Below are 54744 nucleotides of genomic sequence, written 5' to 3'. Positions count from 1 at the left end.
GATGAGGTCCTCGAGGATCTCGACGCCGCGCGGCTTCTTCGGGCCCTCGAACCAGCCGATGAACCGCTTGCGGCCCTTCGAGCCGTCCTTGACGAGGTCGCTGAACTCGTCGTCGTAGATGATCGCCGCGGGCTCCTCGCGGGCCATCACGTCGGTGATCTGCGGCCCGGCGAACATCGTGTTGAGGAACAGCGCGTGCGCCCCGAGCTTGGAGCACGCGACCGTCGCGTCGACGAAGCCGCGGTGGTTGCGGCACATGATCGCGACGCCGTCGCCCTCCTTGATGCCGCGCTCGGCGAGCGAGCTCGCGAGCGCGTTGGAGCGCTTGTGGACGTCCTCGAACGTGAGCGTCCCCAGCTCGTCGATGATCGCCGTCTCGTTGGGGAACCGGATCGCGGCGGCGGTGTAGCCGGCGGCCGGCGTGGGGCCCCAGCGGTGCAGCGCGAGACCGATGCGGACGAGCTTGTCCGGCCGGGTGGGACGGATGACGCCCGTGCCCGCCATGGTCCAGGCGACCCAACCCTTGTGGACGACTTGGTCGAACACGTTCATGACGCTGGATCGTGTCACGTTCGCGGCAGGCGTAGACCCACAGGCAGCGTGCCGTCGTCGATCAGACGGCGGATCTCACCGGCCTTGCGCGGGTTGAGGAACACGTGGCGCTGGCCGACGCTCGGCTTCTCGGCGAGCAGGCCGGCGGCGAGCAGCGCTTCGCCCACCTCGTCGGCCAGCGCGCGCTCGTTCCCCGCGAAGCCGCGGGCGAGGTGGGCGAAGTCGGTGTGGTAGCCGCCCCACTTCCCCATGCCGTCCAGCCTCTGGAGGATCCGGCGGGCGACGCGGCGGGCGCGATCCGGGTCGTCGTGCGGCCGCGCGGCACCGTTGTTCGTGCCGAGGAGGGCGAGCACCGCCTCCTCCTGCTCATCGGTGGGGTTGGCCGGGTCGCCGCCCATGCGCGCGACGACCTCGGCGACCTTGAGCGGATGGGCGGGGCCGATCGGCTCGCGGCCGTCGGTGCCGTCGAGGACGTCGGGCGGGAGCGTCACGGCGGCCGCCCTGAGACGGTCGACGCCGGCCGTCGCCTCGTCGAACGCGAGCGCGGCGAGCTCGGCGTCGAGGGGCTCGCCGAGCGTGAGGACGAGGTGGCCGGCGTGCTCGCTCGCCTTGAGGCGGAGGTCCTGCGGGCCGTTGGGTGCCGGGAGGTCGGTCGCCTGCTGGAGCGCACCGACGGCGGCGGCGACGACGGTCCAGGCGCGGTCGTCGACCGTGTGGGCGTCCGCGCGGAACGCCTCGGGGACCGGCAGTGCGGCGGCTCCGTGGCTCGTGAACGCGACGAGCACCGGGTCCTCGTATCCGGACCGCTTGCGGCCGAGCTCCTGCTCCCCGCGCTCGAGCTCCTGCCCGAGCAGGGTCCGCAGGCGCGCGGCGCCGGTGGCGGGATCCTCGAGGGCTGCCTTGAGCGGGTTCATGGTGCGGCTCCTCGACCCAGGCTAGGGGCCGTGAGGTTCCGTCAGGAACGGCTGCGACCCTCCGACTCCATCCACGTCATGGAAGCTGCCACCCCTCTCCCCTTCTCCCAGGTCGCCGTCCGCAACGGGCGGCTGGCGATCGAGTGGCTGATCGTCGACGACGACGCCGTCGTGCGGGGCGCCGCTGACGCGTCCGACGCCGCGCGGTACGTGCTCGACGCTCTGGGCGTGGGCGCGCGCGTGCTGGAGCGCGAGGGCGTGTCGGCCGAGACCGACGTGATCCGCGCGGAGTTCGAGCGGATGCGCAGCGAGTTCACGGAGCGGTCGAAGGCGGTCGCGGACCGGCTGGACGAGAAGGTCGAGCAGGTCTTCGCGCCCGACGAGGGCCACGTCTCGCGCGTGTTCGCCAAGCACTTCGGCGACGAGTCGTCGGCGGCGGTGCAGCACAAGGTCCGCGCGGTGGTGGCCGAGCTGGCGGGTCAGATCCGCGAGGACGTGCGCAAGCAGTTCACGTCGGACACGCAGGACAACCCGATCGTGGCGATCCAGCGGGCGTCGCTGAAGGTGATCCGCGACAACGCCGACCAGCAGGCGCAGCGGCTGGCCGCGATGGACGCTCGCCTCGAGGCGATGCGCGTGCAGATGGCGGAGCTGAAGGCCGAGAAGGAGAAGCTCGAGGAGGTCGCCGCCGAGGCGTCGCGCGGGACCGCGAAGGGGCGCTCCTACGAGGAGGCCGTCGCGGACGCGCTGGACGTCATCGCGGTGGCGCAGGGCGACGACTGCGATGCGGTCGGCGACGTGAAGGGCGTCGGCGGCAAGAAGGGCGACGTCGTGATCGCCCTGGACGCCTGCGCCGGGCCGGCGCGGGGGCGGATCGTGGTCGAGGCGAAGAACTCGCGGATGTCGAAGAACCAGGCGCTCGCCGATCTGGATGAGGCGATGACGACGCGCGACGCCGACTACGCGCTCTTCGTCGTGCCGTCCGAGGACCGCCTGCCCGCGCGGACGCATGACCTGCGCGAGTACAACGGCAACAAGCTCTTCGTCGTCTTCGATCCCGAGGACGGGTCGCGGATCTCGCTGGAGGTCGCGTACAAGCTCGCCCGCGCTCGCGTCTTGATGGCCCGCGGCGACGGCGCCGGCATCGACGCCGCGGCGGTGCGGTCCGAGGTGGAGCGCGCGTTCGCCGCCATGGAGGACGTCCGCCGCGTGAAGTCGCAGCTGACGCAGGCGACGACGTACATCGGCGAGGCGACGCGGATCGTCGACACGCTCGCCTCCAACGTCCGCGGGCACCTCGGCCAGATCGACGCGCTCCTGCGTCCGGCCGACGAGGACGCCTCCTCCGACTGATCTCCGGCACCATGACCGGGTGGCCGTCGTTGCCCGTCGAGTGGTCGTGAGGGGTCGGGTGCAGGGAGTGTTCTTCCGCGACTCCGCCCGCCGCGAGGCCGAGCGCCTCGGCGTGGCTGGATGGGTGCGCAACTGCCGGGACGGATCGGTCGAGGCGCACATCGAGGGCGATCCCTCCGGCGTCGTCGCGTTCGAGCGCTGGATGGCCTCCGGTCCCTCGCGCGCGGAGGTCGCGTCGGTCGAGGCCGACGACGCGGGCGTCGAGGGGCACGACTCGTTCGCGGTCCGATGACGCCGCGATGATCCTCCGCGACGACGGTCTCGGCGTGCCGCAGACGGCGCACTCGGCGCTCACCGGGCGGATCGCGGAGGCGTGGCGGATCGACCCGAACCTCCCGGCCGACGACCTCGTCGTGGCGGCGACGATCCACGATCTCGGCTGGACGGACTGGGAGCGGGACCCGCCGATCGATCCGTCGACCGGCCGCCCGCCGCCGTTCTTCGCGCTCCCACCCGCCGACCACGCCGCGATCTGGACCGCCGGGACCGACGCGGCGGCGACGTTCGGCCGCTGGATCGGCCTGCTCGTCTCCATGCACTGCACGCGCCTGATGGGCTGGCGGCAGCAGTCCGGCAACAGCAGCGCGGAGATCGACGCGCTCGTCGAACGCGAGCGGTCCCGCCAGGCCTCCCTGCGGTCCGGCCTCGACGACGCCGTCGTCGACCGCGCGAGCGGCCTCATCGCCACCTGGGACGGCCTCTCCCTCGACCTCTGCGGCGGGAAGACGCCGACCTTCGACGACTGGCCGTTCCGCGAGGACGCCGTCGAGCTGACGGTCGACGCGCGACGCCTCGACGGCGACGAGTGGGAGACCCTCGCCTTCCACCTCACCCGCTGACGGCCGGAGGCGCCATCACGCTTCCGCCGGCTGCGGCGCGGGCGTCGCTCCGGCGTTCCTCCCCGCGCGCGGCGCCTTCACCTTCCCCGGCCGCGGGAGGATCCGCATCACGAAGAGGAAGAGGATCGGGGCGCCGGTGACGACGAGGAACGCCCGCAGCCAGCCCTCGCCGGCGTCGGTCCCGGCGCCGACGGTGTGGAGGACGGAGAGGACGTAGACGACGATCGTCGCCCGGTGTGCCTTGCGCCAGCGCTGGACGCCGACGCGCTTGCGGGCGTAGAAGGTCAGGCCGAGCAGCGCGGCGAGCCAGCCGCCGATCACACCGATGCCGACCCACAGCGGCCGGTAGTTCGACGCGAACGGAACGGCGATGTCGGCGACGCCCGCCTTCAGCCACCCGTCGCCGAGCAGCGTGATCCCGTGGACCGCGATCGCCACGAGGCCGGCGAGAGCGGCGTGCTCGTGCACGGCCATGAGCACGCGAGGGAGGCCGGGCTTCTGCGACACCCGCCCACCGAGCGCGAGGCCGAGCCCGATCGAGACGGTGATGCACAGCAGCGCGGTGAGCCCCGACGCGCGCGACGCCAGCCACCAGCCGTACTCCATCGGCGCCGGCCCGGTCACGCCAGCACCCCCTGCCGGATCCAGCGAAGATCTCCGTCCGCCCCGACCGCGACGCCGCCCCACGACTCGAGCCAACCGAGGTCGCCGGTCATCAGCGCGGCCTTCGCCAGCGTCTCGGCCTCGAGGACCGTCGGCGCGAGAGCCGTCGCGGAGATCAGTCCGGTGTTGACCGGCCGTCCCGTCGCGGGATCCAGAAGATGGTGGGCGAGCCCCGATCTATCTCGCCAGTCTTGGTCGACCGGCGAAGACGCATCGGGCCGCCGCGGCTGCGCGTCGGAGGTTGCGGCCCGCCACGAGCGGGCGTGGATGGAGGACGTGGCGACTGCGCCGTGGTGGAGGTGGAGGGTGGTGATCTCGGTGCCGTCCGGGCCGGCGATGGCGACGGCGTGGGAGGTGCCGGGCGCGCCGCCGACCCTGAGGTCGCCGCCGCAGTCGATGGCCCAGCGGTCGGCGCCGTCGAGGATGCCCGCGACGAGGTCGGCGACGTGGCCCTTCCCGGTGCCGCCGAGGTCGAGCCCGGCGCCGGGCGGCCTGACGATCGTTCCCGTCGGCTCGTGCACGACGATCGCGGCCCACGCGCGGTCGGGATGCGGCCGGGCGGCGACGCGCGGTGAGGCGGCCGCCCACTCGCGGACCTCGTCGAGCGGGACGGGCGTCGCGTTCGCACGCGAGGTCGCGTACCCAGCGTCCTCGAGCGCGCGGAGGAGCGTCGGATCGACGATCCCGCCGGTCCGCCCCGCCGCCCACAACGCCGCGCGGACGGCGTCGCGGAGCAGCGCCGAGGCCCGGACGCGCCGGCGTGGATCGGCGTTGAGCGCGCAGAGCTCCGAGTCGGGCCGGAAGCGCGAGAGCCTCCGGTCGTAGTCGCGCACGAGAGCCTCGGCCTCGGCGGCGCGCTCCTCGGCGCCCGGTCCGGAGACCGCGATGCGGACGGTCGTCCCCATCGCCCGGAAGGAGCGGTCGACTTGGTCGCGGAGAACGACATCCTCGGCGTTGCCGGCGGCGCCCTCGCGGAGCGGCGCGGGAAGAGCGTGGGTCATGACGCGCGGGAGACGACGGGGGCCGGTGTGGGAGCCGGAGCCGGAGCGGGTGCCGGGGCCGCGACGGGGGCGGGAGCCGGCGCCGGGGCGCTCGTGCGGACGGCAGGCGCCGAGGGCGTCAGCGGCGCCGGGCCGGCGACGCTCGTCTCGGGCGGGTCCTCGACGACCCGGGTGATCACGACTCGGCGGCGGATCACGACGGGGCGGCTTCGCTCCTTCGGTGCGGCGGCGGCGACCGTCGTGCGGGCCGGGCCGATCGCGGGGTCGTCGCCGGCGCGGACCTGATGGGCGAGGAACCCGAGCGAGGCGAGGAACGTGGCGGTGGCGCCGCCGATGGTCACGGCGGCGCCGGGCGGCGTGAGCCGCCCGGCACGCGGCCGGTCAGTCATCGTCGCCGCCGCGCCCCCGACCGCGGCCGCGGCCGTGACCGCCGTCGTCGTCGCCGCCGCCCTCGAAGTGGTCGTCGTCGTCGACCTCGAAGCGGTCGTCGTCGAAGCGATCGTCGTCGTCGCGCTCGAAGCGGTCGTCGTCGAAGTGGTCGTCGTCGTCGCTCTGCGGGACGGTGGCCGTCACCGGGCTCGGCTGGACGGCGGGCGCCGGCGTCGAAGCCGCGGCACGCGCAACCGGCGCGGCGCTCGCGGCGGCGACCGGCGCCGCAGCCGCGGCCGCGGCGCCGGAGCGATGCCGGCGCTTGCTCTTCAGGTGCACGGTGCGGCGGACGGCCTCCGTGCGGACGACCGGCTTCTCGGTCGTCGTCGTCCGGTCGGCGGCCTGCGTGGCGGACGCCGCGGGCGGCTGCGTCTCCCCCGGCCGCGCGGCAAGAGCGACGGCGGCGAGGATCCCGAGGGCGAGGAGCGTCACGACCGCGGCGACGCGAGAACGGCTGAACTTGGCGGGCATGACGGCCACCCTGGAGCACGACCCGCCAAGCCACCGCGAAACGGGAGCAAAGGTTCGGCAAAGGGTCTCGCGGGGGATCGGGCCGCCCGACTACGCTCCGGCACGCCGATGAGCGCCGCTGCCCCACGCATCCTGCTGGTCGAGGACGAGGCCTCGATCGCCGAGCCGTTCGCGAAGCTCCTGCGCCGCGAGGGGTTCGACCCGGTGCTGGCGGCGACCGCCGCGGACGCGCTGGACCTCGCGCGCAGCGCCGACCCGGACCTGGTGCTCCTCGACCTCATGCTGCCCGACGGCGACGGGCGCGACGTCTGCCGGACGATCCGCGCCGAGTCGGGGGTGCCCGTGATCATGGTCACCGCGCGTGGCACCGAGACGGACAAGGTGGTCGGGCTCGAGATCGGGGCCGACGACTACGTGGTCAAGCCGTTCTCGGGCGCCGAGGTGATCGCCCGGATCCGCGCCGTGCTGAGGCGGTCGGCCGGGAGGAACGAGACCTCGGCCGCGCAGCCGGTGCTGGAACCGCTGCAGGCGGGCGGACTGGAGATCGACCTCGCCGCCCGCCGTGTCCGGCTCGACGGCAGGGAGATCGAGCTGAGCCGCAAGGAGTTCGATCTCCTCGCCGAGCTGGCCCGGCACGCCGGCCGCGTCGTGACCCGCGAGGACCTCATGGCCCGCGTCTGGGACGAGAACTGGTTCGGGTCGACGAAGACCCTCGACGTGCACATCGGCTGGCTGCGCCGCAAGCTCGGCGACGACCCCTCCGCGCCGCGGTTCATCCACACCGTGCGAGGGGTCGGCTTCCGGTTCGCCACGGCCGAGGACGAGGGAGCGCAGCCGTAGGCCTTCGCGCCCGCCTCACGCTCGCGCTGTCGTACGTGCTGGTGCTGGCGGTCGTGGCGCTCGGCGTGCCGCTCGGGTCGGCGCTGGCCGACCGGGTCGACGCGGAGGTCCGGTCGGAGGCTCGCGGGCAGGCCGACGTCGTCGCCGCGTCCGCATCCGACCTCATCGGCCCCCCGCAGCCGCGCGAGCTCGACCGCCTCGTCCGCACGGCGGGCGCGGCGACGCGAGCCCGTGTGGTCGTCGTCGACGGCAACGGCCGGCTGCTCGCCGACTCGGCGGGCACGGGGATGGGGCGCTCGTACCGCTCGCGCCCCGAGGTCGCCGCCGCGCTCGCGGGCCGCGCCGACCAGCGCGAACGCCGGTCCGACACGCTGAACGAGACGCTGCTCGCCACCGCCGTGCCGGTCGTGCGCAACGGCCGCCCCGTCGGCGCCGTTCGCGTGACGCAGAGCATGGACGCCGTCGAGCGCGCGGTGCGCCGCGCGTGGCTCGGCCTCGCCCTCGTCGGCGCGCTCGTGGTCGCGCTCGGGCTCGCGGCCGGGTGGCTCATCGCCGGCGGCGTCGCCCGGCCGCTGCGCCGCCTCGACGTCGCGGCGCACCAGGTCTCCGAGGGCGACCTCACCGCCCGTGCGCGCGTCGAGGGCAGCGCCGAGCAGCAGTCGCTCGCGCGGACGTTCAACAAGATGACGTCGCGGCTCGGGCGGCTGCTCGACTCGCAGCGCGAGTTCGTCGCCGACGCGTCGCACCAGCTGCGCACGCCGCTCGCCGGCCTGCGTCTCAGGCTCGAAGCGGCCCGCGCGGAGTCGAGCGAGCCCGAGGTGCACGAGGAGCTCGACGCCGCGCTCACGGAGGTCGACCGGCTCGCGCAGATGGTCGGCGAGCTGCTCGAGCTCAGCCGGGCGGGCGAGCGCGAGCTGCCCGGCGAGCCCATCTCCCTGCGCGAGGTCGTCCAGCGCGCCACCGCGCGCTGGCAGCACGAGGCGGACGTGCGCGACCACGCCCTCAACGCCGAGCCATCCGCGGGCGGCACGGTCTGGTGCCACCGGGCCGACGTCGACCGCATCGTCGATGCGCTCGTCGAGAACGCCCTGCACTACTCGCCGGCGCGCACCACGGTGACGATCGCGGCGCGCGAGAGCGGGCTGCTGGTGCTCGACGAGGGACCGGGGCTCCGCGAGGACGAGGAGGAGGCGGTGTTCGAGCGCTTCCACCGCGGAACGGCGGGCCGCCGCGGCCCCGGCGGCACCGGGCTGGGGCTGCCGATCGCGCGCGAGCTCGCGCGTCGCTGGGACGGCGACGTGGTCCTGCGCTCACGCGACGACGGCGCCCCCGGCGCGGTGGCGGAGCTGCGCCTGCCACCCGCGCCGTGATCCCTCCACCCTTTGCCGGATCTTTCCCCGGCCCGGACTAGGCTGGCCCGCAGTGCGACGCCTCCTCACCCTGACCGTGGCCGGGCTGGCCGGGCTGGCGCTTGCCGTCGGCGTGACGATGGCCGCCAGCCACCTCACGAACGAGGACATCGGGCTGAACTCGGAGCCGCTGACGGCCGGCCGCGAGCTCGCCCCCGACGACGCGCGCACCACCGCCACGACCGCGAAGCGCGCGCGGGCGAAGAAGACGCGCACGACGACGACCTCCACGACGCGCACGTCGGCGCAGACGACCACGACGCAGGCCACGCCGCCGCCGGCGACGGCGCCGGCCACCACGGTCGACGACGACGACGGCGGATCCGACGACGACAGCAGCGGCCGCGGGCGCGGCCGGGGTCGCGGCGGCGACGACGACTCAGACGACGACTAGGCGCTCAGCGCGGCCTCGAACGCCGCCACCGCGTCCGCCCCGCGCACCGCGAAGACGACGCGCTCGAGCCGCGAGCCGCTCTCGAGGTGGCGGCGGACCTCCTCGACCTCGATCTCCGCGGCCTCGGCCAGCGGGAACCCGCCGACGCCCGTGCCGAAGGCCACGAGCGCGAGCGACCGGGCTCCCAGCTCCTCCGCCTTCCACAGCGTCGCCGCGGTGCAGCGGCGGACGACGTCGGCGTCCGTCGTGCCGCCCGGCGAGACCATCGTCGCCGCGTGGATCACCCAGCGCGACGGCATGTTCCCCGCGGAGGTCGCGACCGCGGACCCGAGCGGGATCGGCGCCGCCGCGCGCGACTCGCGCTCGACCGCTTCGCCGCCGGCCCGTGCGATCGCCCCGGCGACGCCGCCGCCATGCAGCAGCGACGCGTTCGCGGCGTTGGCGATCGCGTCGACCTCGAGGGTCGTGATGTCGGTGTCGAGGACCTCGACTGAGGGGGCCAAGAAGCGAAGGCTAGGCGACGTCGGCCGTAGTGGCCTCGTCCTTGCCCTGCAGGCGCTCGCGGCCGCGCTGGACGGCAGCGATGAACTTCGTGAGGTTGACCTCGAGCGTGTTGAGGATCTCGTCGGCGTAGTCCTCCGCGCCGAGACGGATCTCACGCTCGCGGGCGCGGGCGTCCTCGATGATGTCCTCGGCGGCGCGCTCGGCCTGCTTGGTGATCTCCTGCTCGGAGACCAGCCGCGCCTGGCGCTCGCGCGCCTCCTTGACGATGCGCTCGGCCTCGCGCTTGGCCTCGGCGAGCATCTCCTGACGCTCCTTGACGATCCAGCGCGCCTGCTTGATCTCCTCGGGGATCGTCGCGCGCATCTGGTCGAGGATGTCGTAGATCTCCTCCTTGTCCACACGCACCTGGTCGGTCATGGGGACCGACTTCGCGTTGTGAACGAGATCGTCGAGCTTGTCGATGAGAACGAGGACGTCCATGCGGATCAGCCTTGGATTCGGCGGCGCTGCAGCTCTTCCTTCAGACGTTCTCCAACTCCTTCGGGGACCAGGTCCTCGATCTTGCCGCCGAACGTCGCGAGCTCCTTGACACCGCTTGAGCTGAGGAAACTGTACTGGGGCGACGCCATCAGGTAGAGCGTGTCGATCCCGGGGGCCTCGCGGCGGTTGAGCTGGTTCATCTCCATCTCGTACTCGAAGTCCGAGATCGCCCGCAGCCCCTTGACGATCGCCTTCGCCCCCACGCGCTGGGCGAACTCGACCACGAGGACGTCGAACGGCTCCGCCCGGACGTTGCCGAACTGGGCCGTCGCCTTCTCGATGAACGCGAGGCGATCCTCGATCCCGAAGATCGCGTTGCTCTTGCGCACCGACTGGTTCACGACGGCCACGATCACCTCGTCGAACAGCTGCGAGGCGCGGCCGATGATGTCGACGTGGCCCATCGTGATCGGGTCGTAGGACCCGGGGCACACGCAACGGCGGGTTTCAGGACTCATGGAATCGGAGGAGCGTGTCGCCGTACCGGCGTTCGTCAGTGAGCGGGAGGTCGAGGTGGAGGGGGTGACGCCGGTCGCTCTCCGTCACCACCCGCGCGCCCTTGGCGAGCACGGGGCCGAGAGCGCCCGACAGCGAGGGCCCCAGACCGGCGGCGAGCCGGTACGGGGGGTCGCAGAGCACCAGATCGTAGGAGGCGCCGCGCCGCGATGCGTCCCGGAGCGCCACGAGCACGTCCGCCTGTCGTACCTCCGCCTCGATCCCGAGCGCTTGGAGGTTGCTTAGAAGCGCTTTGACCGCACGCGCGTCGCGCTCCACGAACGTCGCCGTCTCCGCACCGCGCGACAGCGCCTCGATCCCGAGCGCGCCCGATCCGGCGAAGAGGTCGAGCGCGCGGTCGCCGTCCAGCGGCCCCAGGATCGAGAAGAGCGCCTCGCGGACGCGGTCGGACGTCGGGCGCGTGTCGCGGCCGGAGGGAGTCGTGAGGCGTCGGCCGCCGAACCGGCCGGCGATGACCCTCACGCCGCCACGGGCTCCGCCTCCACCGCGCGGAGACGGTCGCCGAGGAGCACGTGCTCGGGCCGCTCGAGCGCGGGGTCGGCGGCGAGCAGCAGCTCGGCTCGCCTGCGTGCGCGCTCGAGGAGGTCGGTGTCATCGGGCAGCAGCGCGAAGCGGAAGCGGGCCATGCCGGACTGGCGCGTGCCGAACAGCTCGCCCTCGCCGCGCAGCTCGAGGTCCTCCTCGGCGAGGCGGAACCCGTCGGAGAACTCGGCGAGCGCCTTCAGGCGCCGCGAGTCCGTCGGGCCGAACAGCAGGCACAGCGACTTGTGCGCGCCGCGGCCGACGCGGCCGCGCAGCTGGTGCAGCTGCGAGATGCCGTAGCGCTCGGCGTCCTCGACGAGCATCACCGTCGCGTTCGGGACGTCGATGCCGACCTCGATGACCGTCGTCGCGACGAGCACGTCCGCGGCGCCGGACGCGAAGCGCTCCATCGCCTCGGCCTTCTCGCGCGGCTTCATCTGCCCATGCAGCAGGACGACCTCGAAGTCGACGAGCTCGGTCGTCTTCAGCCGCTCGTACTCGGCGGTCGCCGCGCGCGCCTGGACCGCCTCGGAGTCGCTGACGAGCGGGCAGACGACGAACGCCTGGCGTCCGGACCGCAGCTCCTCCCGCATGCGCTCGTAGGCCCGCTCGCGCGCTCGCTCGCCGTCCGCGACGAACGTCTCGATCGGCTGGCGGCCGCGTGGCAGCTCGCGCAGCGTCGTCACGTCGAGCGCGCCGAACGACGTCAGCCGCAGCGTCCGCGGGATCGGCGTCGCGGTCATGTGCAGGACGTGCGGCGCCAGGCCGGGCGGCGCCTTCGCGTCGAGCGCCATGCGCTGGCGGACGCCGAAGCGGTGCTGCTCGTCCACGACGGCGACGGCGAGCGACCGGAACTCGACCGCCTCCTCGATGAGCGCGTGCGTCCCGACGACGAGCGCCAGCTCGCCGCTCGCGAGCTTGTTCAGCACGTCCGCCCGGCGCGACGCCGTCGTCGACCCGGTGAGCAGCGCGGCGGGCACGGTCCCACCGGGCATGAGCGACTGCACGGTGGCGAAGTGCTGCTCGGCCAGCGTCTCGGTCGGCGCCATGAGCGCGGCCTGCATCCTGTGCTCGACCGCGCGCAGCATCGTCCACAGCGCGACCACCGTCTTGCCGGAGCCGACCTCCCCCATGAGCAGCCGCTGCATCGGCCGGTCGCGACGGAGGTCCTCGTCGATCTCCTCCATCGCGCGCCGCTGGTCGCCCGTCGGCGCGAACGGGAGCTGCCCCGCGAGCCAGTCGGCCGTCAGCGAGGGCGCGTCCGTCAACGCGGGCGCGGCGACGCCGGCGCGGCGCTCGGCGCGCAGCCGCAGCTGGCCGATCTGGTCGACGAGCAGCTCGTCGAAGGCGAGCCGCCGCCGGCCGCCCTCGCGGTCGCCGAAGTGGGCGGCCGCGAGCGCGCCGGGCACGTCGGGCAGCCGCTCGTCGACGAGCACGCGCGCGGGCAGCGGGTCGACGGCGTCGAAGATCGCGTCGCGGTGCTCATGCACGAGCGCGGCGATCCGCGTCGAGTTCAGGCCCTTCGTCGCCGGGTACGTCGCGACGCCCTCGACCTCGCCGCCGACCTTCTCCGTCCGCGCGTGGAACGCGACCTTGAACCGGTTGCGCGCCTCGAACTTGCCCTGCAGCATCAGCCGCGTCCCCGGCACGTACTGGCGCTCGAGCCACGGCTGGTTGAAGAACGTCACCTTCATCACGCCGGTGCCGTCGACCACCGTCGCCTCGACGAGCGGCTTCATCCCGCGCCGGCGCACGGGCCGCGAGATGATCCCGCGGACCTCGACGAGCACGGTGGCCGACTCGCCCGGCACCAGCTCCGCGATCGTGCGCGCCTCGCCCGAGTCGCGCGGGAGGTGCTGCAGGAGGTCGCCGACGGTGTTCAGGCCCAGCGACGCCGCGGCCTCGGCCGCGACGGCTGGCTTGACCTCCAGCGGCTCCTCCAGCCGCGAGGGCTTCGGCAAGCGGACGGTGACCGCCTCGAGATCGAGCGGCTCGGAGGACGCGAAGGAGGTCGGACCCACGCTCCGAAGGATGATGGTTGGCCCGGTCGGCTACTCGGCGGCGAGGAGCCACCAGTACGCCGGCTGGCCGCCCTCGCGGACCTCGAGCTCGACGCCGTCGGGCGCCATGCCCTCGACCTGCGCGTCGTCGAGCGGCGCGCCGTCGCCGGAGATCGCGGTGATGAGCTCCGCGTCGCGGCCGAGCGAGCGCAGGACCGCGGCGAGCGTCGGCTCGGGCGAGCCCCACGCGATGATCTCGTCGTCGACGAACCCGACCGCGTCGCCGGAGACGAAGCGGCCGTGGACGTCGTCGCGCGCGGCCGGCGCGACGGAGCCGATCCGCAGCTCGACGATCGCCTCGGTCATCGCCTCGGCGTTCTCGGACGCGCCCCGCGTCGGATCGAGCGCCACCGACGCCGTCAGCCCCGCCTGCGGCGAGCGCGTCGGCACGACGATGACGTCCTTGTCCGACAGCTCCGCGGCCCGCTCGGCGGCCATGATCACGTTCGAGGAGTTCGGCAGCACGACGACCTCCTCGGCGTGGACCGCGTGGATGCCGGCGAGCAGCTCGTACGTCGACGGGTTGAGCGTCGGGCCGCCGTCGATGACGTGCGCGCCGAAGGACTCGAAGAGCGCCCGCATGCCGTCGCCGTTGGCCACCGCGACCGCGCCGCAGCGCTGCGGCTCGGCTTCCGCCGACGCGCCGTTGCCCGACAGCCGCGCGGCCCGTTCGGTCACCTGCGCGTGCATGTCGGCGACGTCGAGGTGCGAGACCTCCCCCACGCCGTCGAACAGCGCCGTCGCCGACGCGGGGTCGTCGGTGTGCACGTGGACCTTCAGCGTCCGCGCGTCGCCCACGACGAGGATCGAGTCGCCGACCGCCTCGAGCTCCTGGCGGTACGGGACCGGGTCGAGCCCCTCCCCCGTCACCGCGAAGTTCGTGCAGTAGCGGTACGTCTCGGACGCATGCTCCGGGTGCGTGAGCTGCGCGGGCGCCGCGTGGCGCTCGACCTCCGGCGCCGCGTCGCCGCGCAGCGCCGCGATGACGCCCGCGACGAGGATCGTCAGCGCGTAGCCGCCCGCGTCGACGACGCCGGAGTCGCGCAGGACGGGCAGCAGCTCGGGCGTGCGGCGCACGGAGTCCTGGCCGGCGTCGAGCGCCCGCTCGAGGATCGTCGCGATCGCGTGGTCCTGCTTGCCGGCCGGCGCGTCGGCACCGAGCCGCTGGTCCGGCATGTGGGCGAGCTCGGTGGCGATGCGGTGCGCCATGTCGCGCGCGACGGTGAGGATCGTCCCCTCGACGGGGGCGCGGACCGACGCGTAGGCGCGGTCGACCGAGCGGGCCATCGCCGAGCCGACCAGCGTCGGGTCGACGAGCTCGCCGGGGCGGCTGGCCAGCTCCTCGGCGGCGCCGCGGATGAACTGCGAGAGGATCACGCCGCTGTTGCCGCGCGCGCCGAGCAGCGCCGCGCGGGCGACGGCGTCGACCAGCTCCTCGCGCCCGATCTCGTCGACCGAGCCGCCCGACGACGACGCGCTCAGGCGGTCGAGCTCGGCGAGCACTGAGCGCAGCGTGAGCGCCATGTTGTCGCCGGTGTCCCCGTCGGCGACGGGGAAGACGTTGAGGTCGTTGACCTCCTGCCGGCGCGCCTCGAGGTGCGCCAGGGCGGCGGCGACGACCGCTCTGAACCTGCTGAGGTCCGTCTCCTCGGGCACCCGGGAGAGCGGATCAGACGGCCTTGATGACCTTGCCGGCCTTGAGGCAGCGAGTGCAGACGTAGGCGCGCTTGGGCGAGCCGTTGTCGAGGATCCGGACCTTCTGGAGGTTCGGGTTGAAGCGACGCTTCGTCGCCACCATCGAGTGGCTGCGGCTGTTCCCGAACGCCGGACCCTTGCTGCAGACGTGACAGACCTTGGCCATGAGGCGCATGAGGATAGCGAGGTCGTCGCTGATACCCGGGCGGCGTTCCCGGGTACGGTCCTGAGGTGCCGGATACGCACGTCAGCGTGAACCTCCCGGAGCGGTACAAGGTCGTCCGCCACGTCGCCAACGGCGGCATGGCGTCCGTCTGGGCCGCCGAGGACTCCGTTCTCGGCCGCCAGGTCGCGGTCAAGCTGCTCGCCGAGCACGTGGCCGCCGAGCCGCTCAGCCGCACGCGCTTCGAGCGCGAGGCCCGGACCGCCGCCCGCGTCTCCAACCACCCGAACGTCGTGACGATCTACGACGTGGGCGAGGAGGGCGGCCGCCCCTTCATCGTCATGGAGCTCTTCACCGGCGGCAGCGTGGCCGACCGGCTCCGCGGCCGCCAGCCCATCCCCTTCACGCAGGCGGTGCAGTGGCTGCGCGAGACCGCCGCCGCGCTGGACTACGCGCACGGCGAGGGGATCGTCCACCGCGACGTCAAGCCGGCGAACCTGCTGCTCGACGAGCGCGGCCGCGTCGCCGTCGGCGACTTCGGCATCGCCCGCCTCGCCGATGACACCTCGCTGACCCAGGCCGGCCAGGTGCTCGGCACCGCCGCCTACCTCTCGCCCGAGCAGGCGATGGGCCAGTCCGCCACCGACGCGAGCGACCGCTACTCGCTCGGGATCGTCGCCTTCGAGCTGCTGACCGGCCGCCGCCCGTTCGAGGGCGAGCACGTCGCCGCGCAGGCGCGCCAGCACGTCGAGGACGACCCGCCCTCCACCGGCCTGGGCCGCGAGGTCGACGACGTCATCGCGCGGGCGATGGCCAAGGATCCCGATGCGCGCTACTTCACCGCCGGCCAGTTCGTCGACGAGCTGCAGCAGGCGGTCCGCCGCGCCGACGGGCCGCGGACTGCGTCAACGCGCGTTGCCCCCGCCGCGCCGCCGGCCCCGACGCCCGCGTCGCGCCGCCTCGATCCGGTCGCGGCCGCCGCGCCACCGTCGCGCCCCGCGCCGCCGGAGCGCCGCGCCGCGGATGGCGGCCGCCGCAACGGCTGGCTGCTGCTCGCCGCGCTCGGAGCCATCGCGCTGATCGTCGCCGCGGTGGCGATCGCCGGCCTGTCCGGCGGCGACGGCGGCAGCGGCGGCGACGAGAGGGCCTCCACGCAGCCGAAGCCGACCGCGACCACCAAGAAGAAGAAGCCGAAGACGTCGACGAGCACGCAGCCGCAGCAGACCGCCACGCAGGAGGCGCCGGCCCAGACCGCGCCGCCCGCCACGACGACGACGACGACGACGCAGCAGCAGCAGCAGGCGACGCCCGCCGGCAACCCCTCGGCGCTCAACGACCAGGGCTACGCGAAGCTGCAGGCCGGCGACGCCGCCGGTGCCATCCCGCTGCTGCAGCAGTCCGTCTCCGGCTTCGAGCAGCAGGGGTCGAACGCCAACCCCACGACGTACGGCTACGCGCTCTACAACCTCGGCGACGCGCTCATGCAGGCCGGCCGCCCGTCCGAGGCGATCCCGTACTTCGAGCGCCGCCTGCAGGTCAGCCCGGACGACCGCCCCCAGCTGGTCAAGCAGCGCATCAAGGAAGCGAAGAAGGCCGCGAAGGACTAGGCGTTCTCGCGCTGCGGCGCGCGCTCGGGCACGTGGTCCGGGCGACGCGGGCGGCGGTAGTGCTCGGCGATGCGGCCGGGCTCGCGCAGGCGGACGCCGGCCTGCTCGGCGGAGGGCAGCGGCGGCAGGAGCTCACCGCCGCCGGGGACGGGCGCGTCTTCGGGCTCGTCGGTGCGCGGCTCGCCGCCGTCGTCGCCGTGGTCGGCGGGCTTCGTGCGGAAGATCTCGATCATGTCGCCGCCGGCGAACGCGAACAGCGCCACGATCCCGATGAAGTGGACGACGGTCAGCAGGATGATCGCCAGCAGCGGCCCGCTCTCCATGACCGGAAGGTTAGCTCCGATCGGAGAAGTCAGGAGGGCGCGGCGAGCTCCCGGCGCAGGGCCGCCAGCGTCATGACCGCCTCGGCCGCGTGGCGCCCGGAATCGCGCTTGCCGCCGCCGGTGCGGGCGAGCGCCTGATCGAGGTTGTCGACGGTCAGGACGCCGAACGCGCAGGGCACGCGCGTCTGCAGCTGGACCTCCTGGATGCCGCGCGCCGCCTCACCGCAGACGTAGTCGTAGTGGTCGGTCTCGCCGCGGATGACCGCGCCGAGGCAGGCGACGCCCTCGTAGCGGCCCGACTCGGCGGCGTAGCGCGCGGCCAGCGGCAGCTCGTACGCGCCGGGGACGTCGAAGACGTCGGCCTCGCCGTGCCCCGCCTCGGTGAACGCGGCCTGCGCGCCGTCGAGCAGCCGCTGCGCCAGGTCCTCGTAGTAGCGCGCGATGACGATCGCGAACGTGCTCATCGGGCGCGGTGGTCCCGGACGTTCTCGTCGTGGACCATCTCCTCGTCGAGCGCGAGGCCCTGGTGGTGCAGCATGTGGCCGAGCTTCTCCTTCTTGGCCCTCAGGTACGCCTCGTTGTGCGGGTTCGGCGTGTGCTGGATCGGCACCTGGTCGGTGACCGACAGCCCGTAGCCCTCGAGGCCGCGGATCTTCTTCGGGTTGTTCGTGAGGATCCGGATCGACGTCAAGCCGAGGTCCGACAGGATCTGCGCGCCGATGCCGTAGTCGCGCAGGTCGGCGGGGAGCCCGAGCTTGAGGTTGGCCTCGACGGTGTCGAAGCCCTCCTCCTGCAGCTTGTAGGCCCTGAGCTTGTTGAGCAGGCCGATGCCGCGGCCCTCCTGCGCGAGGTAGAGGAGCACGCCGCGGCCCTCGCGCTCGATCATCGACAGCGCGGACTCGAGCTGCTCGCCGCAGTCGCAGCGCAGCGAGTGGAACACGTCGCCGGTGAGGCACTCGGAGTGCACGCGGACGAGCACGTCGTCCTTGCCGTCGACGTCGCCCTTGACGAGCGCGACGTGGTGCTTGTCGTCGACGAGCGCGCGGTAGCCGACCGCGGTGAAGTCGCCGAACTCGGTCGGCAGCCGCGTCGAGACGACGCGCTCGACGAGCTTGTCGTTGCGGCGGCGGTACGCGACGAGGTCGGCGATCGTGACCATCTTCAGGTCGTGCCGCGCGGCGTACTCCTCGAGGTCCGGCACGCGGGCCATCGACCCGTCGTCGCGCATGATCTCGCAGATCACGCCGGCCGGGATGAGGCCCGCCAGGCGCGCGAGGTCGACGCTCGCCTCGGTGTGGCCGACGCGCTCGAGCACGCCGCCGGGCTTGGCCTTCAGCGGGTTGACGTGGCCGCCGATGATGATGTCCTCGCGGCCCTTGTTCGGGTCGACGGCGACCTGCATCGTCTGTGCGCGGTCGGCGGCCGAGATGCCGGTGGTCACGCCCTCGCGCGCCTCGATCGTCACCGTGAACGGCGTCTCATGCGGCGACTCGTTCTTCGAGGTCATGAGCTCGAGCCCGAGCTCGTCGCAGCGCTCCGGCGTCAGGGCGAGGCAGATCCAGCCGCGCGCCTCCTTGGCCATGAAGTTGACGGCGTCGGGGGTGACGAACTGCGCGGCCATGACGAGGTCGCCCTCGTTCTCGCGGTCCTCGTCGTCGACGACGATGACCATCTTGCCCGCGCGGATGTCCTCGATGGCCTCCTCGATGGTGGCGAACCGCGTGCTGGTGGCAGTCATGTCCGTGTGGCTCCGATCAGCTTCTCGACGTACTTCGCGAGCACGTCGACCTCGAGGTTGACCACAGCGCCCGTCTCCGCCCTCCCCAGGGTGGTGCGCTCCAGCGTCTCGGGGATGAGCGAGACGTCGAAGCTGGTGCCGTCGACGCGCGCGACCGTCAGCGACACGCCGTCGACCGCGATCGAGCCCTTCTCGACCACGTACTTCAGGAGCTCGGGCCCGGCCTCGATGGTGACGATCCGGGCGAAGCCGTCCTCGCGCGAGCCCGCGACGGCGCCGATGCCGTCGACGTGGCCCTGCACGACGTGGCCGCCGAGCCGGTCGGCCGCGCGCAACGGCAGCTCGAGGTTCACCGAGGAGCCCTGCTCGATCGCGCCGAGCGACGAGCGCCGCAGCGTCTCGTGCATCACGTCCGCGCCGAACCGCTCTCCCTTGCAAAGGCCGACCGCCGTCAGGCAGACGCCGTTGACGGCGACGGAGTCGCCCTCCTTCAGCTCCGCGGCCAGCGGCGACTCGATGGCGACGCGCACGCCATCGGTCGTCTCGTGCACCTCGGCGACCTTCCCCAGGTCCTGGACGAGCCCCGTGAACATCCGCTCACCACTCCCTGAGGCGTGCCGTGACGAGCAGGTCGTCCCCCAGCGACTGGCAGTCCATGGTCAGCGCGCGCAGCGCGTCGCCGATGCGCTCGACGCCCTCGCCCTCGAGCGGGTCGCGCGCCGTGCGACCGCCGAGCAGGATGGGCGCGAGGAAGAGGCGGACCTCATCGATCTCGCCGGCGTCGAAGAACGCGCCGGCCAGCCGCGGCCCGCCCTCGAGCAGGATCGTGGTGATCCCCTCGTCGCCGAGCTGGTCGAGCGCCGAGCGCACGCGGGCCTGCTCGTTCTCGCCGGTGGCGACGATGACCTCGGCGCCGGCCATCTCGAGCGCGTCGGTGTCCGCGCGCGGCGCGGCGCGCGAGACGACGACGGTCAGCGGCGGGTCGGGCGCCATCTGCACGAGCTGCGAGTCGAGCGGCAGGCGGCCGGTCGAGTCGAAGACGACGCGGCGCGGCTGGCGGCTGACCCCCTCGATGCGGGCCGTCAGCTGCGGGTCGTCGGCGAGCGCGGTGCCCACGCCGACCGCGACGGCGTCGACCGCCGCGCGCCAGCGGTGCGCGAGCTCGCGCGAGTCGGTCGATGAGATCCACTTCGAGTCGCCCGTCCGCGTCGCGACCTTGCCGTCCAACGTCATCGCGGACTTGAAGAGCACCCACGGCCGGCCGGTGCGCGCGTGCTTGCGGAACGCCTGGTTGAGCCGTCGCGCGTGGGCGGCGAGCTCGCCGTCGGCGACCTCCACCTCGACGCCCTCGTCGCGCAGGATGCCGAGCCCGCGGCCGGACGCCTTCTCGGTCGGGTCGTCCGAGCCGACGACGACGCGGCCGATGCCGGAGCGCAGGATCGCGTCGGTGCACGGGGGCGTCTTGCCGGTGTGGCAGCACGGCTCGAGCGTCACGTACATGGTCGCGCCGGTGAGGTCCGCGTCGCCGGCGTCGGCGATCGCGTTGACCTCCGCGTGCGGGCCGCCGTACTCCGCGTGCCAGCCCTCGCCGAGGACGACGTCGTCGCGGACGATGACCGCGCCGACGATCGGGTTCGGCGACACGTGACCGAAGCCGCGCTGCGCCAGCTCGATGGCGCGTGCGAGGTGCCCTCGGTCGGTGTCGGTGCGCAGCGCCATCCGCAAGCGAAGTCTACGACGGATGACGGGGGCGTCAGGGAGCGCAGCGACCCTCCGTGAGCCGGTAGATCGACATGACCGGACCCGGGCGATGGTACGCCAGCGGGTAGTAGTCGAAGGTCCAATCGAAGTTGAACTCGACGGGGCCGCGGCCGCGCGCGTACGGCGACGCCTCGTACGCCAGGCGCGACCGCTCCTCCAGCCGCTTGTAGTACGCGATCGCCTCCGGCACCTGGTCGGGCTCGGCCTCCGCGCGGCCGCGCTGCGTCGAGCCGACGACGACCCAGCAGAAGCCCTCCTCCTCGTAGCGGTCGACGAGCGACGGGACGAGCGTGCGCTCGAAGTCCTCGATGTGCACGACCTGCCCGGGCGGCGGGAGCAGCGGGCCGTCCGGGTCGTCGATGTCGATGCGCGTCCTCGACGTCGGGAACTTGACCCAGCGGTTGCCCGTCGAGGTCAGTCGCGACGGGTTGCCGATGTCCTGCGCCCACGCGTCCGGCACGACCGGCTCGACGACGACCTTCGTGCGCGGCGGGACGTGCGTCTCCATCCAGTCGCGGGCGAGGTTGCGCGTGTCCTCGCGCGACAGCACCTGGCCGATGTGCAGCGAGTAGACGAGCCCCTGCGCGCACAGCGCGATGACCGCCAGCGCGACGATCGTCGGGCGCAACGCCGGCCGGCGGTCGGCGAGCCGGTCGGCCGCGGTGAGCGCCGCGTACGCCGCGAGCAGGCAGACGAACGGGAACACCGGGATGAGCCAGCGGCCGAAGAAGCGCTCCTGCGTGCCCATGAAGAGCACGAAGAGCACCGGCGCGGGGATGAGCACCCAGCTCAGCGGGCGGCGCAGGCGCCACAGCAGCGGGATGGCGGCGATCGCCGCGAGGAACGGCACCCAGCCGAGCCCCCAGGTGAACGACCACAGGTAGTAGATGAAGCCGTTGTCGTAGTCGAGGCCGAGCTTGCCGTTCGCCTCTCCGGTCGCGCTCGACTGGTGCGTGATGCCGTCCCACACCGCGCGGAAGTCGAGGAGGACGTACGGGTTGGCCACGACGAACGCGGCGATCGCGGCGCCGGCCGCGACGAGCAGGCCGAGCAGCGCGTCGCGCCGCAGCCGCGGGTCGGCCGCGCGCACGGCGGCCGCGCCGAGCAGCGGCAGCAGCACGATGCCGCCCGTGTACTTCGTCGCGCACGCCAGCCCCAGACCGATGCCGGCGACGGCGTAGTCGAGGCGCCGCCCATCGCGGACGACGCCCGCGACGCCGTAGAGCGCGAGCGTCAGCGGCGCCAGCGTCGGCACGTCGTTGAGCGCGAGGTGCGCGTAGAAGACGGGCAGGAACGCGACGCCCATCACGCCCGCAGCGAGCAGGCCCATGCGCCGGTCGAAGAGCCGCGCGCCGGTCAGGTACAGCAGCCAGACGGCGACCGTCCCGAGCACCGCGGCGGTGTGGCGCGCGACGACCCACACCTCGGTCGGGTCGGTGGCGAACTGGTTCGAGACGTCCTCGCGGCCGCCGAACCAGAGGTGGAAGACGACGTGCAGGACGTACGTGTAGGCGGGCGGGTTGACGAAGTAGTCCGGGTTCCACCCGTGGCCGTAGAGCCCGATCGCGTGCGGCACGAAGTGGCCGTTCTCGTCGGCGTTGTACGAGTACGGCAGGCCGTGGTCGGCGCCCCACAGGCGCAGCAGCAGCGACCCGAGCAGCACCAGGCCGACCGCGGCCCACCACGGCCACGGCGTGGCGCCGCGGGACGCGGGCCGCGGCGGATCGGGGTCGAGGAGGTCGACCTCGTCGTCCACCGGCTCGGCGATCACGCGTTGCTCAACAGCGGACATACGCCGCGTAGTAGCCGTTGCCCGCTTCACGCGTGTAGCCGGGCAGCGGCAGCACGGTCGCGGGATCGTCGTTGTCGGTCACGAGCGCCTGGCGCAGGAGCGCCGCGCGCTGGACGGGGTAGATCGCGACGCCGCCGCGCGCGACCTCGCGGCGCACGCGGCGCGCCTTGCGCCCGTGCCCGGTGACGCCCTGGCTGCGGGCGACGACGCCGCCGTCCGGGAGGTCGAGGATCCAGCGGACGTCGGGGATGAGCTTGTGGTTCGGCACGCTGACGACGCCGCAACGCTGCCCGTCGGCGACGGCGCGCGTGTCGAGGACGTCGTGCAGCGCGCGGTGGGCGTCCCCGCGGAAGCGCAGCTCGTTGTCCAGTCGCGTCACGTTGACCTTGATGGCGGTGAAGACGATCCCGAAGCAGACGAAGAGGCCGGCGCTCACCATCCACGCGGTGCGCAGCCGGCCCGCGCGGAGCATCGTCCACCCCGCGAGCGTCACGGCGCAGAACACCATCATCATCAGCGAGCTGACGAGCAGGTAGCGGTCGATGACGCTGAACCCGCCCGCGCCGACGAGCGCGAAGGTGCCGATGCCCACCGCCAGCAGGATGAGCGGCACGAGCGAGCGCCGCGGCACGAGCCAGACCGCGAGCACGAGCCCGATGATGCCGCCGAGCAGGACCGGCAGCTTGTCGAGCTTGATGAGGAACTCCCACGTCGCGGCGGGCACGCCCTGCGCCCCCTTCGCGCGCCCCAGCTCCTCCGCGAAGCTCGACGTGTACGTCAGCGAGTACGTCGGGTCGCCGGTGACGATCCAGTCGGTGCCCGCCCACAGCACCGGCCCGAGCGCGGCGAGGACGGCGAAGCGCAGGCGCTCCGCCCACGACGCGCGCCAGCTCACCCACAGCCAGTACAGGCCCGCCATCACCCACGCCTCCGGCCGCAGCAGGCCGGCGATCGCCAGCAGGACGAGCACCGGCGTCCCGCGCCGCGGCCGGCCCGCCTCGAGCACCGCCGCCCACACGACGAGCGCCATGTAGCCGATGTCGATGTAGCCGCGGGCGGCGTAGAAGGCGAAGTCGAACCGCGTGATCAGCAGCAGCGCGGCGACGAGGCCGATGAGCGGCGTGAACGACCGGCGCGACAGCTGGAAGACGCCGGCGACGAGCGCGACGAAGGAGGCGACGCAGAGGAAGATCCAGACGCGCTCGGCCTCGTGGCCCAGCGGCGACAGCACGGCGCCGATCGCGATCGCGAGCGGATGCGGCGTCGGCGCGCGGTAGGCCTCGAAGACCGGGAGGTGCCCGTCGAGCAGCTCGCGGCCCCACAGCAGCGAGTAGTACGAGTCGTAGTTCGGGTAGGTCGGGAACGCGAGGAACCCGGCGAGGGCGGCGAGGCAGAGCAGCGCGAAGCCGGCGACGACCCAGCGGTCGGTCCTCCGGTGGCCGTCCGCACGGCCCGGGGCAGGGGCGACCGCGCGGGGCCGGGTCAGGGTCGCGCCTTCCATGAAGGGAAGTAGGCTAGAGCCGCCCGTACGCCATGAAGCTCATCATCCAGATCCCGTGCTTCAAGGAGGAGCAGACGCTGCCCTCCACGCTCGCCGACCTCCCGCGGGAGGTGGCGGGCTTCGACGAGGTCGAGTGGCTCGTCATCGACGACGGCTCCCCCGACCGCACCATCGAGGTCGCGAAGGCGCACGGGGTCGACCACATCGTCCGGCTGACGAACAACAAGGGCCTCGCGTACGCCTTCCAGGCGGGCTTGGACGCCGCCCTCAAGCTCGGCGCCGACGTCATCGTCAACACCGACGGCGACAACCAGTACAACGGCCACGACATCCCCAAGCTCGTCGCCCCGGTGCTGGCCGGCGACGCGGACATGGTCGTCGGCGACCGCGAGGTCATGAACATCGAGCACTTCTCGCCGCTGAAGAAGTCGCTGCAGCGGCTCGGCTCGTGGGTCGTGCGCCAGGCCTCCGAGACGAGCGTCCCGGACACCACGTCCGGCTTCCGCGCGTACAACCGCGAGGCCGCGATGCAGCTCATCGTCGTCTCGAAGTTCACGTACACGCTCGAGACCATCATCCAGGCCGGCAAGCAGTTCATCGCCGTCCAGCACGTCCCGATCCGGACCAACCCGAAGACGCGCGAGTCGCGCCTCTTCCCCTCGATGTGGTCCTACGTGCGGCGCAACGCGGTCTCGATCTTCCGCATCTACACGCGCTACGAGCCGCTGCGCGTCTTCATGACGGCGGCGATCCTCATGGTGGTCCTCGCGTTCGCCGTCTGGGCGCGCTACGCCTACTTCTACATCGACGGCGACGGCAAGGGCCACGTCCAGTCGCTCATCCTCGGCGCCGTCCTCTTCAACGCCGGCATGCTGCTCGCCGCGCTCGGGATCATCGGCGACCTGCTGCAGGCGAACTCGAACATGGTCCAGCGCGTCTTCGAGCGCGTGCGGCGCATCGAGCTGCAGCTCGGCACGCCGCCGTCGCACTACGAGCCGGGCAACCCCGACGGCAAGCAGCCGGCGACGACCGGCGCGCACGCCGGCCCCCAGCCCACCGAGGAGCGGGAGGCGCTCGAGGTATGACCCCCACCGTGACGGTCGACCGCGAGGGCACGGTCACCGGCAACACCTACGACAAGTACGGCTCGACGAACCCCGTCGTGAAGCGGCTCATGGCCGGCTTCGAGCGGACGCTCGACGAGCTGTTCACGCAGGCCGCGCCGGGCTCGCTGCTCGACGTCGGCTGCGGCGAGGGCGTGCTCACCGAGAAGTGGGCGCGGCGCATCGACGGGCGCGTGGTCGGCATCGACCTCGACGACCCGCAGCTGCACGCCCAATGGGAGCAGCGCTCGGCGCCGAACCTCGAGTACCGCGTCATGAAGGCGGAGAACCTGCCGTTCGCCGACGACGAGTTCGACGTGGCGACGGCGATCGAGGTGCTCGAGCACGTGCCGGATCCCGCGCACACGGTCGCCGAGATGGCGCGCGTCGCCTCCGGCCACCTGCTCGTCTCGGTCCCGCGCGAGCCGCTGTGGCGCGGCTTGAACATGGCTCGCGGCGCGTACTGGAAGGACCTCGGCAACACGCCGGGGCACGTGAACCACTGGTCCAAGCGCAGCTTCGTGCAGCTCCTGTCCAGGCACGGCGACGTCGTCGAGGCGCGGTCGCCGTTCCCGTGGACGATGCTGCTCGTGCGTGTCGGCTGAGCGCAGCGACAAGCCGTCCTCGTACGGCGCCGGCGCGCGGATCCTCTCGGTCGGGATCGCGACGACCGGACTGGTCACGTTCGCGTACTTCGCGATCGCGGCGAACGTCCTCGACAAGGCCGACTACTCCGGCGTCTCGCTGCTGTGGTCGGTGCTCTTCATCGTCACGTCGGTCATCTACCGGCCGATCGAGCAGCTCCTCAGCCGGTCGATCTCCGAGGCGCGGGCGCTCGGCCACGAGGCGCACGCGCTGCGCACGCCGCTGCTCATCCAGGCGGCGTTCGCGACGGCCTTCGTCGTCGTCGCGCTGATCCTGCGCCCGTGGCTCGTCGACGACGTCTTCAACGGCGCCGAGACGCTGTACTGGGTGCTCGTCGGCGGCACGGTCGCCTACGCGGCGTCGTACTTCGCGCGCGGCTGGCTGGCGGGCAACGGGCGCTTCGGGCTCTACGGCGGGCTCGTGCTGCTCGAGTCGCTCACGCGGGTGCTGTTCCCGCTGGCGGTGGCGGTCGGCATCGCGTCCGGTCAGTCGGCGGTCGCGCTCGGCATCCTCGCCGCGCCGCTCGTCTCGCTGTCGGTCGTGCCGTGGGCGCTCGGGCGCCATCAGGCCGCGTCGGCCGAGGGCGCCACCCGCGCGGCCGGGCCGTCGTTGCGAGCGGGCGGCGGCTTCGCGGTGGCGGTCTTCGCGGTCGTGCTGAGCGAGCAGGCGCTGCTCAACGCGCCCGTGCTGTTCGGCGATGCGGTGTCGAGCGACCCGAGGACGGCGGGCATCGTCTTCAACGCACTGCTCATCGCCCGCGCCCCGCTGCAGCTCTTCCAGGCGATCCAGACGTCGCTCCTCCCCCACCTGACCGCGGCGGAGGCGACCGCGGACCGGGCGACGTTCCGCCGCGCGATCCGCACGACGCTGCTGGCGATCGCGGGCTTCGCGGCCGCCGTGTCGCTCGGGCTGCTCGTGCTCGGTCCTTGGGCGATGGATCTCCTCTTCGACCACGAGTACGGCCGCTGGGGCCTCGCCGTGGTGGGCATCGGCATGGGCTTCCACCTCGCGGCGGGGACGCTCAACCAGGCGGCGCTGGCCCGCGGGCTGCAGCGGCCCGCGGCGTTCGCGTGGCTCGGCGCGGCCGTGCTGCTCGCCGTCTGGCTCGTCGTGCCAGTCGTCGACGACGTGCTGCTGCGCAGCGAGCTCGGCTACGCCGGCGCCGCGGCCGTGCTGTGCGCGGCGCTCTTCGCGCTCACTCGGCCGGCCGCCGCACGGTGAGGGCCACGAGCCGCGAGACGACCATCGCGACGTAGCCCAGCCCGGCGATCTGCTGGAGCATGTTGACGCTGCGGGCGAACGGCGCCGTCGGGACGATGTCGCTCAGCCCGGTGCTCGTCAGCGTCGTGAAGCTGAGGAAGAGCAGGTCCATCCAGGAGCGGTGCGCGTCGCCCAGCGCGCCCGGGTCGACCTCCTGCACGACGGTGTAGACGTAGGCGAACCCCCATGCGGCGAGCGTGAACGCGGCGCCGACCGCGAACAGCTCGTCGCGGGTGATCTCGTGGTCGGCGAGCATGTAGGCGATCATCGCCCCGGCCGCGTAGAAGTAGATCGCGGCCTCCAGCCCGCTCGACCATGCCAGCAGCGCGTCGTCGCCGGTCACAGCCTGGATGAGCAGCAGGACGGTGGCCGGGACGCCGAGGAGCAGCACGACCGAGGTGAGGAACGGCGTGTCGCGAACGGCGAGGACGACGAGCCCGAGCACGAGCACGCCGAAGAGGCTGAAGAGCGATCGCTGGACGGCGCTGCCCTCGAGCGCCGGGTACAGCAGCACCGCGAGGAGCTGGACGGCGAGCAGGACCGCCGAGGGCTCCCGCTGGATGAAGCTGCGCACCGGCGCACCGTACCGGCGGCACCGGCGCGCAGACCTCGTCCGACGGCTACTCGTAGGCCAGCGCTCTGAGCACGTCGATCCGCGACGCCCGCCGCGCCGGGCCGATCGCCGCGATCACGCCGATGATCGCCGCGACGACCAGCAGCAGGAACAGCGTGCCGACGGGCAGCTCCAGCGTGAAGCCGTCGTCGGCGAGCGGCCGGCTGACGATGATCGCGAACAACGTGCCGAGCACGAGGCCGAGGACCGCGCCGATGAGCGCGGTGATGGCGCTCTCGTAGCGGACCGTGCGCCGCACCTGCCGCCTCGACGTGCCGATCGCGCGCAGCATCCCGAGCTCCCGCGTTCGCTCGTGGATCGACAGCGCCAGCGTGTTGACGATGCCGAACAGCGAGATGAGCACCGACAGGCCGAGCAGCGCGTAGATCAGCCCGAGCAGGCCGTTGATCATCCCCGCCTGCGCGTCCTTGACCTCCTCGCGGTCCTGCGCCTCGGCGATCGGGAACTGCTGGTCGAGCAGCTGGTCGACCTGCTTGCGGCCGTCCGCCACGGCGACGCCGTCCTTGAACTTGACGAACACGAACGCGTCGCGCTGCTGGTCCCAGTCCCGCGACAGCGCCTCGTTCGAGACGAGGATGCCCCCGCCGAGCAGGCCGGTCTGGCCCTCGTCGAGCTCGCCGACGACCTGCTTGGTCACGCGTTTGCCGGCCGTCGTCAGCATCGCGAGGCGGTCGCCGACCCCGACGCCGTGGTCCTCGCCCCAGTTGTGGTCGACGATGACCTGGTCGGCGGTGAGGTGCTCGATCGTGGCGTCGTCGCCCTTCTCCCACTTCACGTTGTAGACGCCGTCCAGCGAGGTGGGATCGACGCCGACCGTGAACGTGTCGTCGCCCTGGATGCCGCTGTTCGAGAAGCGCACGCCGCTCGCCGACTGGACGGCGGAGAGCTTGGACAGCTCCGGCTGGATCGATCGCGGGATCGACGACCAGCCGTCCTTGTTGCGGACGGTGAGGTCGCCCGCGAACGCCCGGTCGACGGCGCGGTCGATCGACCCGCGGAAGCCCGCGGCGAAGATGGTCACGAACGTGACGAGCGCCAGCCCGATCATCAGCGCCGCCGCGGTCGCCGCGGTGCGGCCCGGGTTGCGCGCCGCGTTCTCGCGGGCGAGCCGGCCGGGCAGCCCGCCGACGCGCTGCAGCGGGGTGCCGACGGCGAGCGCCAGCGGCGGGACGAGCAGCGGCGAGAGCAGCGCGGTGGCGAGGAAGATGAGCGCCGCGCCGAGGCCGAGCAGCGCCGCGGACGACCCGCCGTCACCGCCGCCGAAGAGGCCGACGAGGAGCGCCGCGAGCCCGCCGAGGCCCATGAGGCCCGCGATCGCGAGGCGCACGCGGCCGGTCCGCCGCGTCGACACCGCGACCTCACGCATCGCCGCCATCGGCGGCACGCGCGTCGCCCGCAGCGCCGGCGCGACGCTCGCGATGACGGTCACAACGACGCCGACGAGGAGCGACACGACGATCGTGCGCGTGGCGATGACGGTGTCGCCGGTCGGCAGGTCGAACCCGACCGTCCGGAAGAGCCCGACGATCCCCTTCGCCACGAGCAGGCCGCCGGCGAGCCCGACGAGCGCCGAGGTCCCGCCGATGAAGAGCGCCTCGAGCACGACGCTGCGCAGGACCTGCCGGCGGCTCGCCCCGAGCGTCCGCAGCAGCGCAAGCTCCCGCGTGCGCTGCGCGACGGTGATCGAGAACGTGTTGTAGATGACGAACGAGCCGACGAAGAGGGCGATGCCGGCGAACACGAGCAGCGCGGTGCGCAGGAACCCGAAGTCGTCGCCGATGTCCTGCTGCTCCTGCTCGGCGTTCTCCTGGCCGGTGCGGACGTCGACCTGCTCGCCGCGCAGGGCGACCTTGACGCGGTCGCGCAGCTGCTCCGGGCTGACGCCGGACTGCGCCGCGGCGGTGATCTCGTCGAAGCGCCCGACCCGGTCGGTCATCTCCTGCGCCTGGCGCAGCGTGAGCAGCACGACCGTGGCGCCGGCCAGCGACTTCACGTCGCCGTACTTCGCGATGCCGACGATCTTGTACTTCCGCGTCCCGGGGTCGCCGGACACCGACAGCGTGTCGCCGACGTCGTAGTTCTCGTCCTCGGCCGTCTTCTGGTCGATGGCGGCCTCGTCGTCGGTGCGCGGCAGCCGGCCCTCGGCGGCCTCGAACGGCTCGAAGCGGTCCGGGCCGACGGAGGCGGCGAACATCGGCACGCCGTTCGTCCGCAGCGGCTCGCCGTCCTTCTTCAGCACGGCGACGCTCGAGAACACGTCGCCGGCGGCCTCCTCCACCCCGGGCGTCGCCTTGACGCGGTCGAGCAGGCGGCCGTCGAGCGGGATCTCCTGGACGTCGTTCTCGTTGTCGATCGCCTGCCCGGGCGTCACCGAGACGTCGACGCCCTCGGCGGCCTTCTGGAAGATGTCGCCGAACGCGCGGTCGATCGTGTCGGTCAGGACGTAGGTCCCGCTGATCATCGACACGCCCAGCACGACCGCCATGGCGGTCAGGACCGTGCGCAGCTTGCGCGTGGCGAGCGAGCGGAAGGTGAGCCGCGTCATGCCGCCGCGGCCTCCGCGGAACGGTCGCTGACGATGCGGCCGTCGGCCAGCTCGACGATGCGATCCGTCACCGCGGCGGCGTCGGGGTCGTGGGTGACCATGATCACCGTCTGGCCGAAGTCGTCGACGGCGCGCCGCAGCAGGGCGAGGATGTCCGCCGAGGACTTGGAGTCGAGGTTGCCGGTCGGCTCGTCGGCGAAGAGCACGGCGGGACGCGTGACGAGCGCGCGGGCGACCGCCACGCGCTGCTGCTGGCCGCCGGAGAGCTCGCTCGGCCGGTGCGTGAGGCGATCGCCGAGCCCGACGGCGTCGATGAGCGTCGCCAGCCACTCGCGGTCCGGCCTGCGCCCCGCGATCGACAACGGCAGCGTGATGTTCTCCTCCGCCGTCAGCACCGGCAGCAGGTTGAAGGCCTGGAAGACGAAGCCGATCTTGTCGCGGCGCAGCTGGGTCAGGCGGGCGTCGTCGAGCTTCGTCAGCTCTGTCCCGTCGATGACGACGGTGCCCGACGTCGGCTTGTCCAGCCCCGCGAGGAGGTGCATCAGCGTCGACTTGCCGGAGCCGGAAGGACCCATCACGGCGGTGAACTCGCCCTGCGGGAACCCGACCGTGACGCCTGCGAGCGCGTCGACGGCGGCGGGGCCCTCGCCGAAGCGGCGGGTCAGGTCGGTGGCGGAGACGATGGGGGGCATGGCGGCAGCTTCCGTGGTCGGGGGGTCTCCGCGCAATGGGGGATCGCCCTTAGTGGGCGACTAATGGGCGCGGACGTAAGTGAGGACCGCCAGCACGCGGCGGTGGTCCTCGGCGGCCGGGGCGAGCCCGAGCTTGGTGAAGATGCTGGTGACGTGCTTCTCGACGGCGCGCTCGCTGACGACGAGCGCCTCGGCGATGCCGGCGTTCGACCGGCCCTCGGCCATCAGCTGCAGCACCTCGCGCTCGCGGGGGCTGAGTGGCTCGAGCGGGTCCTCGCGGCGCTTGCGCCCGAGCAGGCGGCTGACGACCTCGGGATCGAGCGCGGAGCCGCCGTCCGCGACGCGCCTCACAGCCTCGACGAAGCGGTCGAGGTCGCCGACGCGGTCCTTGAGCAGGTAGCCGAGGCCGTCGGCCCCGTCGCCGAGCAGCTCCAGCGCGTAGGCCTCCTCGACGTACTGCGAGAGGACGAGCACGCCGGTGCCGGGGAAGCGCTCGCGGATCTCGGCGGCCGCGCGCAGGCCCTCGTCGGTGTGGGTCGGCGGCATCCGGACGTCGACGACCGCCACGTCGGGCTTGTGGGCGCCGACCTTGCGCAGGAGGTCCTCGGCGTCGGCCGCCTGCGCGACGACGTCCATCCCGGCGTCCTCGAGCAGCCGTGCGACGCCCGCGCGCAGCAGCATCTGGTCGTCGGCGAGGACGACCCGCAGCGGTGCGCCGGTCAGTTCGGGCACGGCACCCTCGCGCGAACGACCGTCCCGCGGCCGGGCTCGCTCTCCACCTCGAGGCGGCCGTCGAGCGCGGCGAGGCGGTCGGCGAGCCCGCGCAGGCCCGTGCCCGCCGCGGGATCGGCGCCGCCGATCCCGTCGTCGCGGACCTCGACGAGCGCGAAGCCGTTCTCGCGGCCCACGCGGACCTCGGCGTGGGAGGCGTGGGCGTACTTCGAGACGTTCGTCAGGGACTCGGCGACGACGAAGTAGGCGGCGAGCTCGACGGACGCGGGCAGGCGCTCCTCGGGCAGGCGCTCGACCTCGACGGGCAGCGGGGCGCGGTCGGCGAGCGACTCGAGCGCCGGGCCCAGCCCGCGGTCGGTCAGCACGGCCGGGTGGATGCCGCGGGCGAGCTCGCGCAGGTCCTCGAGCGCCGAGCGCGCCTCCTCGCGCGCGCCGTCGAGCAGCTCGCGCGCGGCGGCCGGATCGGCGTCGAGCCGGGTGTTGATGAGGCCGAGCTGCAGCGACAGCGACACGAGCCGCTGCTGGGCGCCGTCGTGGAGGTCCCGCTCGAGCCGGCGGCGCTCGGCCAGGCCGGCTTCCACGAGCCCCCGGCGCGAGCGTTCGAGCTCCTCGACGCGGGCGCGCAGCTCGGCGTCGAGGCGAGCGTTCTCCAGCGACAGCGCCGCGGCGCTCGCGACGGCGACCACGAGCGCGGGGTCGTCGTTCAGCGCGGCGTCGTAGATCAGCCCGCCGACGAGCCGCCCCTCGTGCTCGACGGGGATGCAGGCGCGGTCGTCGCCATGCCGGTTCAGCTCCGCGCGCCGGCCGTCGCTGTCGACGAAGTGCTCGCGCTCCGGCAACCAGTACACGACCTCGAGCGTCGGGTCGCCGAGGGCGTCCGAGAGCGCGTGGCGCAGCCGCTCTTCGCTGGGCGCCGCGCCGAGCGCGCCGACGACGTCGAGGATCGCGCCCGCGCGCCACCAGCGGCTGCGGGCCAGCCCGACGAGGAACGCGAACGGGACCGCCGCGAACGCCGTGAGCATGATCAGGCTGACCATCTTGGCGGCCGTCGACTCGACGCCGGGGCGGTTGAGCGCGAGCGCTGCGGCGATGGTCGTCACCAGGGCGGCTCCCGTCCACAGCACGGGCGCGAGCTCGCGGCGCCCGCCGGGGCTCGCCCGGCGCCAGCGGTCGATGAGGACCTTCGCGACGGCGACGACGAGCGCGATGCCGATGAGCGACCCGGCGATCTCGATGGTGTCGGCTAACGCCGGGACGTCGTGGATGAGGAAGACGTTCTTCGGCGGGTCGTCGATGCCGCAGCGGCAGTCGGCGCGGAAGAACATGATCCCGACCGGGACGAGCGTGGCGAGCGCGTAGATGCCGTACACGAGGCGCTGTTGGTACGGCTGCTCGACGCGCCCGGTCGGGTACGCGAGCAGCATGTGCACGGCCACGGCCAGGCAGAGCGCGTTGAAGGCCAGGCCGATGCTGAAGACCAGCGGCGCATCGGAGGCCACGAGCGCCGAGAGGAAGAACGCGAAGCCGACGGCGACCATGTAGAAGCCGATCCGGTTCGCCGGCCGGCGCGCCCACGCGAACAGGCCGGTCCCGATCCAGGCGGCCATCACGGCGCCGATCAGGATCGCGTCGACGACCGGGGCGTCCTCGGTGTCGCTCGTCGCGACGATCGCGATCTCGGCGGCCATCAGCATGAGGCCGAGCAGCCCGATGGCCAGGAGCGCGCGCCGCAGGCCGGTCACCGGTGCGCCGCCCCCTCCGCGGGATCGCCCCCGAGACCGGGTGCCGGCGCGAGCAGCGCGCGGATCGCCGCCCCGCTCAGGTCCGCCTTCGCCACGAAGCCGCGCGCGCCGCTGCGGGCGATGAGCGGGCCGAAGTCGCACGCCTCGCGGCTCGAGACCAGCACGATCGCGGGCGCGGTGCCGTTCGCCGTCAGCCGCTCGGCGACCGCGAAGCCGTCGAGATCGGGCAGGTTCACGTCGAGGAGGACGACGTCCGGCCGCAGCTCGTGCACCGCGGCGATACCGGAGGCCCCGTCGGCCGCCTCGCCGACCACCTCGAAGCCGTCGGCCATCAGCAGCAGCCGCGCGGTGGCGCGGAAGCTCGGGTGGTCGTCGACGATCAGGACGGTGGGCGCCATGGTGAACCACCATCATCGCCCGCCGGGCGGCGTCCGTGGGTGGGGCTAACCACACCCCGCCGCGGCGGCGATCTCCCGGTACGCCGCCGCGGGGTCCGGCTTGCCGAAGATCGCCGAGCCCGCCACGAACGTCGTCGCCCCGGCGCGGGCGCACGGCCCGGCGGTCTCGGGGTCGATGCCGCCGTCGACTTCGACCGCGACGTCGTCGCGCACGCGCTTGCCCAGCGCGCGGATCCGGTCGACCGAGCCGTCGATGAACCGCTGGCCGCCCCAGCCGGGGTTGACGGTCATGCAGAGGACGAGGTCCGGGTGGACCGCGAGCGCCTCGGTCGCGGTGCCGGGGTTGATCGCGACGCCGGCGGTCGCGCCGGCCTCGCGGATGAGGTTGAGCGTGTAGTCGACGTGCGGCGTGGCCTCGACGTGGAAGGTCACGTTGTCGGCGCCCGCCTTGACGAAGTCGACGACGTGGCGCTCCGGCCGCTCGATCATGAGGTGCACGTCGAGCACGGCGTCGCCGGGCAGCGCGTCGCGCAGCGCGCCGACGACGTTCGGGCCGAAGGTGATCGGCGGGACGAAGTGGCCGTCCATGACGTCGCAGTGGATGAGCCGCGCGCCGGCGGCCATGACCTCCTCGACGTGAGCCGCGAGGCGGGCGAAGTCGGCCGAGAGGATCGAGGGGGCGACGCCGCGCAGGCGCTCCGGCGTCACACCGGGCACAGCATCGAAGCGCCGCAGTTCATGCACTCGGTGTTCGCCGTCGTGGACATCCGCACGATCGTCGCATGCTCGCCGCAGTCGGGGCACACCGACCGCAGCTCGTAGCGGTGCAGGCAGTTCACGCAGCGGAAGCGCCCCGGCAGGTTGGTGGGGCGCAGCCACGGCTCCGCGCAGTTGGGGCACGCCATGCCGAGCTTGACGTCGTCCGCGCTCACCCGGCCACCCCGGTTCTCGCGCCGCCGGCGCCGGCCACCCCGATGCTCTCTCCGCGCGCGCTCATCCAGTGGACTCTAGGACCGAGACCTCGAAGCCCGCTGAACGCGTCTCGTGCGGCCAGAGGATCTCGGAGGTCCGGATCTCGAAGCGTTGGAGGTCGTGCAGGAGCGCGCTGTTCTCGGCGGGGTCGAGCGTGCACGTGGACCACACCAGCACCCCGCCCGGACGGACGGCGGCGGCCGCGGCGGCGAGGATGCGGTCCTGCTCGGCGATGAGCCCGGCGATCCGGTCCGGGTTCATCCGCCAGCGCAGGTCCGGCCGCGCCTGCAGCGTCCCGAGCCCGGAGCACGGCGGATCGGCGAGCACGCGGTCGAACGGGCCGTCGGTCCGCGGCTGCGCGGCGTCGGCGACGTCGATCGCCGCGATCGTCACGCCCATCCGCTCGCACGTCCGGCGCAGCCCGTCGGCCCGGTCGGCGTTGCGCTCGACGGAGACGATCTCGCCCTCGTCGCCCATGAGCGCGGCGAGATGCGTGGTCTTGCCGCCCGGCGCGGCGCAGAGGTCGAGCACCCGCTCCCCCGGCTGCGGAGCGACGAACCGGGAGATCGCCTGCGACGAGCGCGACTGCGGCATGAAGTGCCCCTCCGCCCACAGCGGGTGTGCGAAGGCGTCGAACGCGCCCCGCACCACCACCGCATCCTCGCTGCCGGCGATCTGCGGGGAGGGGCTCCCTCCCCCTGCGACGACCTCCGAGGAGGGGCTCCCTCCGCCTGCGACGACCTCCGAGGAGGGGCTCCCTCCGCCTGCGACGACCTCCGGGGAAGGGCTCCCTCCCCCTCCGCCGGCCTCCGGAGGCCGGTCTCCGCCCGGGACCTCTCCGCCGACCGCCGCCGCCAGCTCTTCGGGCGTCGTCTTCAGGCGGTTCGCCCGCAGCGCGAGCTCGGGCGGCTCGTTGAGGCGCGTCATGAGCGCCGTCGCCGTCTCCTCGCCGTACGCGGTGCGCCACAGGTCGGCGAGCCAGGTCGGGTACGACAAGCGGGTCGCCTCGTCGTCGATGGCGGCGAGGATCTCGGGCCCCTCGCCGGCGGCGCGCCGCATGATCGCGTTGACGAACCCCGTCGCGGCGCTGTTGCGCACGAGCGCGACGGTCTCGTCGACGGCGGCGTGCGCCGGAACGGCGTCCATCAGCAGCAGCTGGAAGACCCCGAGCTGGAGGGCCGCCCGGACGGGCGGATCGAGCTTGCGGCGGCCGGCGAGCTGCCCGATGACGTGGTCGAGCGTCCGGCGTCTTTGGATGGTTCCGAACGCCAGCGCGCGGGCGAAGGCGCGGTCGCGGGGTTCGAGGTCGCGCGCCTCCGCATGCAAGGCCTGATCGGCGAAAGCGCCCTCCTCGAAGACGCGCCGGACGACGCGCAGAGCGGCCCGGCGAGCGGGTGAGGCGGCACGGCCGGACACCCCACCGAGGGTACGAACGCGCCGTTGTGGGTACCCCCCGGGGCGCATGTTGTGGTGGAAAGACGACCGTTCGATGGCCTACGCGATCCTCGAGCAGGGGCGCGCGATGGCGGCGCGCGCCCGCGATGCCGCGGACGACCCCGCCGAGCTGCTCGCGCTCGACACGGCCCATCGCGGCTTCGGGCGGGCCGCCTACCTCATCTCCGAGGACCTGCTCCCCGGCGTCCGGCCGGCGCTGTGGCTGATGATCGACGAGGCCGGCCCGGCCGCGCTCGGCGGCCCCTCGGGCCCCGCGCAGGCGCTGCTCTTCGCCATCCACGGCTCCGTCGCCGTCGAGCGCTGCCTCGACGACGACCAGGACCTCTCCCGCGTGCAGGACGCCCACCGGGCCGTCCGCGAGGCGCACACCGCCCTGACCGCGCTTCTCGGCGTCCCGACCGCCGCCGCGCTGACGATCGAGGCCGCCCGCGAAGGCCGCCTCACGCGCAACTGGCAGCGCGAGCACCTCCGCCCGCCGCGCCTCGACGAGGTCCTCACGCGGCAGGCCGCGACGCCGCTCCCGAAGGCCGCCTAGAGCCCGAAGGCCGCCTCCGGAGGATCGTCTCCGGAGTCAGAGGCCAAGGGCCTTGCGCGCGGCGCCGAGGCCGGTGGCCGACGCCGCGATGTCCGCCCACGGATCCCCTTCGCGCTCGAGGCGCGCGGGGACGTCGCGCAACGTGAAGCCGTCGGGGCGCAGGGCGTCGTCGGACAGCTCCTCCCAGCGCAGCGGGGTGGCGACCGGCGCGGACGGCTTCGCGCGCAGCGAGTAGGGGGCGACGCCGGTGTGGCCCCAGCGGACGCGGCCGACGTCGACGTAGATCCGGTCGCCGCGGTTCGCGATCTTGAACTCGCCGGTCACCTCGTCCGGGTGGCGGTCGATCAGCTCGCGGCCGATCGCGCGAGCGACCTCGGCGACCTCGTCATGCTCCGACGTGCGCCGCAGCGGCGCCACGACGTGGATGCCGCGTGAGCCGGTGACCATCGCGAACGGCTCGAGCCCGCACTCGCGGTACAGCTCGCCGCACGCGAGCGCCGCCCGGCGGACTGCGGCGAAGTTGTCGACCTGCGGATCGAAGTCGATGATCAGCCGGTCCGGGCGGTCGAGCTTGTCGGCGCGGCTCGTCCAGGCGTGCAGCGCGACCGCGGCCTGGCCGGCGAGGTAGACGAGCGTCGCAGCGTCGTCGGCGACCACGTGCGTGACCGACCCACCCTGCTTCGGCACCGTGGCGTGCGAGACCCAGTCGGGGAAGTGCTTCGGCATCGCCTGGGTGAAGAGCCCGCGCCCCTCGACGCCATCCGGGTATCGGTCGAGGTTCAGCGGCCGGCCGCGCACGTGCGGCACCATCGCCGGCGCGACCGCCAGGTAGTACTCGGCGACGTCGAGCTTGGTGACGCCGGGGAAGAGCTCCTTCGCGGGCCGCTTGACCTCGACGGAGCGGCGACCCGCGCGGAGGGAGACGGCGTCGCCGCTCACCGACGCCTCACGGAGCCGGCCCCCACGATCATCGCCGGTGCCCTCGCAGCCAGTCGGCGGCCGCCATCGGCTTGCCGCCCGGCGGCTGCACGACGGTCAGCGCGAGCGTCCCGTCGGCCGTCTGGACGTTCACCGCGTCCTCGCGCGCCCCCACCGCCGCGCCGCGGACGCCGAGCAACGTCCCGTCGTCCAGCGCGATCCGCGCCCCGATGTGCGGGGTGAGGGCGCGGACGACGCGCTCCAGCTCGGCCGCGGTCCCGGACGACGGGTCGAGCGTCCGGTCCTCGGCCGTGATCTTCTCGGCGTACGTCACGCCGACGTCGGGCTGCTCGACGAACTCCGGGTCCTCGTCGAGCACCCGCAGCAGCAGGTCGCCGCTCAGCGTCTCGAGCCGCTCGCTCAGCGTGCCGTACGTGTCGTCGGGACGGATCGGCTCGACGCCCGTCGCGGCCACGGGCCCGTCGTCGAGCCCCGGCGTCAGCGCCATGATCGACACGCCCGTCTCGGCGTCGCCGGCCATGATCGCCCGCTCGACCGGCGCCGCTCCGCGCCAGCGCGGCAGCAGCGACGGGTGGACGTTGCGGATCGGTCCGAACCGGCTGAGCAGCGGCTCCTTGATCAGCGCGCCGAACGCGCACAGCACGACCGACTCCGGCGCGTAGGCGGCGATCTCGTCGACCGCCTCGGGCTCGTTGACGCGCTCGGGCTGGAGCAGGTCGAGGCCCAGCTCCCGCGCCACGACGGCGACCGGCGGCGGCGCGAGCTTGCGCCCGCGGCCCTTGGGAGCGTCCGGCCGGGTGACGACGACGGCGGGGCGGTGCGGCGAGTCGGCGAGGCGCCGCAGCACCGCCGCGGCGAAGTCCGAGGTCCCGAGGTAGGCGGTCCTCACGCGAGCGACTGCTCGCGCTCGCGCTCGCGTTCGCGGAGCGCGCGGATCGCCTCCTTGCGCTGGTCGCGGCTCGTGCGGTCGAGGATCAGCACGCCGTCGAGGTGGTCGATCTCGTGCTGGATCACCCGCGCCTCCAGGCCGCTGGCCTCGACGAGGATGTCCTCGCCGGTGCCGTCCTGCGCGCGGACGCGGATGTGGATCGGCCGCTCGACGTCGACGACGATGCCGGGGATGCTCAGGCAGCCCTCCTCGCTGATCTCCTCGTCGCGGCTGGACCACTCGATGTCCGGGTTGACGAGCGCCTGGACCGGGCTGTCGGGCTCGACGCGGTAGACGAGCAGCCGATGCGACACGCCGATCTGCGGGGCCGCGAGGCCGATGCCGAGCGAGTCGTGCATGAGCGCTCCCATCCGCCGGATCTCCTCGCGCAGCTGGTCGTCGAAGGCCTCGATCGGACGGGCCTTCGTCTTCAGCACCGGGTCGCCGAACTGGCGGATGTGCGCCATCGCCGCCTCGCGGCGCGCACGGGTCTCGGGGTCGAGCGCGGGCGGGCGCTCGGTCTGCTGGTCGTCCTCGTCGGCCATCGAGGCCTCAGTGTAGGTTGGCGGCGCTGTGAGCGAGCACGACGACGAGCATCAGATCGGCTACAAGGTCCTGCCGCGCGGCACCCCGGTCTTCGCGTCCGACGGCACCGAGGTCGGCAAGGTCCACCGCGTCCAGGACAACGTCCGCGAGCACATCTTCGACGGCATCGTGATCGTCACGTCGGAGGGCAAGCGGTTCGTCGACGCGCCCGAGGTCGACCGGATCACGAACAAGCGGGTGACGCTCACGATCGCGGCGAAGGAGGTCGACGACCTGCCGGCCCACAAGGGGATGCTCGGGCACATGGAGCAGCGGCTGCAGCGCAGGGCGAACCGCTTCAAGCGCCGGTTCGAGCGCCCGTGAGCGCCCGCCGCGCCATCTTCGTCGCGCCCTTCGGCGAGCTGTTCGACCCGCGCGTCGTCGCCGACCTCGCCGCGCGCGCCGAGGACCGCGGCTGGGACGGCTTCTTCCTCTGGGACCACATCCGGTACTCGCCGCCGGAGCTGCCGGTCGCCGATCCGTGGGTGACGATGGCGGCGATCGCGACGGCGACGGAGCGGGTGCTCATCGGCCCGCTCGTCACGCCGGTCGCGCGCCGCCGGCCGCACAAGCTGGCGCGCGAGACGGTCACACTCGACCACCTGAGCGGCGGGCGGCTCGTGTTCGGCGTCGGCCTCGGCAGCGACGGGCACGGCGAGTTCGTCGACTTCGAGCCGGTCGTCGAGCCGAAGGAGCGCGCGAAGCTGCTCGACCTCGGGCTCGCGCGGCTGCAGAACTACTGGGAGGGCGCGTTCCAGCCGCCGCCGGTGCAGAAGCCGCGGATCCCGGTCTGGGTCGCCGCCCGCTGGCCGAACCGCCGCCCCGTCCGCCGCGCGCTGCAGTGGGACGGCCTCTTCCCCATCGATCTCTCCTCCCCCGACGAGCTCGCGCAGCTGGCCGGGGAGGTGACCGAGCAGCGCGGCCGCGACGCCGGCCCGTTCGACCTCGTCGTCACCAACCCGGCCGACGTCGACCCCGCGCCGTGGGCGGCCGCCGGCGCAACGTGGTGCCTCACCGGCTTCGGCTCGCAGCCCGAGCTCGCCGCCGTCACCGCGGCGATCGACGCCGGCCCCTGACGCACCATCCGGGGACAGACCCCAAGCGGTGCGGTCACTGCGGGTCGACGTCCACGCTGATCGCGACGTCCTTCGCGACCTTCGTCCCGGCGATCGCGTCGACCGCGTCGCCGATCGCCTTGACCGCGCGGGCGCGCTTGGCCGGATCGGCCTTGATGACGAGCTGGAAGCGGTCGCGGCCGCGCAGGCGGAACAGCGGCGCGGGGCCGAGCAGCTTCGGCGGCCCGACGCCGAGCCGGTCGCGGAGCGCGGCCGCGGCGGCCGCCGCCGACGCCGCGACCGGCGACGAGCAGACGACCTTCACGAGGGTCGCGTACGGCGGGTAGCTCAGCGCCTTGCGGCGCGCCAGCTCGCCCTCGAGGAACGCGTCGGCGTCGTGGTGCGCGGCGGCGCGGATGCTCGGCGCGTCGGGCGCGAGCGTCTGGACGAGCACCTTCCCGCCCGCGTCGCCGCGGCCCGCCCGGCCGGCGAGCTGCGCGACGAGCGCGAACGTCCGCTCCTCCGCCCGGAAGTCGGGGAACCGCAGCGTCGCGTCGGCGTCCAGCACCACCCCGAGCGTCACGTCCGGGAAGTCGTGGCCCTTCGCGACCATCTGCGTCCCGACGAGCACGCCCGTGTCCGCCGCCTCGAACGCGCGCAGCACGTCGCCCGGCCGCGCCACGTCGGCATCCAGGCGCCAGACGGGCAGGCCGGCGGCCGCGAGCTCGGCCTCGAGCTTCTCCGTGCCGGCGCCGTGGCGCGCGACGCTCGTCGACCGGCACGCGGGGCACGTCTCCGGCACGCGCGCGCGGTGGCCGCAGTGGTGGCAGGCGAGCAAGCCGTGCGCCTTGTGGAGCACGAGCGAGACGTCGCACTGCGGGCACATCCACACGTGCCCGCAGGTGCGGCAGGTCAGGAAGTTCGACCAGCCCCGGCGGTTGAGCAGCACGATCGTCTTGCGCGCCGCGTGCAGCGCCTCGACGGTGTCCGGGTGCAGCGCGGCGCTCTCGCCGCGCATGTCGAGCACCTCCACGGGCGGCAGCGCGCGGCCGTCGACCCGTTCCGGAAGGCGGATCCGCCGCAGCGCCGCCATCGACTCCGGCCGCGGCGTCGCGGACCCACAGACGAGCGTCGCCCCGCGGCGCTCCGCGACGTGTCGGGCGTCGTAGCGCGGGTCGCCCTCGTGCTTGTACGACGGGTCGTGCTCCTCGTCGATGACGATCAGCCCGAGGTCGCGGATCGGCGCGAACACCGCCGACCGCGGGCCGACGCACACCCGCGCCTCCCCGCGCCGCAGCCGTTGCCACTCGTCGTAGCGCTCGCCCTTCGAGAGCTTCGAGTGCAGCACCGCGACCGTGTCGCCGAACCGCGCGACGAAGCGCGCCACGATCTGCGGCGTCAGCGCGATCTCCGGGACGAGCACGATCGCGCCCTCCCCCCGCTCGAGCAGCTCCTCGACGGCGTGCAGGTAGACCTCCGTCTTCCCCGACCCCGTCACCCCGTGCAGCAGCAGCCGCTCCCCCGGCGCCGCGCGGACGATGGCGTTGACGGCGCGCCGCTGGTCGTCCGTCAGCCCCGGCCGGCCACCGCGCGCGCCGACGGGAAGATGCACCGGAGCCCGCCGCTGCACCCGCGGCGAGATCTCGACCAGCCCCCGCTTCTCCAGCGCGCGAAGAGAGGCAAGATCGCCGCCCGCGAACCGCGGCAGCGACTCCATGACCGCTCGCTGCTTCTGGGTGAGCCTTTCATCCGGGGAGATGGGGCGGGCGATCTCCGCCCACAACGCCGTCTTCGCGCGGGCTCCCGTCGGCGGCATCACGAGCTGCAGCGCGCGGGCGAAGGTGGAGCAGTACTCCGCGGCCATCCACTCGGCGAGATCGACGAGCTCGGGCGGGACGCGCTCCTCGAGCACGCGGCGGGGCTCGACGAGCTTGTCGGCGGGGACGTCGGAGCGCTCGGCGACGTCGACGACGACGCCGGTGACGTCGCGGCGGCCGAACGGGACGACGAGCAGCGACCCCTTCTCGACCCCGTCGGGCTTCAGGTAGTCGAACGGCCCGCGCAGCGCTCGCGCGGTCGTGAGCGGCTCAACCCGCGCGATCACTGATCCACTGCCGCCAGTCGGGCAGCAGCCCCGGCGCCTCGAGCAGCTCGGGCAGCCGGTCCTGGTCGATGAGGATCGCGTGGGCCATGAGGCGCATCGAGACGCGATGGTCCGGCTGCGAGACGACCTCGACGCGATCGCCCGCGGCGACGGTGCCCTCGGTGACGATGCGGAGGTACGCGCCCGGGCGGCCCGCCTGGCCGAACGTCTTGACGAACCGGGGGTCGCCGAACTTCAGCCCGAGCTTGAAGCACGGCAGCCGCGGCTGGACCACCTCGAGCAGCAGGCCATCGTCGCCGACCTCCCACCGCTCGCCGACCAGAGCGCCGCTCGCGTCGATCCGCGACAGCGTCAGGTTCTCGCCGAACGCCCCCGGACCCAGCACGCGGCCGAGGCGCCCCTCCCAGAACTGCGTGTCCTCGCCGGCGTAGGCGTAGATCGCCTTGTCGGGCCCGCCGTGGACCGAGCGGTCCGCCTGGTCGTCGCCCTCGACGTTGACGCCGCGGACGGCGACGCGGCCGTCGACGGGCTCCTTCCAGATCGCCGTCGAGACGATCCGCTTGCCGGTGTCGACATCCCGCGGCCGACCGACGTTGACGCTGACGACCCGGCCGATCACGGCCCCGCAGGCTAGCCGCGGGGCCGGATCGCGAGGCCGGGGTCAGGCGCGCTTGGGCTTCGTGCCGCCCTTTCCAGAGCCGCCACCCTTGCCGCCGTTCCCGGAGCCGCCGCCCGACGACGTCGAGCCGCCGCTCGACAGGCTGCTCTCGCACGGCGCGGGGCCGGACTGCGACAGCGTCCCGTCGGCGTTGACCTGCGAGAACTGCGACCCGAGGAACTGGAGGATCGCCGTCGTCCGCATGCCCGTCAGCATCCCCGGCGTGTAGAAGAGGTCGGGGTCGCTGATGATGATGTGCGTGAAGTTGCCGGCCGACCGGTTGTCGGAGATCGTCACGCCGCTGCCCGAGTCGCCGGGGAAGCCCGCGCCGTACCAGCCGTAGCCGTCGCTGTACCACGTCGGCGCGAGGCCGCCCTCGGGCTTGCCCTGCGCGACCGCGACGCCGTAGCCGTGGCCGTAGTACTTGACGACCTGCGGGTCGCAGCCGTCGTAGACGCCCTGCGGGCCACCGGTCGGCGCCGCGGGGTTGACGCCCCACTTGGCGGCGACCTCGGGATGGACCTTGATCAACGCGAAGTCATCGCCGGGCTCCTCGCGCGCCGTCTGCTTGTAGACGGTCCCGACCTCGGCGAGCGTCGTGGAGTCGACCTGCATGATCACCGGCTCGCCGTTCGTGTCGGCGCAGTGGCTCGCGGTGCCGATGTACGGCTGCGTCCGCCAGTCGCTGCCGTCGCTGAAGATGAAGTTCGCGGTGCACCCGTACGGCGCGACGATGCAGCCGTTCGCGCTCACGCCCGGCGCCTGGTAGCCGGGGCAGTCGGTGTTCAGGTGCTCCTCGGCGACCTGCACGCCGTCGGCGCCCGCGGCGTGGATCTGCGCCCGCAGGTCGTCGGTGAGCCAGGAGGGTGCGGGCGCACGGAGGATCTCCGTCGTGGCGGCGTGGGCCGCGGGTGCCGCGACCAGCAGGCAGGCGGCGACGGCGAGCAGCAGGGACAGCGTTCTTCGCATGGCAGCGCTCCCTCGTGGGTCGGTCCCCATTGGACCGGGTTCTGGAGCGGACGGTTACCCGACCCGCTCCAGCCACGAACGAGCGCTGCGGTACGAGAAACGGACTACGCGGTCGCGGGCGCGCCGGACAGCCCGGCGGCCTCGCGCAGCACCTCGGCCTTGTCGGTGCGCTCCCACGTGAAGTCGTGGTCCTCGCGCCCGAAGTGACCGTAGGCGGCGGTCTTCTGGTAGATCGGCCGGTGGAGCTTCAGGTACTCCCGGAACGCGCCCGGGCGCAGGTCGAAGTGCTCGTCGACGAGCTGGGCGATCGTCCCGCGGCCGACGTGCTCGGTGCCGAACGTCTCGACCATGACCGAGACCGGGTGCGCGACGCCGATCGCGTAGGCGACCTGGACCTCGGCGCGGTCGGCGAGGCCGGCCGCGACGATGTTCTTGGCGACGTAGCGCGCTGCGTACGCGGCCGAGCGGTCGACCTTCGACGGGTCCTTGCCGGAGAACGCGCCGCCGCCGTGGCGGGCCATGCCGCCGTAGGTGTCGACGATGATCTTGCGGCCGGTCAGGCCCGCGTCGCCCACCGGGCCGCCGATGACGAACCGGCCCGTCGGGTTCACGAGGAAGTTCTTGCGGAGCTTCTTCGCGTCGTAGAGGTCCTTCGGCAGGATCGGCTCGACGACGTGCTCCCACAGGTCGTCGGGGATGAGCGACTCGGCGCCCTCCTTGTGCTGCGTGGAGATGAGGAGCTTCTCGATCTCCACCGGACGCCCGTCGCGGTAGCGGACGGTGACCTGCGTCTTGCCGTCAGGGCGCAGGTACGGGACGACCTCGGCCTTGCGGACGTCGGCGAGGCGCTTGGCCAGCCGGTGCGCGAGCGCGATCGGCAGCGGCATGAGCTCGGCCGTCTCGTTCGAGGCGTAGCCGAACATCATCCCCTGGTCGCCCGCGCCGGCGACGTCGAGCTCGTCGTCGTCGGCCGGGTCGGTGCGCGTCTCGTACGCCTTGTCGACGCCCTGCGCGATGTCGGGCGACTGCTTGTCGATCGCGTTGAGGACGGCGCAGGAGTCGGCGCTGAAGCCGAGGTCCGCGTCGGTGTAGCCGATGCGGCGGATCGTGTCGCGGGCGATCTCCTGGATGTCGACGTAGGTGTTCGTCGAGATCTCCCCGGACACCACGACCAAGCCGGTGTTCACGAGCGTCTCGCACGCCACGCGGCCGGTCGGATCGTCCTTCAGGACGGCGTCGAGGACGCCATCGGAGATCTGGTCGGCGACCTTGTCGGGGTGCCCCTCCGTGACGGACTCGGAGGTGAACAGGTACTCGTTGTCGGCAAGCGGCTGGGTCATGGGATCGAGAAGCGGATCTCCGCGGTCGTCTCCTCCTCGCCACCGGTCGAGCTGATCCCCACCGCGCGGATCTTCTGGAGATCGTCGCGGGCCGCGAGGTACGCGCGGCTGTCGTTGAGACCTGTCTGCTCGCCGAGCTCGAGGAGCTGGCTGAAGTCGAGGAAGCCTAGCGACCCGACCTCTTCGGGCCGCCCGGCTGTCACGTCCTTGAAGGCATCGGCGTCCTCGAGGCTGCCGTCGTGGTCCTTGAGGCGCTTGATCGCGTCCGGGCTCGTGGAGAGCACGAGCCGGCCGTCGAACACGGCGTAGCTGAGGGCCGCGCCGCTGGGCAGCTGGAGCGTGTGGGCGGTCACCGCGTCGCCGAGGTCCTTCTTCGACCAGGTCGGCGTGCTCTCGCCCTTCGGGCGCAGCAGCTTGGCCACCGGCTGCTCGAGCTGAGCGAGCGTCCGCGCCGTCGCGTCCTCGTCCGGCGTGCGGGCCATGACGCTGAGGCTGGGTGCGGGAACGCTCTTGAGGACGACGAACGCGACCTCGCCGTCGAACAGCTGCAGGAGGTCGCGCTCCAGGCGCCCGCCCGTGCTCTTCTGGAGCTCCTTCTGCAACGTCGCCAGCACGGGCCCGAGGCCGCCCGCGTTCGCCCCGCCGACCGACGCCGACAGCACGCGGCCGATCGGGCCGGAGATCCCGTGGACGCCGAGGTAGACCATCGCGTCCTCCGGGACGTCGGAGAGCAGCTCGGGCGAGAACGGCTTGCCCACGCCCTCGCGCTTCTTCTCCGCGGCGTCCAGCGCGCTGTGCACCGTCAGCGTCGCGTTGTCGTCGCCGGTCTCCAGCGCGACGGCGACGCTCTGCAGGGCGGGCTGGTCGAAGAGCACGGCGGCGGTCCCGAGCAGCCCCTGCTGCGGGACGAGCAGGCGGCGCAGGCCGCCCTCGGTCGCGTAGACCGTGGCGACGCGGCCGTCGGGCAAGCCGTCGACGGCGCGCTTGTAGAGCGCCTCCTCGTCGAGGCCGGGCGCGCGGTCGTTCAGCCCGTCGAGGCCCGCCTTGATCGTGCCGCTCTGCCCGATCAGCAGCCAGCCGTCCTTGATCGCGACGGTGAGCGAGCCGTACTCGGTGTACTCGTCGTCCTTGTACTCGCCGCGCGCGGTGGCCTTCGAGTTCGAGGCCATGAACTTCTCGGCGCGTGCCTCGTCGGTGACGGCGATCATGACGAGCGAGCCCGCGGTCGCCGTTCCGGCATCCGTGAGCGCCAGCGCGGCCTCGTCGCCGACCCACGGCAGCACGTCCTTCTCGGCGTCGACGTCCTTGCCGGCTCCGGCCAGGCGCCGCAGGATGGCGTCGCGCTGGGCGTCGTAGCTGTCGAAGCGCTTGAGCAGCTCGCTCGCGCGCTTGACGGCCAGGCGGTCGCCGTCGGTCGACAGGTCGGCGAAGACGATCGTGTTGCCCGGCGCGATCCGCGCGGCGTCGCTGCGCGGCGGCGCGTCGTCGCCGCCCCCGCACGCCTTGACCACGACCGCGACGAGCGCGACGAGGACGAGCACGCCGACCGCCAGCGCCGCCCGGCGGCGCCGCACGACGCTAGGCGGCGACACGGTCGCTCCGGCGCTGCTTGCGCTCGTTGAAGTCGATGATCACCGGGACGCCCGCGAAGCCGTAGCGCTCGCGCAGCCGGTTCTCGATGAAGAACGCGTAGTCGCGCGTGACGCGGGTGCGGCTGTTGACCTGGATCGCGAACCGCGGCGGGCGCTCGCCGATCTGCGCCATGTAGATGAGCTTGAGCCGGTGGCCCTGCTTCGCCGGCGGCTGGCGCGCCTGCGTGACCTCGCTGAGGAACCGGTTGAGATCGGACGTCGGGATCCGCGTGCGCATGCGGTCGCCGAGAGCGATCGCCTCCTGCAGCACGCGCTGGACGTTGCGGCCGCTCTTCGCGCTGGCGGTCAGCACCTTCGGGCGCAGGCGCAGCTTGCGGTGGACCTTCGCGCGCTCGTGGTCGAGGTCGTGCTCCTCCATCGCGGCGACGTCCCACTTGTTGAGCACGAGCGCGGTGGCGCAGTTGGCCTTCATCGCCAGCTCGGCGATCCGCAGGTCCTGCGACGTCACGCCGTCGGCGGCGTCGCACACGACCAGCGCGACGTCGGCACGCTCCGCGGCCCGCTGGCTGCGGAGCGCGGTGTAGTACTCGACCGACTCGCTGACCTTCGCCTGCCGGCGCATGCCCGCCGTGTCGACGATCACCAGGCGGCGGTCGCCGACGACGATCGGGAGGTCGATCGAGTCGCGGGTCGTCCCGGCGACGTCCGAGACGATCACGCGCTCCTGGCCGAGCACCTTGTTCACGAAGCTCGACTTGCCGACGTTCGGCCGGCCGATGACGGCGAGGCGGATGACGTCCTCGTCCTCCTCGGCCTCGTCCTCGTCGGGCAGGTGCTCGACGACCCCGTCGAGCAGGTCGCCCGTGCCGAGGCCCTGCGTCGCGGAGACCGCGATCGGGTCGCCGAGCCCCAGCGCGTGGAACTCGTGGGCGAGTGGCAGCGACTCGACGCTGTCGATCTTGTTCGCGGCGACGAGCACGGGCTTCGGCCAGCGGCGCAGGAGGTCGGCGAGCTCGTCGTCACCGGGTCGCAGGCCGGCCTTCGCGTCGACGACGAACACCGCGGTGTCGGCGTCGTTGAGCGCGGCCTGCACCTGCTCGCGGATCGAGCCCTGCAGCGGGTCCTCGTCGGCGAAGTCCACGCCGCCCGTGTCGATGAGCACGAACCGGCGGCCGTTCCACTCCGTCTCGATCTCGTTGCGGTCGCGCGTGATGCCCGCGCGCTCGTGCACGACGGCCTGGCGCGTCTGGCTGAGCCGGTTGACGAGGCTCGACTTGCCGACGTTGGGGTAGCCGACGACGGCGACCTTCCTCATCGCGCCAGCTCCACGATCCGCTCGACGACCTCGTCGATCGTCAGCCCCGTCGTGTCGACCTCGTGCGCGCCGTTGGCCTTGACCAGCGGCGAGTCGGCGCGCGTCGTGTCGCGATGGTCGCGCTCCTCGACGTCGCGCAGGACCTTGACGACGTCCTCGCCGGTCTCCTTCGCGCGGCGCTCGGCGCGCTCACGCGGGTCGGCCGTGAGGAAGACCTTCACCTCGGCGTCGGGCTTGACCACGGTCCCGATGTCGCGGCCCTCGGCGACCCAGTCGCCGTCGGCCAGCAGCCGCTGCTGCTGCTCGACGAGCGCGCGGCGCACCGTGGGGTCGGCGGCGACGCGCGACGCGCGGTCGCCGGCCTCCGGCGTGCGGATCCGGCCCGTGACGTCCTCGCCGTCGAGCAGGACGCGGTCGCCGTCGAGGTCGATCCGGGCGCTCACCGGGTCGTCGGCCAGCCCGGCCGCGCGGTACATCGCGCCCGTGTCCAGGTACGCGAAGCCGAGCGCGCCCGCAACGCGGCGCGCGACCGTGGACTTCCCCGCGCCCGCGGGCCCGTCGATGGCGACGACCATGCCGCCTCACAGTAGTGGCGGGGTCGTCACTGAGCGCGCAATGCGAGGACCGCGAGGTCGTCGCGCTGCCGGCCCCGCGACACCTCGAGGGCGAACTCCTCGATGAGCCGCGCGGCCTCCGGCGCCGAGCGCCCGGCGGCCCGCGACGCCGCGTCGCAGACCTCGTCGTCGTCGAGCAGGTGCCACGGCGCGCCCGCCTCGGTGACGCCGTCGGTGTAGATCAGCAGCAGGTCGCCCTGCGCGAGCGTCACCGACGACTCGGCGATCGTGACGTCGCGGAACGCGCCGGCGATGCCGCCCGGCCGGCCCACCATCTCGGTCGTCCCGTCGGTGCGCACGACCACCGGCAGCGGGTGCCCGGCGTTCGCCAGCGTCACGTCGATCGACCGGTCCGCCACCTCGAGCTCGGCGGCGACGAGCGTGCAGAACGCGTCGCGCGGCGTCTCGGTCAGCAGCACCCGGTGGACGTCCTGCACGACCTCCTCGGCGGTCGCGCGCCGGGCGAGCGCCCCGCGCGCCGTCTGCCGGGCCAGGCCGCCGGTGACCGCGGCGGCGGCGCCCTTGCCCGCGACGTCGCCGAGCAGCACGGCGCAGCGCCCGTGGCCGAGGTCCACCGCGTCGTAGAAGTCGCCGCCCACCTCTGTCCCGCGGCCGGCCGCCCGGTAGCGGACGGCGAGCTCGACGCCGTCGAGCGCCGGCAGCGACGGCGGCAGCAGGCCGCGCTCGAGGATGCGGGCGACGCTGTCGCGCTCGGAGTACAGCCGCGCGTTGGCGATCGACACGGCGGCGCGGCGGGCCAGCTCCTGCGCCGACTCGACCTCCGCGGCCGAGTACGCCCCGACCTCCTCGGAGGCGATGAGCAGCAGCCCGAGCACCTCGTCATGGGCGATGAGCGGCACGATCATCGTCGAGCGGATCCCCGCGTCGCGGGAGAGCCGGGCGCCGGACTCGCGCGACGCGCGCCGCTGCAGCTCCTCGCCCTGCCACAGGTCGTCGACGACGACCGGCCGGCGGGTGCTCAGCGCCTCCGCGATCCAGCTGCCGCGCAACGGGCGCGCCGCGTACTCGCTGCGCGCCGCCTCGGCGAGCGCCTCGTTGCGCGGGTCGCTGTTCGCGACGACCGCGCGCCGCAGGCCGCCCTGCTCGACGAGGTCGACGAGCACCCAGCCGCCGAAGCGCCCGAGCACGAGATGGGCGAGCGCCCGCAGCGCGACGTCGAGGTCGAGCGTCGCGTCGAGGACGACGCTGGCGCCGGCGAGGAACCGGAGGCGGTCGCGCTCGGCGACGGCCTGGGCGCGGGCCCGGTGCTCGGCGGCCACGAGCTCCCGCCGCTCGCGGTCGGCCTCGCGCAGGGCGGCCGCGACGCGCGCGGGCTCGACCGCGAGGCCCTCCTCGAGCTCGGCGAGCACGACGTCCGCCAGCCGTGGCGCGGATGGCGTGGAGACGGAATCCGGTTCCTCCACAGAGGTGCACCCTACGGGTAGAGTCGACCGCGATGGAAGAACGGGCCAAGGAGGGCCTTGCGCGTAGCGAGGCCGCGTTCAGGGAGCTGAACGAGCTCTTGGCGCCGCAGCACTTCGCCTGCGAGTGCGCGTCGCCGACCTGCTTCGCGACGCTCGAGCTGTCGTCGGAGCAGTACGAGGCCGCCCGCAGCCACCCCCGGCGCTTCATCATCCGGCCCGGCCACGAGTCCGGCGCGATCGAGCGCGTCGTCGAGCGCCACGAGAGCTACTGGATCGTCGAGAAGGTCGGCACCGCCGGCGAGCTCGCGCTCGAGCGCGACCCGCGCGGCTGACGCCGGTCAGGCCGCAGCCGTCAGCGTCGCCAGGTCGGCCTCGAAGCCGGGGTACGACACCTCGGCGGCCTCCATCCCCACGACCTCGACGCCCTCCTCGGACGCGAGCCCGGCGACCGCGCCGAGCATCGCCAGCCGGTGGTCGCCGTGCGCCTCCAGGGTGCCGCCGCGCAGCCTGCCGGTGCCGGTGACGACGAATCCGTCCTCGGTGGCCTCGATCTGAGCGCCGAGCCCGCGCAGCCCGTCGACGACGGTCGCGATGCGGTCGGACTCCTTGAGGCGCAGCTCCTCCGCGCCGCGCACGACGGTGCGGCCCTCGGCGAACACGCCGAGCAGCGCCACGAGCGGCAGCTCGTCGATCGCCAGCGGCACCTCGTGGGCGTCGACCTCGGTGCCGACGAGCGGCCCGGCGGTGACGTCGAGCTCGGTGATGGGCTCGGTGCGCGGGATGTCGTCGCCCTGCTCGGGCTCGAAGTCGCCGACCACGACGCCGCCCATCCGCTCGAGGATCCGGAAGAACCCGGTCCGCGTCCAGTTCACGCCGACGCGCTGGACGACGATGCGCGACCGCGGAACGAGCACGCCCGCGGCCACCATGAACGCCGCCGACGACGGATCGCCGGGGACGACGATCTCCTCCAGCTCCAGCTCGTCGGTGTTCGCGACGGTGACGAAGCGGCCGTTGCGGTGGATCGCGACGCCGGCGGCGGCGAGCATGCGCTCGGTGTGGTCGCGGCTCGGGACCGGCTCCTGGATCGTCGTCGCGCCGTCGGCCATGAGCGCGGCGAGCAGCACGCACGACTTCACCTGGGCGCTGGCGACGGGCAGCTCGTAGGAGATCGCGCGCAGCCGCGCCCCGTAGACGCGGAACGGCGGGAAGCGGTCGTCGCGCGCCTCGATCGTCGCGCCCATGCGGCGCAGCGGCTCGGCGATGCGGTCGACGGGGCGGCGGCGGATCGAGTCGTCGCCGTCGAGGACCCATGCGCGCCCCTCCTGCGCGGCCAGCCAGCCCGGCAGCAGGCGCATGAGCGTTCCCGCGTTGCCGACGTCGATCGGGTTCGTGACCTCGCGCGCCTCGCGCAGGCCGACGCCGCGCACGACGAGCTCGTCGTGGCCGCGCTGCTCGACGAGGGCGCCGAGCCGCCGGCACGCGTCGAGCGTGGAGTTCGTGTCGGCCGCGTCGAGGAAGCCCGTGATGTGCACGGGGTCGGCCGACATCGCGCCGAGGATCGCCGCCCGGTGCGAGAGCGACTTGTCCGACGGCGCGACGACGCTGCCCTTCAGCGCGGGTCCGGGCCCGAAGCGGGCGTTCATGGCTGTCCCCTCACCCGCGGGCCACCGGGAACCCGAGGTCGCCGATCAGCTCGAGTGCGCGGTTGGCGTGGTCGTCGCCGCTGACCCAGAGCGACACGCGTCCCTGCCGGAAGTCCGCTGATGGGCTGAGCGCCATGTCCACGATGTTGACACCCGCCCGGCCGAGAGCGAGGGCGAGGTCGGCGATCACGCCCGGGCGGTTGGGGACCGAGGCGCGCAGCTCGTGGACGTCGCCGCCCTCCAGGCCGGCCTCGAGCAGCGCCTTGCGGTCCTCCGCGGCGGCGTCGTTCCACGCCACGATCGCGTCCCGGTCGCCCGTGGTCAGCGCCTCGCGGACCTCGGTGAGCTTCGCGATCGTCGCGTCGATGCCGCCGACGAGCGCGTCGCGGTTGTTGAGGTAGATGTCGGCCCAGATGCCGGTGTTCGCGCCGGCGACGCGCGTGGCGTCGCGGAACGACGGGCCGGTCGGCGGGACCGACTCGCCGCCGAGCGCGCGCGCCGCCTGGTCGACGAGCACGTTGGCCAGCACGTGCGGCAGGTGCGAGACGCTCGCCATCAGCCGGTCGTGCGTCTCGGCGTCGATCGCCCGCGGCCGGGCGCCGAGCGCCGCGACCGCGCGGTGCAGGCGCTCGAGCAGGATCCCCGAGGTCCGGCTCGTCGGCGTGAGGTACCAGATCGCGCCCTCGAACAGGTCGGCGCGGGCGTGCTCCACCCCCGCCGTCTCGGCCCCCGCCAGCGGGTGGCCGCCGCAGAAGCGGGGGTCGTCCGCGACGACCGCGCGCTTCGTCGAGCCGACGTCGGTGACCGCGCAGTCCGCGGGCGCGGCCTCGAGGACGTCGCGCACCAGGCCCGGCAGCGCGCCGACGGGCGCGGCGACGAACGCGAGCTCCGCGCCGTCGAGCGCCTCGGCCAGCTCGGCGCACCCGGCGTCGATGGCGCCGCGCTCGCGCGCGGCGCGCAGCGCTTCGGGGTCGCGGTCGTACCCGCGCACCTCGGCTCCGAGCCGCTCACGGGCGGCGAGCCCCACGGACCCGCCGATGAGCCCGACGCCGACGACCGCGATCCGCAAGCTCAGGCGGCGGGCGCCGGGGCGCGCATGCTCTTGCCGACGATGTTCGCGGTGCGCTCGAGCTTGTCGGCGTACGCCGCGAACCCGTCCGCGAAGAGCTGCTGCGGGCCGTCGCAGATCGCCTCGTCGGGGTTCGGGTGGGTCTCGACGATGATCCCGTCCGCGCCGGCGGCGGCCGCGGCCAGGCTCAGCGGCTCGACCAGCGACCGGCGGCCCGCCGCATGGGACGGGTCGACGATGACCGGCAGGTGCGTGAGCTCCTTGAGCACGGGGATCGCGGTGAGGTCGAGGGTGAAGCGGTACGCGGTCTCGAACGTGCGGATCCCGCGCTCGCACAGCATGACGCTCGGGTTGCCCTCCTTGAGGACGTACTCCGCCGCCATGAGCAGCTCCTCGATCGTGCTCGACAGCCCGCGCTTGATGAGCACGGGGACGCCGGAGCGGCCGACCTCGGTCAGCAGCGTGTAGTTCTGCATGTTCCGGGCGCCGAGCTGGATGACGTCGGCCACCTCGGCCGCCGCCTCGATGTCGCGGGCGTCCATGACCTCGGTGACGACCGGCAGGCCGGTCTCCGCCTTCGCCTCCGCGAGCAGCCGCAGCCCCTCCTGGCCGAGCCCCTGGAACGCGTACGGCGACGTGCGCGGCTTGTACGCGCCGCCGCGGAACATCGTCGCGCCCGCCGCCTTCACGATCCGCGCCGTGTCGAGCACCTGGTCGCGCGACTCGACGGTGCACGGGCCGGCGATGAGCGCGAACGTGTCGCCGCCGACGCGCCGGCCGGCGATGTCGAGCACCGACGCCTCGCCCCGGTTCATCTGCAGCGAGGCGAGCTTGTACGGCTTGAGGATCGGCATCACGCGGTCGACGCCGTCGTAGGCCTCGAGCCCCAGCTCGCTGACGGCCTGCTCGTGCTCGTGGTCGCACACGGCGCCGATGAGGGTCACCTCCTCACCGCGGCTCAGGTGCGCGCGGGCCCCCGTGCCCTCAATGCGCTGCACGACATGCCCGATCTGGGTCTCGGTCGCGTTCGGTCTCATCACGATCATCACGGTCCTTCGATTCCTCTCTCAGCTACGCGAATTGGTGTTTCGCCTCTCACCCTCGTTCCTCGGGTAACCGGCGACGTCACGTTTGCCCTGCTGCTGACGACGCCCGGCCGCGGCGTCATGCCGACGCGCGGAGTTCTGGCCGGACGCCTAGAGAAATCGCCAGGCGTAGGAGAAGCCCGCGGCATACCAAGTACGGCTGGTGGCGGGCTTGACGCTCATGGCTGCGGCCAGTCTGGCAGAAAGCCGCGGCCGCGGCTAGGCGCGCAGCAGCTCGGCGAGCGTGTCGAGGAAGCGCTGGTTCTCCTGCGGGCGGCCGTACGTGACGCGCATCGCGCCCTCGCGGCCGAGCGCCGCGCCGGCCCGGACGAGCACGCCGCGCTGGGTCAGCCCGTCGATGATCGGCTTCTCCTCGACGTCGTCGGGCAGGTGCAGCCAGCAGAAGTTCGCGTGCGACTCGGCGACGCGCAGGCCCAGCTCCTCGAGGCCCGACTGCATCTCGACGCGGGCGACGACGGCGCGCTCGACGCGCTCGGCGACGGCGTCCTGGTGCTTGAGCGCCTCGATCGCCGCGGCCTGGGCGGCGGCGTTGCAGAAGAACGGCTGGCGGACCTGGTTGACCGCCTGGACGAACTTCTCGCTGCCGCACAGCGCGAAGCCGACGCGCAGGCCGGCGAGGCCGTAGACCTTCGAGAACGTCCGCAGCAGCACGAGGTTCGGGTGCTTGTCGAGCAGCTCGAGCGACGCGTCGGGGTCGTCGAGCAGGTTGAACTCGCAGTACGCCTCGTCGAGGACGAACGCGACGTGGTTCGGGACCCGCTCGGCGAACGCGGCGATCTGCTCGAGCGGCAGCGCCGTCGACGTCGGGTTGTTCGGGTTGCAGACGATGACCATCCGCGTCGCGGCGGTGATCTCGACCGCCATCGCGTCGAGGTCGTGCTTGTCCTCCGCGTCGAGGTCGACGGTGATCGCCCGCGCGCCGCTCGCCGCGGCGAGGTGCGGGTAGACGGAGAAGCTCGGCCACGCGTACACGAGCTCGGCGCCCGGCTCGAGCAGCGCCTCGCCGGCGGCGAGCAGGATGTCGCAGGAGCCGTTGCCGA

General features: G+C 73.4%; 58 protein-coding genes (2 of these 58 cut by a window edge). 14 read left to right on the top strand and 44 right to left on the bottom strand.

Going from position 1 to position 54744, the window contains the following annotated elements; genetic code table 11:
* Together AC1UE4_RS03000 and AC1UE4_RS02995 are read right to left on the bottom strand one after the other, a co-directional pair.
* Window positions 1-552 carry the beginning of an acyl-CoA synthetase gene (locus AC1UE4_RS03000; RefSeq protein WP_482915740.1) on the bottom strand. It extends 1077 nt beyond the left edge of the window, so 552 of the gene's 1629 nt are visible here — the first part of the coding sequence; the start codon lies at window positions 550-552; the stop codon falls past the left edge of the window.
* A gap of 14 nt (window positions 553-566) precedes the next feature.
* Entirely contained in the window at window positions 567-1466 is a 900-nt protein-coding gene (locus tag AC1UE4_RS02995; protein WP_482915739.1) for a hypothetical protein, read from the bottom strand.
* Between the two features lie 78 nt (window positions 1467-1544).
* Here AC1UE4_RS02995 and AC1UE4_RS02990 point away from each other — a divergent pair, with 78 nt between their 5' ends.
* Genes AC1UE4_RS02990 through AC1UE4_RS02980 form a run of 3 tightly spaced genes read left to right on the top strand, consistent with a single transcriptional unit; the run spans window position 1545 to window position 3718 of the window.
* Window positions 1545-2819: a DUF2130 domain-containing protein gene (locus AC1UE4_RS02990; RefSeq protein ID WP_482915738.1), complete on the top strand. Its 1275-nt coding sequence runs from the start codon at window positions 1545-1547 to the stop codon at window positions 2817-2819.
* A 19-nt stretch (window positions 2820-2838) separates the two neighbouring features.
* The gene (locus tag AC1UE4_RS02985; RefSeq protein ID WP_482915737.1) at window positions 2839-3111 is read left to right on the top strand and encodes an acylphosphatase; all 273 of its coding nucleotides are present in this window, start codon (window positions 2839-2841) and stop codon (window positions 3109-3111) included.
* 7 nt (window positions 3112-3118) lie between these two features.
* Window positions 3119-3718 (top strand): DUF3891 family protein, encoded by a 600-nt coding sequence (locus AC1UE4_RS02980; protein ID WP_482915736.1) that lies wholly within the window; start codon window positions 3119-3121, stop codon window positions 3716-3718.
* A gap of 15 nt (window positions 3719-3733) precedes the next feature.
* Here AC1UE4_RS02980 and AC1UE4_RS02975 read toward each other — a convergent pair whose 3' ends face one another.
* From AC1UE4_RS02975 to AC1UE4_RS02960, 4 genes are read right to left on the bottom strand one after another with little or no spacing between them, the layout of a single operon-like run.
* Window positions 3734-4342: a ferric reductase-like transmembrane domain-containing protein gene (locus AC1UE4_RS02975; RefSeq protein ID WP_482915735.1), complete on the bottom strand. Its 609-nt coding sequence runs from the start codon at window positions 4340-4342 to the stop codon at window positions 3734-3736.
* A complete protein-coding gene (locus tag AC1UE4_RS02970; protein WP_482915734.1) occupies window positions 4339-5382 on the bottom strand; it encodes an FAD:protein FMN transferase in 1044 nt (347 codons plus the stop codon). The genes AC1UE4_RS02975 and AC1UE4_RS02970 overlap by 4 nt, the downstream gene beginning before the upstream one ends.
* Window positions 5379-5771: a hypothetical protein gene (locus AC1UE4_RS02965; RefSeq protein WP_482915733.1), complete on the bottom strand. Its 393-nt coding sequence runs from the start codon at window positions 5769-5771 to the stop codon at window positions 5379-5381. The genes AC1UE4_RS02970 and AC1UE4_RS02965 overlap by 4 nt, the downstream gene beginning before the upstream one ends.
* Window positions 5764-6282 carry a hypothetical protein gene (locus AC1UE4_RS02960; RefSeq protein WP_482915732.1) on the bottom strand — a complete coding sequence of 173 codons (519 nt, stop codon included), beginning with the start codon at window positions 6280-6282 and terminating at the stop codon, window positions 5764-5766. The genes AC1UE4_RS02965 and AC1UE4_RS02960 overlap by 8 nt, the downstream gene beginning before the upstream one ends.
* A gap of 108 nt (window positions 6283-6390) precedes the next feature.
* On the opposite strand from AC1UE4_RS02960, the gene AC1UE4_RS02955 reads away from it, so the two are divergent.
* The 3 genes from AC1UE4_RS02955 to AC1UE4_RS02945 are packed head-to-tail and all read left to right on the top strand — an operon-like array spanning window position 6391 to window position 8925.
* Entirely contained in the window at window positions 6391-7122 is a 732-nt protein-coding gene (locus tag AC1UE4_RS02955; protein ID WP_482915731.1) for a winged helix-turn-helix domain-containing protein, read from the top strand.
* Window positions 7123-7163: 41 nt separating this feature from the next.
* Complete coding sequence (locus AC1UE4_RS02950; RefSeq protein WP_482915730.1) at window positions 7164-8492, top strand: ATP-binding protein; 1329 nt, start codon at window positions 7164-7166, stop codon at window positions 8490-8492.
* 52 nt (window positions 8493-8544) lie between these two features.
* The gene (locus AC1UE4_RS02945) at window positions 8545-8925 is read left to right on the top strand and encodes a hypothetical protein (RefSeq protein ID WP_482915729.1); all 381 of its coding nucleotides are present in this window, start codon (window positions 8545-8547) and stop codon (window positions 8923-8925) included.
* Here the strand turns inward: AC1UE4_RS02945 and AC1UE4_RS02940 are convergent.
* Genes AC1UE4_RS02940 through rpmB form a run of 7 tightly spaced genes read right to left on the bottom strand, consistent with a single transcriptional unit; the run spans window position 8922 to window position 14928 of the window.
* Window positions 8922-9428: a macro domain-containing protein gene (locus AC1UE4_RS02940; protein WP_482915728.1), complete on the bottom strand. Its 507-nt coding sequence runs from the start codon at window positions 9426-9428 to the stop codon at window positions 8922-8924. The two genes, AC1UE4_RS02945 and AC1UE4_RS02940, sit on opposite strands and share 4 nt — an antisense overlap.
* Before the next feature lie 10 nt (window positions 9429-9438).
* Window positions 9439-9909 (bottom strand): ATPase, encoded by a 471-nt coding sequence (locus AC1UE4_RS02935; RefSeq protein ID WP_482915727.1) that lies wholly within the window; start codon window positions 9907-9909, stop codon window positions 9439-9441.
* A gap of 5 nt (window positions 9910-9914) precedes the next feature.
* Complete coding sequence (coaD, locus tag AC1UE4_RS02930; protein ID WP_482915726.1) at window positions 9915-10427, bottom strand: pantetheine-phosphate adenylyltransferase; 513 nt, start codon at window positions 10425-10427, stop codon at window positions 9915-9917.
* The gene (gene rsmD, locus AC1UE4_RS02925) at window positions 10417-10947 is read right to left on the bottom strand and encodes a 16S rRNA (guanine(966)-N(2))-methyltransferase RsmD (RefSeq protein ID WP_482915725.1); all 531 of its coding nucleotides are present in this window, start codon (window positions 10945-10947) and stop codon (window positions 10417-10419) included. Before rsmD ends, coaD begins: the two co-directional genes overlap by 11 nt.
* Window positions 10944-13028 (bottom strand): ATP-dependent DNA helicase RecG, encoded by a 2085-nt coding sequence (recG, locus tag AC1UE4_RS02920; protein WP_482915724.1) that lies wholly within the window; start codon window positions 13026-13028, stop codon window positions 10944-10946. Before recG ends, rsmD begins: the two co-directional genes overlap by 4 nt.
* A 30-nt stretch (window positions 13029-13058) precedes the next feature.
* Window positions 13059-14723 carry a DAK2 domain-containing protein gene (locus tag AC1UE4_RS02915; protein WP_482915723.1) on the bottom strand — a complete coding sequence of 555 codons (1665 nt, stop codon included), beginning with the start codon at window positions 14721-14723 and terminating at the stop codon, window positions 13059-13061.
* 13 nt (window positions 14724-14736) lie between these two features.
* The gene (gene rpmB / locus AC1UE4_RS02910) at window positions 14737-14928 is read right to left on the bottom strand and encodes a 50S ribosomal protein L28 (protein ID WP_482915722.1); all 192 of its coding nucleotides are present in this window, start codon (window positions 14926-14928) and stop codon (window positions 14737-14739) included.
* Between the two features lie 65 nt (window positions 14929-14993).
* Here rpmB and AC1UE4_RS02905 point away from each other — a divergent pair, with 65 nt between their 5' ends.
* Window positions 14994-16532, top strand: coding sequence for a protein kinase domain-containing protein (locus AC1UE4_RS02905; protein ID WP_482915721.1), 1539 nt, complete (start codon window positions 14994-14996; stop codon window positions 16530-16532).
* On the opposite strand, the gene AC1UE4_RS02900 is transcribed toward AC1UE4_RS02905, so the two are convergent.
* From AC1UE4_RS02900 to AC1UE4_RS02870, 7 genes are read right to left on the bottom strand one after another with little or no spacing between them, the layout of a single operon-like run.
* On the bottom strand, window positions 16529-16855 hold the full coding sequence (locus AC1UE4_RS02900; RefSeq protein WP_482915720.1) for a hypothetical protein: 327 nt from the start codon (window positions 16853-16855) through the stop codon (window positions 16529-16531). The genes AC1UE4_RS02905 and AC1UE4_RS02900 overlap by 4 nt on opposite strands.
* A 29-nt stretch (window positions 16856-16884) precedes the next feature.
* Window positions 16885-17319: a 6,7-dimethyl-8-ribityllumazine synthase gene (gene ribH, locus AC1UE4_RS02895; RefSeq protein WP_482915719.1), complete on the bottom strand. Its 435-nt coding sequence runs from the start codon at window positions 17317-17319 to the stop codon at window positions 16885-16887.
* The gene (locus AC1UE4_RS02890) at window positions 17316-18593 is read right to left on the bottom strand and encodes a bifunctional 3,4-dihydroxy-2-butanone-4-phosphate synthase/GTP cyclohydrolase II (RefSeq protein ID WP_482915718.1); all 1278 of its coding nucleotides are present in this window, start codon (window positions 18591-18593) and stop codon (window positions 17316-17318) included. Before AC1UE4_RS02890 ends, ribH begins: the two co-directional genes overlap by 4 nt.
* Window positions 18590-19186, bottom strand: coding sequence for a riboflavin synthase (locus tag AC1UE4_RS02885; RefSeq protein WP_482915717.1), 597 nt, complete (start codon window positions 19184-19186; stop codon window positions 18590-18592). Before AC1UE4_RS02885 ends, AC1UE4_RS02890 begins: the two co-directional genes overlap by 4 nt.
* Window positions 19187-19190: 4 nt before the next feature.
* A complete protein-coding gene (gene ribD / locus AC1UE4_RS02880; RefSeq protein WP_482915716.1) occupies window positions 19191-20312 on the bottom strand; it encodes a bifunctional diaminohydroxyphosphoribosylaminopyrimidine deaminase/5-amino-6-(5-phosphoribosylamino)uracil reductase RibD in 1122 nt (373 codons plus the stop codon).
* 34 nt (window positions 20313-20346) lie between these two features.
* A complete protein-coding gene (locus AC1UE4_RS02875; protein WP_482915715.1) occupies window positions 20347-22146 on the bottom strand; it encodes an ArnT family glycosyltransferase in 1800 nt (599 codons plus the stop codon).
* Entirely contained in the window at window positions 22133-23647 is a 1515-nt protein-coding gene (locus AC1UE4_RS02870; RefSeq protein ID WP_482915714.1) for a glycosyltransferase family protein, read from the bottom strand. The genes AC1UE4_RS02875 and AC1UE4_RS02870 overlap by 14 nt, the downstream gene beginning before the upstream one ends.
* Window positions 23648-23679: 32 nt before the next feature.
* Between AC1UE4_RS02870 and AC1UE4_RS02865 the strand changes: the two genes are divergently transcribed.
* Genes AC1UE4_RS02865 through AC1UE4_RS02855 form a run of 3 tightly spaced genes read left to right on the top strand, consistent with a single transcriptional unit; the run spans window position 23680 to window position 26616 of the window.
* Window positions 23680-24732, top strand: a complete 1053-nt coding sequence (locus AC1UE4_RS02865; RefSeq protein WP_482915713.1) for a glycosyltransferase family 2 protein — start codon at window positions 23680-23682, stop codon at window positions 24730-24732.
* Window positions 24729-25355 (top strand): class I SAM-dependent methyltransferase, encoded by a 627-nt coding sequence (locus tag AC1UE4_RS02860; RefSeq protein WP_482915712.1) that lies wholly within the window; start codon window positions 24729-24731, stop codon window positions 25353-25355. The genes AC1UE4_RS02865 and AC1UE4_RS02860 overlap by 4 nt, the downstream gene beginning before the upstream one ends.
* Window positions 25345-26616: a lipopolysaccharide biosynthesis protein gene (locus AC1UE4_RS02855; RefSeq protein ID WP_482915711.1), complete on the top strand. Its 1272-nt coding sequence runs from the start codon at window positions 25345-25347 to the stop codon at window positions 26614-26616. Before AC1UE4_RS02860 ends, AC1UE4_RS02855 begins: the two co-directional genes overlap by 11 nt.
* On the opposite strand, the gene AC1UE4_RS02850 is transcribed toward AC1UE4_RS02855, so the two are convergent.
* From AC1UE4_RS02850 to rsmB, 9 genes are all read right to left on the bottom strand, one after another.
* Entirely contained in the window at window positions 26591-27229 is a 639-nt protein-coding gene (locus tag AC1UE4_RS02850; protein WP_482915710.1) for a potassium channel family protein, read from the bottom strand. The genes AC1UE4_RS02855 and AC1UE4_RS02850 overlap by 26 nt on opposite strands.
* Before the next feature lie 46 nt (window positions 27230-27275).
* Window positions 27276-29834, bottom strand: coding sequence for an ABC transporter permease (locus AC1UE4_RS02845; RefSeq protein ID WP_482915709.1), 2559 nt, complete (start codon window positions 29832-29834; stop codon window positions 27276-27278).
* Window positions 29831-30526: an ABC transporter ATP-binding protein gene (locus tag AC1UE4_RS02840; protein WP_482915708.1), complete on the bottom strand. Its 696-nt coding sequence runs from the start codon at window positions 30524-30526 to the stop codon at window positions 29831-29833. The genes AC1UE4_RS02845 and AC1UE4_RS02840 overlap by 4 nt, the downstream gene beginning before the upstream one ends.
* A 60-nt stretch (window positions 30527-30586) precedes the next feature.
* Window positions 30587-31234, bottom strand: a complete 648-nt coding sequence (locus AC1UE4_RS02835; protein WP_482918190.1) for a response regulator transcription factor — start codon at window positions 31232-31234, stop codon at window positions 30587-30589.
* An 11-nt stretch (window positions 31235-31245) separates the two neighbouring features.
* Window positions 31246-33000 carry a sensor histidine kinase gene (locus AC1UE4_RS02830; RefSeq protein WP_482915707.1) on the bottom strand — a complete coding sequence of 585 codons (1755 nt, stop codon included), beginning with the start codon at window positions 32998-33000 and terminating at the stop codon, window positions 31246-31248.
* Window positions 32997-33398, bottom strand: a complete 402-nt coding sequence (locus AC1UE4_RS02825) for a response regulator (protein ID WP_482915706.1) — start codon at window positions 33396-33398, stop codon at window positions 32997-32999. Before AC1UE4_RS02825 ends, AC1UE4_RS02830 begins: the two co-directional genes overlap by 4 nt.
* Window positions 33399-33443: 45 nt before the next feature.
* Complete coding sequence (rpe, locus tag AC1UE4_RS02820) at window positions 33444-34106, bottom strand: ribulose-phosphate 3-epimerase (protein WP_482915705.1); 663 nt, start codon at window positions 34104-34106, stop codon at window positions 33444-33446.
* Complete coding sequence (locus tag AC1UE4_RS02815) at window positions 34103-34330, bottom strand: zinc-ribbon domain-containing protein (RefSeq protein ID WP_482915704.1); 228 nt, start codon at window positions 34328-34330, stop codon at window positions 34103-34105. The genes rpe and AC1UE4_RS02815 overlap by 4 nt, the downstream gene beginning before the upstream one ends.
* Window positions 34331-34391: 61 nt before the next feature.
* Window positions 34392-35786 carry a 16S rRNA (cytosine(967)-C(5))-methyltransferase RsmB gene (gene rsmB, locus AC1UE4_RS02810; protein ID WP_482915703.1) on the bottom strand — a complete coding sequence of 465 codons (1395 nt, stop codon included), beginning with the start codon at window positions 35784-35786 and terminating at the stop codon, window positions 34392-34394.
* A 73-nt stretch (window positions 35787-35859) separates the two neighbouring features.
* Between rsmB and AC1UE4_RS02805 the strand changes: the two genes are divergently transcribed.
* Window positions 35860-36360, top strand: a complete 501-nt coding sequence (locus AC1UE4_RS02805) for a hypothetical protein (RefSeq protein ID WP_482915702.1) — start codon at window positions 35860-35862, stop codon at window positions 36358-36360.
* Window positions 36361-36396: 36 nt separating this feature from the next.
* Here AC1UE4_RS02805 and ligD read toward each other — a convergent pair whose 3' ends face one another.
* The 3 genes from ligD to def are packed head-to-tail and all read right to left on the bottom strand — an operon-like array spanning window position 36397 to window position 38772.
* Window positions 36397-37299 carry a non-homologous end-joining DNA ligase gene (gene ligD / locus AC1UE4_RS02800; RefSeq protein ID WP_482915701.1) on the bottom strand — a complete coding sequence of 301 codons (903 nt, stop codon included), beginning with the start codon at window positions 37297-37299 and terminating at the stop codon, window positions 36397-36399.
* 28 nt (window positions 37300-37327) lie between these two features.
* Window positions 37328-38188 (bottom strand): methionyl-tRNA formyltransferase, encoded by an 861-nt coding sequence (locus AC1UE4_RS02795; RefSeq protein WP_482915700.1) that lies wholly within the window; start codon window positions 38186-38188, stop codon window positions 37328-37330.
* Window positions 38185-38772 carry a peptide deformylase gene (def, locus tag AC1UE4_RS02790; protein WP_482915699.1) on the bottom strand — a complete coding sequence of 196 codons (588 nt, stop codon included), beginning with the start codon at window positions 38770-38772 and terminating at the stop codon, window positions 38185-38187. The genes AC1UE4_RS02795 and def overlap by 4 nt, the downstream gene beginning before the upstream one ends.
* A gap of 28 nt (window positions 38773-38800) precedes the next feature.
* Between def and AC1UE4_RS02785 the strand changes: the two genes are divergently transcribed.
* Both AC1UE4_RS02785 and AC1UE4_RS02780 read left to right on the top strand, forming a co-directional pair.
* On the top strand, window positions 38801-39136 hold the full coding sequence (locus AC1UE4_RS02785) for a hypothetical protein (protein WP_482915698.1): 336 nt from the start codon (window positions 38801-38803) through the stop codon (window positions 39134-39136).
* Window positions 39133-39888 (top strand): LLM class flavin-dependent oxidoreductase, encoded by a 756-nt coding sequence (locus AC1UE4_RS02780; RefSeq protein ID WP_482915697.1) that lies wholly within the window; start codon window positions 39133-39135, stop codon window positions 39886-39888. The genes AC1UE4_RS02785 and AC1UE4_RS02780 overlap by 4 nt, the downstream gene beginning before the upstream one ends.
* 34 nt (window positions 39889-39922) lie before the next feature.
* Here the strand turns inward: AC1UE4_RS02780 and priA are convergent, their stop codons facing one another.
* From priA to AC1UE4_RS02740, 8 genes are all read right to left on the bottom strand, one after another.
* Complete coding sequence (gene priA / locus AC1UE4_RS02775) at window positions 39923-41971, bottom strand: replication restart helicase PriA (protein WP_482915696.1); 2049 nt, start codon at window positions 41969-41971, stop codon at window positions 39923-39925.
* Window positions 41955-42590, bottom strand: a complete 636-nt coding sequence (locus AC1UE4_RS02770) for an MOSC domain-containing protein (protein ID WP_482915695.1) — start codon at window positions 42588-42590, stop codon at window positions 41955-41957. The genes priA and AC1UE4_RS02770 overlap by 17 nt, the downstream gene beginning before the upstream one ends.
* Window positions 42591-42632: 42 nt before the next feature.
* Window positions 42633-43598, bottom strand: a complete 966-nt coding sequence (locus AC1UE4_RS02765; RefSeq protein WP_482915694.1) for a hypothetical protein — start codon at window positions 43596-43598, stop codon at window positions 42633-42635.
* Window positions 43599-43702: 104 nt separating this feature from the next.
* Complete coding sequence (metK, locus tag AC1UE4_RS02760; protein WP_482915693.1) at window positions 43703-44938, bottom strand: methionine adenosyltransferase; 1236 nt, start codon at window positions 44936-44938, stop codon at window positions 43703-43705.
* Complete coding sequence (locus tag AC1UE4_RS02755) at window positions 44935-46530, bottom strand: DUF3352 domain-containing protein (RefSeq protein ID WP_482915692.1); 1596 nt, start codon at window positions 46528-46530, stop codon at window positions 44935-44937. The genes metK and AC1UE4_RS02755 overlap by 4 nt, the downstream gene beginning before the upstream one ends.
* Window positions 46517-47845 carry a ribosome biogenesis GTPase Der gene (der, locus tag AC1UE4_RS02750; protein ID WP_482915691.1) on the bottom strand — a complete coding sequence of 443 codons (1329 nt, stop codon included), beginning with the start codon at window positions 47843-47845 and terminating at the stop codon, window positions 46517-46519. Before der ends, AC1UE4_RS02755 begins: the two co-directional genes overlap by 14 nt.
* Window positions 47842-48420 carry a (d)CMP kinase gene (gene cmk / locus AC1UE4_RS02745; protein WP_482915690.1) on the bottom strand — a complete coding sequence of 193 codons (579 nt, stop codon included), beginning with the start codon at window positions 48418-48420 and terminating at the stop codon, window positions 47842-47844. Before cmk ends, der begins: the two co-directional genes overlap by 4 nt.
* A 26-nt stretch (window positions 48421-48446) precedes the next feature.
* Complete coding sequence (locus AC1UE4_RS02740; protein ID WP_482915689.1) at window positions 48447-49883, bottom strand: PP2C family protein-serine/threonine phosphatase; 1437 nt, start codon at window positions 49881-49883, stop codon at window positions 48447-48449.
* 32 nt (window positions 49884-49915) lie between these two features.
* On the opposite strand from AC1UE4_RS02740, the gene AC1UE4_RS02735 reads away from it, so the two are divergent.
* The gene (locus tag AC1UE4_RS02735) at window positions 49916-50215 is read left to right on the top strand and encodes a hypothetical protein (protein ID WP_482915688.1); all 300 of its coding nucleotides are present in this window, start codon (window positions 49916-49918) and stop codon (window positions 50213-50215) included.
* A gap of 6 nt (window positions 50216-50221) precedes the next feature.
* Here the strand turns inward: AC1UE4_RS02735 and aroA are convergent, their stop codons facing one another.
* From aroA to hisC, 4 genes are all read right to left on the bottom strand, one after another.
* Window positions 50222-51529: a 3-phosphoshikimate 1-carboxyvinyltransferase gene (gene aroA / locus AC1UE4_RS02730; protein WP_482915687.1), complete on the bottom strand. Its 1308-nt coding sequence runs from the start codon at window positions 51527-51529 to the stop codon at window positions 50222-50224.
* A 10-nt stretch (window positions 51530-51539) separates the two neighbouring features.
* Window positions 51540-52598 (bottom strand): prephenate dehydrogenase/arogenate dehydrogenase family protein, encoded by a 1059-nt coding sequence (locus AC1UE4_RS02725; protein WP_482915686.1) that lies wholly within the window; start codon window positions 52596-52598, stop codon window positions 51540-51542.
* Between the two features lie 2 nt (window positions 52599-52600).
* Window positions 52601-53644 (bottom strand): 3-deoxy-7-phosphoheptulonate synthase, encoded by a 1044-nt coding sequence (gene aroF / locus AC1UE4_RS02720; RefSeq protein ID WP_482915685.1) that lies wholly within the window; start codon window positions 53642-53644, stop codon window positions 52601-52603.
* Between the two features lie 258 nt (window positions 53645-53902).
* Window positions 53903-54744, bottom strand: partial view of a histidinol-phosphate transaminase gene (gene hisC, locus AC1UE4_RS02715; protein WP_482915684.1) — the 3' portion only. The gene runs 244 nt beyond the window's last position; 842 of the gene's 1086 nt are visible here — the last part of the coding sequence; the start codon falls outside the window, past its right edge — the gene reads right to left on this strand; the stop codon is at window positions 53903-53905.

The sequence above is a fragment of the Parviterribacter kavangonensis genome (genome assembly GCF_056863335.1).
This window is presented reverse-complemented; position numbering and strand designations above follow the sequence as displayed.

Bases quoted from the DNA above. Each gene is read 5' to 3' on its own strand.
- AC1UE4_RS02995 (WP_482915739.1), bottom strand. From the start codon at position 1,466: ATGAACCCGCTCAAGGCAGCCCTCGAGGATCCCGCCACCGGCGCCGCG.
- AC1UE4_RS02990 (WP_482915738.1), top strand. From the start codon at position 1,545: ATGGAAGCTGCCACCCCTCTCCCCTTCTCCCAGGTCGCCGTCCGCAAC.
- AC1UE4_RS02980 (WP_482915736.1), top strand. From the start codon at position 3,119: ATGATCCTCCGCGACGACGGTCTCGGCGTGCCGCAGACGGCGCACTCG.
- AC1UE4_RS02970 (WP_482915734.1), bottom strand. From the start codon at position 5,382: ATGACCCACGCTCTTCCCGCGCCGCTCCGCGAGGGCGCCGCCGGCAAC.
- AC1UE4_RS02965 (WP_482915733.1), bottom strand. From the start codon at position 5,771: ATGACTGACCGGCCGCGTGCCGGGCGGCTCACGCCGCCCGGCGCCGCC.
- AC1UE4_RS02960 (WP_482915732.1), bottom strand. From the start codon at position 6,282: ATGCCCGCCAAGTTCAGCCGTTCTCGCGTCGCCGCGGTCGTGACGCTC.
- AC1UE4_RS02955 (WP_482915731.1), top strand. From the start codon at position 6,391: ATGAGCGCCGCTGCCCCACGCATCCTGCTGGTCGAGGACGAGGCCTCG.
- AC1UE4_RS02935 (WP_482915727.1), bottom strand. From the start codon at position 9,909: ATGGACGTCCTCGTTCTCATCGACAAGCTCGACGATCTCGTTCACAAC.
- coaD (WP_482915726.1), bottom strand. From the start codon at position 10,427: ATGAGTCCTGAAACCCGCCGTTGCGTGTGCCCCGGGTCCTACGACCCG.
- rpmB (WP_482915722.1), bottom strand. From the start codon at position 14,928: ATGGCCAAGGTCTGTCACGTCTGCAGCAAGGGTCCGGCGTTCGGGAAC.
- AC1UE4_RS02900 (WP_482915720.1), bottom strand. From the start codon at position 16,855: ATGGAGAGCGGGCCGCTGCTGGCGATCATCCTGCTGACCGTCGTCCAC.
- ribH (WP_482915719.1), bottom strand. From the start codon at position 17,319: ATGAGCACGTTCGCGATCGTCATCGCGCGCTACTACGAGGACCTGGCG.
- AC1UE4_RS02890 (WP_482915718.1), bottom strand. From the start codon at position 18,593: ATGACTGCCACCAGCACGCGGTTCGCCACCATCGAGGAGGCCATCGAG.
- AC1UE4_RS02885 (WP_482915717.1), bottom strand. From the start codon at position 19,186: ATGTTCACGGGGCTCGTCCAGGACCTGGGGAAGGTCGCCGAGGTGCAC.
- ribD (WP_482915716.1), bottom strand. From the start codon at position 20,312: ATGGCGCTGCGCACCGACACCGACCGAGGGCACCTCGCACGCGCCATC.
- AC1UE4_RS02875 (WP_482915715.1), bottom strand. From the start codon at position 22,146: ATGTCCGCTGTTGAGCAACGCGTGATCGCCGAGCCGGTGGACGACGAG.
- AC1UE4_RS02870 (WP_482915714.1), bottom strand. From the start codon at position 23,647: ATGGAAGGCGCGACCCTGACCCGGCCCCGCGCGGTCGCCCCTGCCCCG.
- AC1UE4_RS02865 (WP_482915713.1), top strand. From the start codon at position 23,680: ATGAAGCTCATCATCCAGATCCCGTGCTTCAAGGAGGAGCAGACGCTG.
- AC1UE4_RS02860 (WP_482915712.1), top strand. From the start codon at position 24,729: ATGACCCCCACCGTGACGGTCGACCGCGAGGGCACGGTCACCGGCAAC.
- AC1UE4_RS02845 (WP_482915709.1), bottom strand. From the start codon at position 29,834: ATGACGCGGCTCACCTTCCGCTCGCTCGCCACGCGCAAGCTGCGCACG.
- AC1UE4_RS02840 (WP_482915708.1), bottom strand. From the start codon at position 30,526: ATGCCCCCCATCGTCTCCGCCACCGACCTGACCCGCCGCTTCGGCGAG.
- AC1UE4_RS02825 (WP_482915706.1), bottom strand. From the start codon at position 33,398: ATGGCGCCCACCGTCCTGATCGTCGACGACCACCCGAGCTTCCGCGCC.
- AC1UE4_RS02805 (WP_482915702.1), top strand. From the start codon at position 35,860: ATGGCCTACGCGATCCTCGAGCAGGGGCGCGCGATGGCGGCGCGCGCC.
- def (WP_482915699.1), bottom strand. From the start codon at position 38,772: ATGGCCGACGAGGACGACCAGCAGACCGAGCGCCCGCCCGCGCTCGAC.
- AC1UE4_RS02765 (WP_482915694.1), bottom strand. From the start codon at position 43,598: ATGCGAAGAACGCTGTCCCTGCTGCTCGCCGTCGCCGCCTGCCTGCTG.
- metK (WP_482915693.1), bottom strand. From the start codon at position 44,938: ATGACCCAGCCGCTTGCCGACAACGAGTACCTGTTCACCTCCGAGTCC.
- der (WP_482915691.1), bottom strand. From the start codon at position 47,845: ATGAGGAAGGTCGCCGTCGTCGGCTACCCCAACGTCGGCAAGTCGAGC.
- cmk (WP_482915690.1), bottom strand. From the start codon at position 48,420: ATGGTCGTCGCCATCGACGGGCCCGCGGGCGCGGGGAAGTCCACGGTC.
- AC1UE4_RS02735 (WP_482915688.1), top strand. From the start codon at position 49,916: ATGGAAGAACGGGCCAAGGAGGGCCTTGCGCGTAGCGAGGCCGCGTTC.
- aroA (WP_482915687.1), bottom strand. From the start codon at position 51,529: ATGAACGCCCGCTTCGGGCCCGGACCCGCGCTGAAGGGCAGCGTCGTC.
- aroF (WP_482915685.1), bottom strand. From the start codon at position 53,644: ATGATCGTGATGAGACCGAACGCGACCGAGACCCAGATCGGGCATGTC.